The sequence below is a fragment of the Kineococcus sp. AC630 genome (assembly GCF_979255925.1).
In genome coordinates, this window is record NZ_CEEDMJ010000012.1 from 113,863 (window position 1) to 171,533 (window position 57,671).

A 57,671-nucleotide genomic window follows, 5' to 3' on the forward strand; every position below is an offset into this window, starting at 1 on the left:
TCTGCTGACCCTCAAGGACGGCGGCAACGCCTTCTCCTCGATCGACGACATCGAGACGAAGAAGGTCGACGTCACCGCCGTCGACGCCTCGCAGACCGCCGGCGCGCTGCAGAGCGGTTCGGTCGCCGCCGCGATCGTCAACGTGAACTACGCGACGAGCGCCAAGCTGCCGGAGACCGACGTCATCGCCAAGGACGACCCGTCCGACCCCTCGGCCGCGCCCTACGTCAACATCTTCGCCGCGCGGGCGAAGGACAAGGACAACGAGACCTACCTGAAGCTCGCGGCCCTCTTCCAGGACCCCGCCGTGCAGACGGTGTTCGCCAAGGACTACCCGAACGCGGTCGTCTCCGACCGCAGCGCCGCGGACCTGCAGGCCGACCTCGCCACCGTCGAGGCCGACGCGAAGGCCGCGAAGGGCAAGTGAAGACCCTCGTCAGCCTGGAGAACGTCTCCAAGCGCTTCGACCGCCGCGACGGCACGTCCGTCGCGGCGGTCGACGACGTCAGCCTCGAGGTCCGCGAGGGTGAGGTGCTGGCCGTCATCGGGTACTCCGGGGCCGGCAAGTCGACCCTGGTCCGCCTCGTCAACGCCCTCGAGAAACCCTCCTCCGGCAGCGTCCGCGTCGCCGGTCAGGACCTCACGAAGCTGTCGGAGGGTGATCTCCGCCGGGCCCGTTCGGGCATCGGGATGATCTTCCAGCAGTTCAACCTGTTCCGGTCGCGGACGGTGGCGGGGAACGTCGCCTACCCGCTGACCGTCGCGGGCGTCGGGCGGGCGGAACGCGACGCGCGGACCGCGGAACTCCTCGACTTCGTCGGTCTGCTGGACCGGGCGCACACCTACCCGGAGCAGTTGTCCGGCGGGCAGAAGCAGCGCGTCGGCATCGCCCGGGCACTGGCCACGAACCCGCCGCTGCTGCTGGCCGACGAGGCCACCAGCGCCCTGGACCCCGAGACCACCACCGAGGTCCTGTCCCTGTTGCGGCGGGTGAACACCGAACTCGGCGTGACCATCGTCGTCATCACCCACGAGATGGACGCCGTGCGCCAGATCGCGGACCGGGTCGCGGTGATGGAGAACGGCCGCCTCGTCGAGGTGGGCGACGTCTACGACGTGTTCTCCACCCCGCAGACGCCTGCGGCGCAACGCTTCGTGCGCAGCGCGACGCACGACCGTCCCGCCCCGGACGCGCTCGAACGGCTCCGCACCCACCACCCGGGCCGCATCGTGAGCGTCCGCATCACCGACGAGATCGGGTTGCAGCAACGCATCGACGCGGCGTTCCGCGCGAGCGCGACGAGCGCGGAACTCGTCTACGGGGGCGTCTCGGAGATCCGCGAGCGCCGGCTGGGGTCGCTGACCTACGAACTCACCGGACCCGACGTCGACGCCGCCCTGCGCACGTTGCGCGAGGCCGGGATCCACGCGGAGGAGGAACGGTGAACGGCTGGTTCGACGGTTTCCTCGACAGTGCCGACGTGTTCCGGACGGCGATCGGTCAGACCCTGCTCATGGCGGGCATCTCGCTCGTCGTCTCGGGTGTCCTCGGTCTGCTGATGGGCATCGCCCTGTACGCGACCCGGCCCGGCAACGTCTTCGGCAACCGGTGGGTGTTCGGGAGCATCGGGTTCGTCGTGAACCTGGTGCGCCCCATCCCCTTCGTCATCTTCATCGCCGCGATCGGCCCGCTGCAGAAGGCCGTCGTGGGTTCCACGATCGGCACGAACGCGGTGACGTTCGGCGTCGCCCTCGCGGCGGCGTTCGCGGTCGCCCGCATCGTGGAGCAGAGCCTCGTCGGGGTCGACCCCGGGGTGGTGGAGGCGGCGCGTGCGTTCGGTGCGTCGCGGATGTCGATCCTGTTCAAGGTCGTCATCCCGGAGGGCCTCGGGCCGCTCGTCCTGGGGTACACGTTCATCTTCATCGGCATCGTCGACATGACGGCGCAGGCCGGGCTCATCGGCGGCGGTGGCCTCGGCGACTACGCCATCACCTACGGGCAGCACCGCTACGACTGGGGCGTCGTCTACGTCAGCGTCGCGACGATCATCGTCATCGTCCAGGTGGGTCAGCTCGTCGGGAACCGGATCGCCCGCGGCGTCATGCGCCGCTAGTCCCCGACTCCTCGGACCCCGGACCCCGGACCCCGGACCCCCGTCGTGATCACACGGCGGGGGTCCCCCCGTTCAGGGGCAGATGACGTCGTAGACGTCGGTGTGCATCTCGAACCGTTCGTAGCTCTGGTGGTCGGTGACCTCGCCGTCGGAGTTCAACCGGAACGTCCCGGACCCGGCGTCGATCTCGACGACCTTCCCGGTCGCGGTGACGACGTCCTGCCGCTCGACGTGGACCCCGCTGCGCAGCCCGGCGGCGAAGCCCAGGCGGGCGAGGGGACCGGTGGACTCGGAGACGACGACGTCGGCCAGTCCGTCGTGCGGGTCGGCGCCGGGGACGAGGGGGGCGCCGCCGCCGATGGTGCCGCCGATGCCGATGCCGACCATCAGGACGGGACGCTCCCCCGGCGACACGGTGGTGCCGTCGACGTCGACGCGCAGCCGGAACCCCTTGCCCGCGCTGACCCCGGCCCAGGCCGCACCGACCGGGTAGGCGCCGGCCCGGAGGAGGCGCTTGAGCCGCTGCGCCTTGGCCGTCGCCGACGCCCCGATGCCCGCGTGGACGGTGTTGACGGTGATCCGGTCGTGGGAGTCGACGAGGAGCTCCAGACCCTTGGGGCTCCCCTGGGCGACGACGCGGGCCGCGGCGACCGGGTCCAGCGGCAACCGCAGCGAGCGGGCCAGGTCGTTGCCGGTACCGAGCGGGACGATGCCCAGCGGCCCCACCGAGCGGGTCGCCCCCGCGTTCCAGAGCAGTTGCAGCGCAGCGTGCAGGGAACCGTCGCCGCCCAGGAGCACGACCCGGCGTCCACCCGCCCCGAGCAGGGCAGTGCGCAGGTCGTCCAGGGAGCCCGTGCGGCGGAGCTCCACGTCACCGTGGCGGCGCAGTTCCCGCACGACGGCGTCGACCGCGCCGGCCCGCGCCGATCCCGCCCCCGCGTTGACGACGGCCAGGTACTGGTTCCCACTCACGTCCGCACAACGCACCGGGACGCCGACTCGTGCCGGACGCTTCGGACCTCACAGCGGACGCCAGGTCCCGCCCGCCTCGAGCACCTCACCGACCCCGTCCCACCGGTAGACGGAGCGACCGCCGCTGACCACGTGCACGGCCCGCGACATCACGTCGAGCGGGTCTCCGGACCAGACGGCGACGTCGCCGTCGAGACCGGGGGCCAGCGACCCGACGCGGTCGTCGATCCCCAGGATCACGGCCGGGTTGAGGGTCAGGGCCCGCAGCGCCTCGTCGGGGTCGAGGCCCTCCTTGACGGCCAGGGTCGCGGAGAGGGCGAGGAACTGGATGGGGACGACGGGGTGGTCGGTGGTCAGCGCGATCCGCAGCCCCGCGCCGGCGAGGATCCCCGGGACGCTCAGCGAGCGGTGGCGCAGTTCGGGCTTCGAGCGCGAGGTGAGCAGCGGACCGACGACGGCCGGCAGCCCCTTCTCGACGAGCAGGTCGAGGACGCGGTGGCCTTCGGTGACGTGGTTCAGGACGAGCCGGTAGCCGAACTCCTCGGCGAGGCGGACCGCGGTCGCGATGTCGTCGGCGCGGTGGGCGTGCTGCTGCCAGACGAGTTCGCCGGCGAGGACCCGGGCGAGGACCTCGGCGTCGCGGTCCCGGTCGGTGGGCGGGTCGAGGGGTTCGCCCTTCTCGGCCGCACGCGCCCGCTGGGCGCTGAACCGTTGCGCCGCAGCGAAGGCGTCGCGCAGGGCGGCCGCGATCCCCATGCGGGTCGAGGGGCCTCCGGAGTTCTTCCGGGGGTTCTCGCCGAGCGCGCTCTTCACCCCGATCGGCGCGCGCAGCAGCATCTGCTCGACCGTGGCCCCCCAGGTCTTCAGGGCTCCGGTCTGCCCCCCGACCACGTTGGCGGAACCCGGCAGGACGGCCACGGTGGTGACCCCTGCGCTCAGGGCGTCGGCGAAACCCTGGTCACGGGGGTCGACCCCGTCCCAGGACCGCAGCCGGGCGCCTCGGGGTTCACCCTTCTCGTTGACGTCGGCCCCGTGCCAGCCCTCCCCCTCGGCGTGGACGCCGAGGTGGGTGTGCGGGTCGACGAAGCCGGGCAGGACGAACCGGCCGGTCGCGTCGAGCACGGGAACGTCCGCGGGGACGGGCACGTGGGCACCGACGGCGACGATCCGGCCGTCGCGGACGAGCACCGTGCCGGGTTCGCGCTCGCCGTGCCAGTCCGGGGTCAGCCGCAGCAGCGTCCCTCCCACGACGGCGACGTCTCGGGAGACCTGTTCACGGTGCGGTGCGGGCATCCGGCCACTCTCGCAGCCGTCAGGACGGGAGGGAACTCCTGGTCTCCGAGACGTCCACCGCGGCCGCCGGGGCGCCCTCACGGAGGCGGGCCTGGTGGGCGGTCATGAAGCGACGTTCCACGAGGCGGTGGAACCCGTAGCTGACGGCCAGGGCGAGCGGCAGGACGACCAGCAGCATCACGGCGAACCGGGTGCCCACCCCCCAGGGGCGGTCGAGGGTCAGCAGGTTCCCGAGGCCGAGCAGCGGACTGTGCAGGAGGTAGAGGCTGTAGGACCAGAACCCGATCCAGACCAGCGGACGCCACTGCAGGACGGCGTGCACGGGGGTCCGGGTCCCGGCCACGGACTGCTGCGCCAGGGCCAGCAGGACCAGGGCCACCGCCGCACCGACGACGACCTCGGTGAACCACAGGTCGCGCAGACCGTGACCGGGGACGAGCAGGAAGAGGACCGCGACCACGACGACCGCCGCCACCGCGAGCAGCCCTGCGCGGGGAAGCGCACGAGCCCGGGCGACGTGGCGGGCGGCGACGAGGCCGAAGGCGAAGTCCGCGACGAACCAGAAGTGCGCGCCGTCGAAGCGCGGGAACAGGACGTGGATCCCCCAGCCCGCCGCGACCGCCAGCAGGACCATCGCGACCGCCCCGAACCTGCGCCACACGGGCAGGAGCACGAGGGGCATCACCAGGTACAACTGCCACTCGGTCGCGACCGACCACATCGGGCCGTCGATCTGCCACTTCCAGTCGCCGCCGAGGTTGTGGAGCATGAGCAGGTGCGACACGACACCCGTCGCGGTCACGGGAACCTTGCTGTCCCAGGCGGTTCCGGAGACCTGGCGCAGTTGCGGGACGAGGGCGATGAGCAGCAGGAAGAACGCGAGGGCCGCGTAGTAGGGCGGCAGGATCCGCCGCGCGCGGCGCTTCAGGAACGTCGCCCACCCCCGGGTCAACGCGGGGCGGTCCGGGGCGAGCGGGAGTCCGAGGACGAAACCCGACAGGACGATGAACACGGTCACGGCGTACTGGCCGTAGCGCAGGGGCTCGAAGACCGCGGGCAACGCCTCGTGGGCCTGCGACGACCCGGTGAAGAGGTAGGTGTGGTGGACGGCGACGAACAGCGCTGCGAGGCCGCGCAACCCGTCGAGGAAGGCGAACTCCAGCCGGGGACGTCGGGACGGGACCTGCGCTTCGATCATGACGACCTTCCCTGATCGGGGTGTGGAGCGGGGCCGCGGGGCGTCAGGGTCGTGGTGCCGCACTGGGAACTCCGGGGGCAGAGCGCGACAGGTCGAGGGCGCGGGCGCTCGAGCGGACGTGGTGACGTCGGCGCGCCCGGACGACGGGCCGCTCGAGCAGGAACCAGCTGGCGGTCGCGACGCCGAGGCTCACCGCGGTGGCTCCTGCCGTCACGAGGAGCGTGGGGCGGTCCGCGAACACCGCCTCGGCCCAGACGACGATCGCGTAGTTCCAGAGGTAGACGGCGTAGGAGATCGTGCCGAGGCCGAGGAGCAGTCGTCCGGGGACACCGCGGACGGTGTCGACGCGGAGTGCCGCGAGGACGAGGACGACGGCCGCCACCGCGATGGCCGGGCCGCCGACGAGGTAGGTCAGGGGGTTCCCCTTGAGTTCGGGCCCGACGCAGAGCAGGGCGAGCACGACGACGGCGACCGCGAGCGCGGGGCGGCCTCCGAGCAGTGCGGTCAGCCGGTCCCGGCCGAGCGCGCGGGCGAGGCCGCCGATCGCGAGCGCGACGAACCAGGAGGTGGGCAGCGAGTAGGCGGCGACGGTGTCGTGACCGACGACGACGACGGTGAGCACCGCGGCGAGCCAGCACAGGAGGACCGCGATCCCCAGGGTGCGGCGGAGGTGACGACCCCGGGAGGCCAGCACGATCAGGAAGGGCCAGACCAGGTAGAACTGCTCCTCCACCGAGAGCGTCCAGAGGTGGGTGGAGGCACTGCCCACCCACACCCCCAGGGGGAGGTCCGCGACGTAGGTCAGGGCCACCGGGACCGCGTAGCGCCAGGTCGGTCCCTGGTCGAGCGGGTCCGCGAGGACGCCGACCAGCGCGAGCACCACCACGAAGGCGATGAGGGCGGGGTAGAGGCGGAACACGCGGTTGAGGTAGAAGCGGCGGAAGTCGACGCGCCCGGTGCGCTCCACCTCACCCAGCAGGATCCCGGAGATCAGCCAGCCGGAGAGGGCGAAGAAGATCGTCACGCCGACGATGCCGGCGCCGCCGAAGACGTCCGGAGCGGCGTGGCGGAGGACGACGAGGCCGATGGCCACACCCCGCAGCACCGTCAGTCCGTCGATGCGGGCCGGGTGGACGGTTGGGGAAGGCGGTCGGGCATCGCTCAAGGGTCGACCTCCGGCGGTGGTGGCCACGCACCGGCGCACGACGGGGGTTCCCGCGGCGTGTCCGGACGGATCGTGGCGGAGAAGGGCGTGGGCGTCCGCGTCCGCCTCGGGACGCGCAGGGGCATCCTTCTAGGATTCACTCTGCGCAGTCAAGCGTCACCCCACGTTGCCGTCAGTGGGAGCACTGCGGGCAGCCCGGCGCGGTGACGCCAGGGCCGACGCCGCCACCCCGGCCGCGCCCCGCAGCACGTCCATCCAGGCCAGCCCCGACGGTCCCGCCGGGCGCGCGTCGAACTACCGATCTCCTGGGGAGCCGCCGAACGCCACCCCGCGGATCACGGGCTGGAGATCCCGTGCGTGGACCCGCGCAGGACGCGGTCGACCACCGCGGACAGTTCCGGAACGTCCACGACGAGGTCGGCGTCGACGTCCGGGAAGCGCAACGGCCACGGCAGGCGAGGTTCGGTGCCGACCACCATGTGGTGGCCCACCTCCGCTGCCGCAGCGAGTTTGACGAACGTCGGGTAGAGGAGGCCGCGCGGGGTCAACTCCACGACCGTCGCCCCGGGACGGCAGAACACCAGGTTCGTCAGCCCGGCGCCGTGGACGCCGACCACGAGGTCCGCCCCGGAGAACAGCGACGCCTCCTTGGCCACGGTCATCCCCCCCGGGTCGACGACCTCGAAGCCCCGACGGGTGAGCGCGTCCACGACCTCGGGGGCGTTGAGCAGGACCCGGCGGCGTTCTCCCTCCCGTTGGAGCAGGAGCCGCCGGCCGCCGGCGCCGGGGGGGACGTGGGCGACGGCGGCACGGACCTGCTCGACCGTCGAGGGCGGGACCCACCGGTTGCGACCGGGCACGCTCGCCACGAGGAGTCGCTCGACGTCGAAGACCTCCCCGCGGGTCTCGACGCCCAGCCGGCGTTCCTCCGGGATGCCGAGGAGGTCGAGCCACTGCCTGATGTACCCCGGAGCGCCGCTGGGGATCAACCACCGGTCGGCCTCCTCCCCCCGCTCGGCGAGGAGGTCGAGGATGCGCACGATCCGTGGGACGACCTGCACCGTCCAGTGGTAGTAGTTCGGCAACCACGGCTGCAGCAGGGAGACGGTGGTTCCCGACAGCCGAACGGCACGGTCCTGGCGCCACCGGGGCATCAGGGAGCGAGCGGGAAAACCGTCCTCCTGCCAGATGCCCTCGACCAGGCGACCCTGGTGGAAGACCCAACCCTCACGTCCCTGGAGAGTTGCCTGGGGCAATTCCAGCGTGAACTGTTCGGGGACCGACGACACGTCGCGCTGGCGGAGGGCGGACCGGTCCTGGGGGTCCAGGTGGCCCGGCACCGACAACCTCACGTCACGGGAGGTTTCCGTGACGCGGTAGCGGGCTCCGAACGTCGTCAGGGCGGAGGCCTGGACGGTCCGGACGCCCACCCCGCGGACCTCCCGCGCGAACTGCTCCACGGTCCAGAGGCGGTACCTCGCAGCGCTCGCCGCGAGGTACCTCCGGCCGATGTGTTCACCCACCGAGGAAGGTTGACACCTCAACCGCCGTTTGACCAGCGGATCGGGAAAAGGCCCCGGATCAGCAGGCGGGGGCGACCTTGATCAGGTTGCCGGTGTCGACCCACCGGTCCTGCGTGAACGTCACGCCCGGGACCGCGATGGCCGCACCGTAGCGGTTGCCGTGCCCGTAGGCGTTGCCCTGGAACACCACGTTCGTGACGTTGGCCGAGCAGGACACGTTGACCGAGTAGGAACCACCGTTGAAGAAGTTGCCTTCGAAGAGGGCGTTCTCGAGACGGTGCAGCCCCGTCTCGGTGCCGAGCTGGACCGCGGAGTTCAGGAAGTCGTCCGAGCCGGCCTGACGCGGGTCGAGGGTGTTGTGCCTCACCACGATGCCGGAACCCGAGGTCGACTGCATGGCGTCGGTGTGGACGCCGTCGTGGCGCACGAGGCCGTGGACGTAGCTGTCGCTGATCGACACGTCGTCCCCGAGGCGCGGACCGTCCTGGGTGCCGCGGATCTCGACCCGGCGCAGGGTGTACCCGCCCCAGCCGATCGCGACCTGCGCGCTGCCGTCGGAGACGATCTCGGAGTCCTCCATGACGAACCCGGGGGCGTCGGTGAGGCTGACGGCGCGCAGCGTCTCGTCGGTGCAGGTGATGCGGGAGTTCCGGACGGTGACGTCGGGGACGTGGACGGAGAGGCACCCCTGGACGTCGAGACCGTCGAGCACCGCGCCCGGGGTCCACACGTCGAGCGCGGTGGAGGGGGTCAGCGTGATCCAGGCCGGCACCCCGGTGGTGGCCGCCGTCGGGAAACCCACGGGAATGGTGTTCGTGACGATCGGGACGGCCCGCAGGTACTTGGTGACCGACTGCACCATGTACTTGCCGCTGTACAGCTTCGCGACGACCTTGACCGAACCGTAGAGACCCGTGAGGTCGACCTCGCCCTCACCGGTGTAGTAGTTCCCGGCGAGCGCGACGCCGCCGATCGAACCGTCCTGGACGACGTCGTTGACGTAGTAGGTCCCGCGGTCGAACTTCACGCCGGTCAGCGTCGAGATGTCGACGGTGGTGGCGGGGACGTTCGCACTGTTGACCGAGGTTCCCTCGTAGGTCATGTAGGGGTTCACGACGGCCTGCGCGGGGACGGCGGCGGAAACCCCGCCGGCCACGACAGCGGCCGCGGCGACGACGCCGGCGAGGACGCGGGCGAAACGGCTGGACGTGCGGGTGGTGGTGCGGTGGTGCGGAGTTGCGAGGGCGCGTGGGGGGGTCACGGGAGCCTCCAGGTATCGAGAACGGGTGTGTCCTCAATGCTTCGGCGGTCCCCGGTGTCAACTGGGTCGTCCACTCCGGTGCGGCGATCGGGTGAACGGCGGTGACACTACTCTCCGTGGTCAGTTCGGGGTCGTCGGAGCCCCTGCCCGGCGCCGCAGGGTGACCGCGTCGTACAACTCGCGCCCGGAAACTCCGTGGCGACCGGCAGTGACCTTCACGGCGTCCTTCATCCGGTACCCGGACCGCACGAGTTCGGACACCTCCTCCACCAGTTCCCCCACCTCGGGGACCCGTTGCGGGCCGGTGGAACCCGCGACGACCAGGCACACCTCGCCGCGGACCTCGCCCTGGGCCCAGACCGCCAGTTCGGCCAGCGTCCCGCGCACGACCTCCTCGTAGGTCTTGGTCAGTTCCCGGCACACCGCGGCCGGCCGGTCCGCCCCGAACGCCTCGGCCATCGCGGCGAGCGTGGCCCCGGTGCGGTGCGGGGACTCGAAGAAGAGCAGGGTCCGCGGGTCCTGGGCGAGGTCGGCGAAGACCCGGGCCCGCTCCCCCGGCTTGCGCGGGGCGAAGCCCTCGAAGGCGAACCGGTCGCTGGGCAGACCCGACACCGCGAGGGCCGTCAGCACCGCCGACGGTCCCGGGACGACCGTCACCGGGAGTCCCGCGTCCACGCACCCGCGCACCAGCCGGTAGCCCGGGTCGGACACCGAGGGCATGCCGGCGTCGGTCACCAGCGCGACGACCGAGCCCTGGCGCACGGCGTCGACGAGCTCCGGGGTCCGCTCGGTCTCGTTGTGCTCGTGGTAGCTCAGGATGCGACCGCGCGGGGTGATCTCCAGCGCCCCGGCCAGGCGGTGCAGCCGGCGGGTGTCCTCCGCGGCGATCACGTCGGCGGTCTCCAGCAGGTCGACCAGCCGCCGGGTCGCGTCCCCGGCGTTGCCGATCGGGGTCCCCGCGAGCACCAGTCGTCCCGTACCGCTGTCCCCGCTCACCGCGCCATCGTGCCGTACCCGCGGGGGCGATCCTGCGTGCCTACGATGGATCGATGATCGCGAAGCAGCAGGCAGGTCCCGCGTGAGCGCGGTGGACACCGTCGCCACGCCCCGCGCACCGGGTCCGGGCGATGCCCGCGAACGGCTGCTGGGAACCTCCTCGGAGATCACCGGGGAGTCCTGGCGTCGGGCCTGGCTGCCGCTGCTGCTGGTCACCGCGATCGGCGGCTTCCTCCGCTTCTTCCAGCTCGGCCGCCCCCACCAGCTCGTCTTCGACGAGACGTACTACGTGAAGCAGGCGTACTCGCTGCTGCTGCACGGGGTGGAGCTGCGCAACGACTCGAGCATCGCGAAGCCGGACGAGCTCTTCACCCACGGGGCCCCGAACGTCTTCGGCACCGAGGGTGACTTCGTCGTCCACCCGCCGGTCGGGAAGTGGATGATCGCGTTCGGGGAGTGGCTGTTCGGCATCGACTCCTCCTTCGGCTGGCGCTTCTCCGCGGCGCTCATCGGGACGCTGTCGATCCTGCTGATCGGCCGGATCGCGCGGCGCATGTTCCGCTCCACGCTGCTCGGGGTCACGGCCTCCGTCCTGCTGGCCGTGGACGGTGAGCACTTCGTCGAGAGCCGCACCAGCCTCCTCGACGTCTTCCTCATGTGGTGGGTGCTCGTCGCCTTCGCCCTGCTGCTGATCGACCGGGACCACGCGCGCGAGCGCCTCGCCCGGGCCGTCGTCGTGCACGGGGTGGACGGGCTCGGCCCGCGGATCGGCTTCCGCGGCTGGCGGCTGGCCGCCGGGGTGAGCCTGGGACTCTCCTGCGGGGTGAAGTGGTCGGGCGTCTACGTGCTCGCGGTCTTCGGGGTCATGACCGTCTTCTGGGACGCCGGGGCCCGGCGGGCCGTGGGGGTGCGGCCCTGGTTGCCCGCCGCGCTCTGGCGGGACGGGATCGGCGCGTTCGTGCTGATGGTCCCGATCGCGGTCGCCACCTACCTGGCCTCGTGGGTGGGCTGGTTCCGCAGCGACGCCGGCTGGGACCGGCAGTGGGGCGAGGTGCACCCCTCCCGGGGGGCCGGCGGGATCGTCCCGGACGCCCTGCGGAGCCTGTGGCACTACCACCAGCAGGCCTACGCCTTCCACGTCGGTCTGGACTCCCCCCACCCCTACTCCGCCAACCCGTGGTCGTGGCTCGTGCAGGGACGTCCGACGTCCTTCTTCTACGAGGCCAAGACGTCGGGCGTGGAGGGCTGCTCGGTCGACAACTGCTCGAAGGCCATCACCTCGCTGGGCAACCCCGTGATCTGGTGGGCCGGGCTCCTCGCGCTGCTCGTCCTCCTCTTCTGCTGGTTCTTCCGCCGCGACTGGCGGGCGGGGGCGATCCTCGCGGGGTACGCCGGCGCCTACCTGCCGTGGTTCCAGTACCAGCACCGGACGATCTTCACCTTCTACGCCGTCGTCTTCGTCCCGTTCGTGGTGCTGGCGGTGGTCCACGTGCTGGGCCTGGTCCTCGGCCCCGACCCCAGCACCGCCGTGCTGCGCCGGGGCGTCGCCGTCGAGGCGGCGTTGTGGCGGCGGCGCGGGGGCGCTGCGGTGGCGGGTGCGGTCGTGGTGCTCGCCGTCGCCTGCTTCGCCTTCTTCTGGCCGGTCTACACGGCCCAGGTCATCCCCTACGAGTCCTGGAGCCGGCGGATGTGGCTGCCGAGCTGGATCTGACCGGCCGCTTCGTCAAAGGGTTGCGGCAGGGCACCTGACCTGCACTTCTCGAGGATTCGATCACGATCGGGCAACGACGATCAGCTCTTCGAGTGCGCGCGGTACGGCGGAAGTGTGACGATCGCCTCCTAGCGGTCACGCTCAGCACTCGCTAGGGTGCGGTTCGTCACAGGTTCGCCCGTCCGGGCGACCGCGATCCCGAGGACGCCCATGACTGCACTTCTCGTAGCCAATGACGGCGGACACCTGGCTCAGCTCAAGTCGCTCGCCAAGCGGCTGCCCATCGCTGACGCCTTCCGCTGGGTCACGGTCCCCACCCCGCAGTCCCTGTCCCTCCTGGAGGGCGAGGACGTGCTGTGGGTGAAACCCGGGCCGACCCGCGACCTGCGGGCCGCGCTGCACAACGCGGTCCTCGCCTCGTCGCTGTTCCGCCGCGGACGCATCTCGGCCGTCGTCAGCACCGGCTCCAGCCTCGCCGTCTCCGTCCTGCCGCAGGCCCGCCTGCACGGGACGAAGACGTACTACATCGAGAGCGCGACCCGCACCCACGGACCGAGCCTCAGCGGCCGGCTCCTGGCCAGGATCCCCGGCGTCGAGCTCTACACGCAGAACGCCTCCTGGGCCTCCAAGAAGTGGAAGTACGCCGGCTCGGTCTTCGACGGCTGGGAGCCGGAGCAGCTGCCGGAACGCCGCAAGGTGTCCAAGGTCGTGGTCTCCCTCGGGACCTCCCGGACCTACGGCTTCCGCCGTCTCGTCGAGAGCATCGCCCCCCTCCTGCAGGACCTGGGGGCCGAGGTCCTCTGGCAGACCGGGACCACCGACACCACCGGCCTGCCGGTGCTCGACCCCCGTCCCGCGGTTCCCGCCCAGGAACTGTCCGCGGCGATGCGCGAAGCCGACCTGGTCATCGCCCACGCCGGGACGGGTGTCGCCCTGGAGGCTCTCGGGGCCGGCAAGCTCCCGGTCCTCATCCCCCGGCGGGCCGAGTTCTCCGAACACGTCGACGACCACCAGGAACAGATCGCCGACATGCTCAAGCACCGCGGCCTCGCCGTCGTGCGCGAGGCCGACGCGGTCACCCCGGAGGACCTGGTCCTGGCCGCCAGCAGTGTCGTGAACCTCCGTGAGGACGCCCGGCCGCTGGTGCTCTGAGTTCCACCGTGACGTCCGCGTCACCCGGGAACCGACCCGGAGGTCGATGACCCGCGGGGGGAACCGACCTCCGGGTCTCACCTCACCTCGCGGTGGAGACCTTCTCGAGCAGCGGGGCCCACCAGGCCTCGTGGTCGCGGTACCACTGGACCGTCTCGGCCAGACCCTCGTCGAAGGAGTGCTGAGGGGTGTAGCCGAGTTCGGCCGAGATCTTCGAGATGTCGACCGAGTAGCGGCGGTCGTGGCCCTTGCGGTCCTCGACCTCGCGGACGCGTTCCCAGCCGGCCCCGAACGCTTCGAGGATCCGTTCGGTGAGTTCGCGGTTGGTGAGTTCCGTCCCACCGCCGATGTTGTAGACCTCCCCGGGACGACCGCCGTCGACGACGAGCTGGATCCCGCGGCAGTGGTCGTCGACGTGCAACCAGTCGCGGACGTTGAGGCCGTCGCCGTACAGCGGAACCGTCCCGCCGCGCATCAGGTTCGTGATGAACAACGGCATGACCTTCTCGGGGAACTGGTACGGGCCGTAGTTGTTCGAGCAACGGGTGATGCAGGCCGGCAACCCGTGCGTGCGGTGGAACGACCGCACCAGCAGGTCGCTGGAGGCCTTCGAGGCCGAGTAGGGGCTGTTCGGTTCCAGCGGGTGGTCCTCGGGCCAGGAACCCTCGGGGATCGTGCCGTAGACCTCGTCGGTGGAGACGTGCACGAACTTGTCGACGTCGTGACGCACCGCGGCGTCCAGCAGGACCTGGGTCCCCACGACGTTCGTGTGGACGAAACCCGCTGCGCCGTCGATGGATCGGTCAACGTGGCTCTCGGCGGCGAAGTGCACGACGACGTCCGCGCGAGCCATCAGCGCGTCGACCGCGGCCGCGTCGGTGATGTCGGCCTCGACCAGTTCCAACCGGGGGTCACCGGCCACCGGGTCCAGGTTGCGCGGGTTGCCGGCGTAGGTGAGTTTGTCCAGGACGACGAGCGAGTCGATCCCCGTGGCCCCGTGCACCCCCGTCAGGGCGGACCGCACGTAGTGGCTGCCGATGAAACCTGCACCGCCGGTGACCAGAAGTCTCATGGACCGACATACTACGGTGTCATGCGCGGAATAATCCTCGCCGGTGGATCCGGCACGCGACTGCACCCCATCACCCGGGGGGTCAGCAAGCAGCTCGTCCCGGTCTACGACAAACCGATGATCTACTACCCGCTCTCGACGTTGATGCTGGCCGGTGTGCAGGACGTCCTGGTCATCACCACCCCGCACGACGCCGACGGGTTCCGGCGGTTGCTGGGCGACGGTTCGCAGTTCGGCGTGAACCTCCAGTACGCCGTCCAGCCCTCTCCCGACGGTCTCGCCCAGGCGTTCGTCATCGGGGACGAGTTCGTGGGTTCCGACACCGTCGGCCTGGTCCTGGGGGACAACATCTTCTACGGCCCCGGCCTGGGCAACCAGCTCGGCCGCTTCGACGGCCTCACGGGCGGCGCGATCTTCGCGTACTGGGTCGGCGACCCCACCGCCTACGGCGTCGTGGAGTTCGACGACGCCGGGCAGGCGCTGTCGCTGGAGGAGAAGCCCACCGCCCCCAGGAGCAACTTCGCCGTCCCCGGGCTCTACTTCTACGACTCCGACGTCGTCGAGATCGCCAAGGCCCTGCAACCGTCCCCGCGCGGGGAACTCGAGATCACCGACGTGAACCGGACCTACCTCGAACGCGGTCAGCTCCAGGTCGAGGTGCTGCCGCGCGGGACGGCCTGGCTGGACACCGGGACGTTCGACCAGATGCTGGCCGCCGGGAACTACGTCAGCACGCTGGAGGCCCGTCAGGGGCTCAAGATCGGCTGCCCCGAGGAGGTCGCCTGGCGCCACGGCTGGCTGGACGACGCCGAGCTCGAGGAACGCGCCCGCCCGATGGTCAAGAGCGGGTACGGCAGCTACCTGCTGGAACTGCTGGCCCGCGGCCGGCACGCCTGAGTCAGTGCCCGGTGCGGCGCCGCCGGGCGAGGTCGGTGAGCGCCCGGGTGGCGGCGTGGAAACCGCACATGCCGTGGACCCCGCCGCCGGGCGGGGTCGCGGAGGAGCACAGGTAGACCCCCTCCAGCGGGGTCGAGTACGGGTCCAGACCGAGGACCGGCCGGAAGACCTGCTGACGCAGGGTCAGCGCACCGCCCCCGACGTCGCCCCCGACCAGGTTGGCGTTCTGCTCCTCCAACGCCGCCGGCGTCGTCTCGACCCGGGCGAGGACCCGGTCGCGGAACCCCGGCGCGAAGCGCTCGAACTGGCGGTCGATCCGTTCCCCCGTGCCGCGGTCGGTCGACCCCTGCGGCGTGTGCCCGTAGGCCCACACCACGTGCTGCCCGGACGGTGCCCGGCCGGGATCGGCGACGTCCTGCTGGGCGACGAGCACGAAGGGCCGGTCCGGGTGGCGCCCGCGGGCGACGTCGTCCTCGGCCGCCGCGACCTGCGCCGCGCTCCCGCCGAGGTGCACCGTGACGGCCCCGGCGAGCCGCGGATCGCGCCACGGGACGGGCCCGTCGAGCAGGTAGTCGACCTTGTGCGCGCCCGCGCCGTAGGTCCAGCGCCGCATCTGCGCCGCGTAGCGGGGCGGCAACGCGGTGCCGGCGATGCGCAACAGCTGGCGCGGGGTCAGGTCGAGCAGCGTCACGTCCGCGGCCCCGGCGACCTCCAGGTCCCCCAGGGTCCGCACGGGGTGGTTCAGCAGGACGGTGCCCCCGTGCTCGGCGAGCTCGGCCGCGAGCGCGGTCGCGATGGCCTGGGCGCCCCCCTGGGGCACCGGCCACCCGGTGGCGTGGGCTGCGGCCCCGAAGAGCATCCCGAACGCCGCCGTGAGCGGACGGCTCTGCGGCTGCAGGGCGTGCGCGGCCATCCCGGCGAACAGGGCCCGGGCCCGGTCCTCGCGGAAGAGCGTGCGGTTCACCAGGTTCGCCGGCCAGACCGACTTCACCCCGAACCCGCCGAGCACGAGCGGGTCGGCCGGCACCCGCAGCAACGGACCCATGACCTGGGGGACGAGGGACTCCCAGTGCTTCACGGGCCCGGCGAAGAGCGCCTTCCAGGCGGCGCCGTCCCGGCCGAGTTCCCGCGCCGTCGCGTCGAGGTCGCCCTCGAGCAGCCCGGCGGGGCCGTCGTCGAGGGGGTGGCCGAGGGGGTAGCGGCCGTGCAGCCACCGCAGCCCGTGCCGCTCCAGCGGCAGGCTCTGGAAGAACGGGCTCGCCACGCCGAAGGGGTGCACGGCGGACCCGAGGTCGCTGACGACCCCCGGGCCGAGGAGTTCCGCGCTGCGGACCCCACCACCGATGCTGTCGGCGGCCTCGAGGACGGTGACCTCCAGCCCGGCGCGGGCCAGCAGCACGGCCGCGGACAACCCGTTGGGTCCCGCCCCGACGACGGTCGCGCGTCCGATCACGGTCTGACTCCGGCGGATTCGTCCACGACGCTCACCGTACGGCCACCGCGGAGGCGACCGAGCAGGTCCCTGGCCACGTGCACCAGGTACCAGAGCGCGAGCGCCGCGCCCACGACGACGACGACCTGGTTGAGCCGCGGGACCGCCCACGCCTCCGGGCGCAGCACCGCGCCGACCCCCAGCGCCAGGGCGAGCACCCCTGCCGCGACGGGGGTGAGCCGGGCGGATCCGGGGCGGGCCGCCAGGCGCTGCGCCGCAGTGGCCCGGGGGACCTCCCACCGCAGCAGCGGCGACCGGGCCCAGAGCACGAACGCGGCGTAGGTGACGACGTTGCCGGAGAACCCGATGTTCATCATCAGCAGCACGCCGAGGTGGAAGAGCGAGGCGATCGCGATCCCGACCCGCCAGCAGCGCCAGTTCAGGACGGTGAGCACGAGCAGGCCCTCGAGCAGCACGGTGGCGACGTCGACGGATTCCCAGAAGACCCCGTCGTGCAGACCGATGAAGTGCCCGGCGAACAGGTCCGTCCGGTCGTTGACGTAGTACTGGGTGAACATGACCCCCTGCACCGCATGGGTTCGCGGGTCCAGCCAGCCGCTGAGCACCTTCGGGACGGCGGCCGTCAGGAACCCCAGGCCGACGAGCAGGGCGAGCAGGCGCAGCGGCCACTGCGGGGTCTCGGCGGCCGGAGCGCCCGCTCCCCGCCGCAGGGCGTCGACCGACACCGCGTCGCCCCAGCGCGCGAACGCGAGCAGCACCGGGACGATGACGAGGAAGATGGTGTGGTCGATCTTGCCCAGGCTGTAGACGGTCCCGTACCCGCCCACCAGGGCGAGGGCCAGCACGATCGAGGCGGTGCGGGTGAACAACCCCACCAGCAGGAACCCCGCGCAGGTCCCGACCAGGAGTTCCAGGCCCAGCAGCACACCGTCCGGGGGGACGCGGTGCAGCAACGCGAACGGTCCGGCCGGGCCGTTGACGAAGGAGTCGGGGAACTGGGAGACCCAGCGGAAGCTCGGGGGGGACAGCAGGATCAGCAGCGCGAAGACGATGCGGTAGATCCCCAGGTCGCGCGGGGTGGCGTCACCGCGGGAGACCCACCGGTCGAAGACCTCAGCGCCGCGGGACACGCCGCGGGACACGCTGCTCACCGGGTCCCCCCGAGGTCGACGTGCACGTGGCGGCCGTCGGAGAGGACGCGGCGGGAGCCGTCGGTGACGGAGTAACCGACCTGCTGCCACTGGACGTCGAAACCCGTGACCGGACCGCCGGGGTCGTCGGCGAAGCGTTCCTGCAACCACGCGACCGTCCGGGGGTCGTCGGCGGTGGCCTGGTCGCGGAAACCCCGGCTGAAGACGTACCGCGGCAGGATCCCGGTGGGCGGCAACGCATCGGCCATGGACATCGCCCGGGTGCGTCCGTCGGCGTAGTCGAGCGTGACCACCGCGTCGGTGGTCGTCGCCTCGCCCCCCGTCAGGGGGACACCCCCGAACGAGGGCTGGTAGAGACCGGGGTAGGGCTCCCCCACGACCTCCCGGACCACCACCTGGACCGGGAGCGCGCACAGGGCGAGCACGAAGACGGTACGGACCGCGCGACGCCGGGTGGGCGACGCGGAGGGCGAGTTCGTCACGCGCCGACCATAGGACGCGACTGTGCGTCACGACCCGCTTTTCGGGAAGAAGTTCTAGAGAACTTCCCCGTCGGCCAGGACGGTCGCAGCGGCGACGTCCCAGCGCTCGCGCCAGTCCCCGATCGGCTCGACCCCCACCCCGGGCAGGTTCGCGGTGGACAGGACCGAGAACGACGGGCGGGGGGCGGGACGCACGAACTCCGCGCTCGTGGTGGGTTTCAGCTCCACGGCGTCGAGGCCGGCGGAGGCCAGCACCGCCCCGGCGAAGTCGAACCACGAACACCGACCCGCGGCCACCGCGTGGTAGGTCCCCGCCGGGGCCTGCGCCGCCACGAGCCGCAGCAGCAGCTGCGCCACGTCCCGGGTCCAGGTCGGCTGCCCGACCTGGTCGTCGACCACCGACAGCGCCCCGCGGGCCCGCCCGACGGTGACCATGGTCTTGGGGAAGCACCCTCCGTGCTCGCCGTAGAGCCAGGCCGTCCGCACGACCAGGGCGTCGGCCCCGCTGGCCCGCACCGCCCACTCCCCCGCGGCCTTGGTGCGTCCGTAGGCTCCCCGCGGGGCCGGCAGCGCGTCGGGAGCGTAGGGCTCGTCGGCCTCGCCGTCGAAGACGTAGTCGGTGGAGACGTGCAGGAACCGGGCACCGGCGTCCCGTGCGGCCAGGGCCAGGTTCCGGGCTCCGACCGCGTTCACCGCGAACGCGGCACCCTCCTCGGACTCGGCCGCGTCGACGGCCGTGTGCGCGGTGCAGTTCACCAGGACGTCGACAGCCCCCACGGCCCCGACGACCCGACGGCAGGCCTCGACGTCGGTCACGTCGACCTCGGCCCGGGTGAGTCCGACGACCTCGTGCCCCGCCGCGCGCAGCACCTCCACGACGTCGGTGCCGAGCATCCCGCCCGCTCCCGCCACGATCCAGCGCACGCGGTCCCCCGTATCTGAGTTCGGAACTCCCGGCCTCGCGGGCGTTCTCGGGCGACACCCTACGGTGACCGTGATGTCACGCACAGCCCTCCGCCTGCTCCGGACGAGCGGATAGGGTCCGCCACGTGCAGACACGCGAACTGAGCATCCCCGGCGCCTGGGAGATCACCCCCCGCCAGTTCGGCGACGACCGCGGAACGTTCATGGAGTGGTTCAAGGAACCCGCCTTCACCGCCGCGCTCGGCCACGGCCTGAACCTCGCCCAGGCGAACTGCTCCGTCTCGGCGGCCGGGGTCCTGCGCGGTGTGCACTACGCCGATGTCCCTCCGGGACAGGCGAAGTACGTGTTCTGCGCGGCCGGCGCGGTCCTCGACGTGATCGTCGACCTGCGGGTCGGATCACCGACGTTCGGGCGGTGGGACTCCGTCCTGCTCGACGACGTGGACCGCCGCGCGGTCTACCTCTCCGAGGGGCTCGGGCACGCGTTCCTCTCCCTCGCGGACGGCTCGACGGTCGTCTACCTGTGCTCGGAGGGCTACGCCCCCGACCGCGAGCACGGCATCCACCCGCTGGACCCGGACCTCGCCATCGCGTGGCCGACCGAAGGCCGCGACGGCCGTCCGCTGGAGCTGACGCTGTCCGGCAAGGACGAGCAGGCCCCCTCGCTGGCGCAGGCGCTGGCCGAGGGCGCCCTGCCCCGGGCCGACGTCGTCGCCGACCACGTCGCCGGACTGCGCGGCGAGGCGGTGGCCCGGTGACCGCCGAGCACCACGCGCAGCAGCCGCTGCGGGGGCTGCGGCTGGCCGTCCTCTTCCCCGGTGACGCCACCGACCCGACCGTGCGCTCGGGCACGCCCTACGGCGTGCTGCAGGGCCTGCGCGGCTGGGGGGTCGACGTCGTGCCCGTCGACGTCCGGCCCGGGGCGAAGGTCGAACGCTACGCGGCGGCCGCGCTGGCCCCGCTGCACCGCGGCGGCGGCGCCGGACGCCCGGCGCGCGAACGGTTCCAGCGCGGCTACAGCGCCGCCCTCGTCGGGGCGCACCTGGCCGCCGGGCGCACGGTCACCGGTCAGCGACGCCTCGACCGGCTCGAGGGCCTGCACGGCGTCGTCCAGCTCGGCGGCGGGTACGAGGTCCGGACGGCGCTGCCCCGGGTCGTCTACGACGACATGACCGTCGCGCAGGCGCTGCGCTACCCCTACGTCAACTGGGAGACGATGCGCCGCCGCGACGTCGACTCCCGCCTGGCGCTGCAGACCCGCGTCTACCGCTCCGCGACGACGTGCTGCATGACCAGCAGCTGGGCCGCGGACTCCGCCGAGCAGGACTACGGCGTCCCCGCCGAGCACGTCCGCGTCGTCGGGGCGGGGACCCACGAACAGCCCCGGACGCCGGCGCGCGAGCAGACGCCCCCGCGCTACCTCTTCGTCGGGCTGGACTTCACCCGCAAGAACGGACCGCGAGTGCTCGAGGCGTTCGCGCGGGTCCGGGCGGTGCACCCCGACGCGACCCTCGACGTCGTCGGCGGGCACCCGCCGATCTCGGCCCCCGGGGTGCGCACGCACGGGAGGATCCCGCGCCGGGAACCCGCCGGGCGGGCCCGCCTGCAGCAGTTGTTCGACGACGCCACCTGCTTCGTGATGCCGTCGCTGTACGAACCCGCAGGGGTCGTGTTCACCGAGGCCGCCGCCGCCGGACTGCCCAGCATCGGCGGTTCCAACGGGGGTTCCGCGGACTTCATCGGCGACGGTGGGGTCGTCGTGGAACCCACCGACACCGACGCCGTCCACGCGGCCATGCTGCGCTTCGCCGACCCCGTGGTGGCGGCCGGGACGGGCGCCCGGGCCGCGGCCCGCTCGCCGCTGTTCACGTGGTCGGCGCTGGCCGCCCGGTTGGTGCGCGGTCTGGAACTCGGCGGCCCGTTCGCCGCCGACGTGACCGACCTGCCCGACTTCCTGCCCCGTCACCCGCGGGCCGGCCACCCGGCCTGACCCGCGGGTCACGACGACGGGTCAGCGCGCGGTCTCCGCCACGATCTCCCGCAGCTGCGCCGCCCGGTCGTCCCAGGTGTTCGCCGCGGCGTAGGTCCGGCGTTCCGCGCGCGTCCGGGCGGGTTCCGCGAGCGCGGCCTCGACGAGCTTCGGCAGGTCGCGCGAGGGCAGCGAGAAGTGCACCAGCCCCTCCGGGAACTCCCCCAGCGCCGGGCAGCCCGTCGCCGCGATGGGGGTCCCGGCGCGCAGGTAGTCCCAGATCTTCAGCGGCGACGCGTACTGCTGCCACGGGTCGTCGACGTAGGGGACGGTGCTGCAGTCCAGCGCCTCGACCCAGGCGGGAACCTCCGTGTTCGGCACCGGCGGGAGCAGGTGGACGTTCGGGCGCCGCAGCAGGGCGTCGAGCTCCGCGCGGTCGATCCGTTGGCTGACCGGGCCGATGAGCAGGACGGAACCCCCGGGGTTCCGGTCGGCGACCTCGGCCAGCGCGGTGTGGTCCCAGCGTGAGTCGACCCGGCCGACGGCCCCGATCAGCGGCCGCGGGAAACGTTCCAGGGGTTCGGGAACCGACTGCGCCGCAGTCGATCCGAAACGTCCCGCGAGGGACCCGTGGCGCAGCAGGCGGGCCGTGACCCCCTCCTCGGCCAGTCGGGCGACCAGCCGCGTCGAGATCGCGCAGACCACGTCGGCGATCTCCCAGGTGCGTCGCTGGCGTTCGCGGATCACCTGCGCCGACAACCCCGTGAGGTGCGCACCGGCCTCCAGCCAGTCCTTGACGATGGCGACCTTCACCGCGCCGCGCGGGATCCAGGTGCTGTCGTCGAAGGCCGCCGCGGTCACCACGACGCCGACGTCGAGCCCGGCCGCCTTCACCGCACGCGCCACCTGCGCGCGTCGCCACGGCGCCGAGGCGCGGCGGACCAGGGCGTTCTCCTTCTTCGGCAGCGACGAGGTGCGCACGACCGTGACCTCACCCTCGGTCCGCGTCGGACGGGCCAGGAGTTCCACGACGCCGCGCACGGCCCGCACCCCGCGCCGGCGCCTCAGCACCGTCAGGACGCTGAACGCCGGGTCGACGAAGAGGACGCGGCCGTCGCGGCTCAACGCCTCGGCGAGGTAGTGCTCGGTGAGCCACGTCTCGTCCCAGGGACTGCTGCCGTAGAACACCACGTCCTGACCGCTCACCGGCCCACCTCCTGGGAGTTCACGACGGGTTCGGGGAGCTCGACGCTGCGCGGTCCCGACCGGGGGCGCAGACCGGTCGCGAGGTTCACCCCGACGAACAGGACACGCGCGGTGGAGTACGCCGCGACGTAGCGGAGCGTCGCGGCCGGGGTCGGGCGGAACTCCTTCGCCGCGGCCGGACGGGCCAGGCCCACCGCCCCGAGCCGGACGTGGGCCGCGGCGACACCGAGGAAGTGGCGACGGCCGCGGGAACGGGAGACGTCGACGTCGCGACGGCCCCGGGCCACCCGCAACGTCTTGCCGCACATCTCCTTCCACGTCGCGCGGGCCGGGTGGTCGACGACCGCGTCGTCGGCGTAGACCTGCTTCCCACCGCTGTGCGCGACCCGCTGGCCCCACTCCGCGTCACCGCGGGAGGCGAGGCGGGCGTCGAAACCCCCGACCTCGTCGAGGGTCGTGCGCCAGGTGAGGACGTTGGCGGTGACGGCGAAGTGCTGCTTGGCCAGGTAGTCGCGCTGCGGGAACGCGTGCGCCGCCTCGTAGACCTCCCAGGCCGTCACCGGGCGCCCCTCCCGGAACACCAGGTCGACGCGGCCGCCGACCATCGCGACGTCGGGCTGCGAACGCAGCGCGGCCACCCCTCGGGTGATCCAGTCCGGGTGCGGCCGGCAGTCGGCGTCGGTGAAGGCCACGACCTCCCCGCGGACGTGGGGCAGGGCGGCGTTGCGGGCGCGGTAGGAACCCGGAACCGGTTCGTGCAGCAACCGGACCCGGGGGTCGGGCGGCAACGCGGCGGCGACGTCCTCGGTGGAGGCGTTGTCGACGACGAGGACCTCGATCAGGTCGCCCGGGTAGTCCTGCGCGAGGAGGGCCTGCACGCAGGTGCGCAGGAGGGCGGTGCCGTCGTGCACGGGCACGACGACGGAGACCCTCGGGAGGCCCCCGGGGAGACGGCCGGGTTCGGAAGGGTCACGGGTCGTCTGATCGGGCGGGGTCACGGCGCGAGGATGCTACGCCAGGTCATCTGAGCGCAACGAAGCGTGTGCAACCATGCGGCGACGAGCGAGAGGAGCGACGACCCCGTGAACAGCTCGAACCCCAGGTCCACGAACATCCGGTCCGTGGACGTCATCGTCCCCACCAAGGACGATCCCCGGTTGATCGACTGCGTCCGCGCCGTCCTCGCGCAGGACCACCCGGCCGACGCCCTGCACGTGATCGTCGCCGACAACGGTTCCGCCCACCCGCAGCGCCAGGTCGCCGACCTCGACCCCCGGGTGGAGTTCCTCGTCGAGACCCGCCCCGGCTCCTACGCCGCGCGCAACGCGGCGCTCGCGGTGGCGAAGGGCGACGTGCTCGCCTTCACCGACTCCGACACCCTGCCCGACCCGGGGTGGATCTCGGGTGCGCTGCGGGCGATCGAGGCCGGCGCGAAGGTCGTCGCCGGCCGTGTCCGCGTCTACGCCCGCGACGACACCCGCCCGCACCCCGTCGAGGCCTTCGAGGTCGTCAACGCCTTCCGCCAGGACCGCACCGTCCCGCGGGGTTTCGCCGTCACCGCGAACATCGTCGTCCCGCGCGAGGTCCTCGACGTCGTCGGCCCGTTCAACGCCGACCTCCCCTCCGGCGGGGACGCCGAGTGGTGCGGCCGGGCCGTGGCCGCGGGTTTCCCCCTCACCTACGTCGACGACGCCGTCGTCGCCCACCCCGCGCGGGAGTCCTACGCCGAGGCGTGGAAGAAGCTGTGCCGGGTCCAGCACGGTCGGCAGTTGCGCGTCCGCGCGGGCGAGAACCCGCCGGGTGAGTTGTCGCTCAAGGCCTTCGCCCCCCCGATGGGGTCGGTCCTGCGGGCGCTCCGGGCCCGGGAGCTGTCGGGGCCCCGCAGTCGCGCGGCCTACGTCGTCGGGGCGTTCTACATGCGCTACGGACGGGCCGCGGCGGCGGTGAAGTACCGCTGAGCACCGCACCACGGGTGGACGCGGTGAGCATCGCCCGCGAGCGCCGTTCCCGTCGGCGCCGGCTCGGGTCGTTGCCGACGCTGGTGGTCGAGGCGCTGCGGTTGTGCTGGAGCGCCCGCCGCCGCGACCTGGTCCTGATCTTCGGCGTGCAGCTGCTGGGGTCGGCCCTGGTCGCGGTGCAGGTGCTGGTGGGGCGCGAGGCCCTGACCCGCGTCCTGGGCGGTGGGGGCGGCGCGGCGAACGTCGCGGCGAGCGGCGCGACGAGCGGCGCTGAAGGCGATCTGCTGCGGGCCGCCGCGGGCCCGCTGGTGACGCTGGCCGGGGTGAGCCTGCTCGCCGGGCTGGCGGGGGCGGTGCGCGGGCAGCGGATGCGGCTGCTCTCGGAGGCCGTGCAGCGCGCGGTCTGGGACCGGGTGCTGAACACCACGACCCGGGTGGGTCTCGACCGCTTCGACGACCCCGCGTTCTACGACCGGCTGCAACGGGTGACGACGAACGCCGTGTCGCGTCCGGTCGGTGTCGCGCAGGGCCTCGTGGGGATCCTCGGTGGTCTCGTGGGGTCGGTCGGGCTGGTGATCGCACTCTGGACGATCCAGCCCGTGCTGCTGCCGGTCCTGGTCCTCGCGGGGGTCCCGCTGCTCCTGCTCACCCGTCGCGGGGGACGCCTCGAGTTCGACTTCGCCGTCGGGCAGGCGACCGCCTACCGGGTCCGGACCTACGTGCGCTCCGCGCTGACGGGTCGCCGCGAGGCCAAGGAGGTGCGGGCCTACGACCTGGCCGGTGACCTCCGGGAGCGCTACGACGACCTGCTCGACCGCTACCAGCAGGACCTCACGGCCCACGTCGGGCGGCGGATGCGGTTGACGCTGCTCGCCCAGGTGCTCACCGCGGCGAGCGTCGTCGCGACGGTGGCGATCCTGCTGTGGCTGGTGGACTCGGGGCGGATGACGCTGGCCGACGCGGGGGCGGCCGGTGCGGCGGCCCCGTTGCTGGCGTCGCGGTTGCAGACGCTGGCGAGCGGCGTGGGGAACGTGCTGGAGTCGGGGTTGTTCCTGGACGACCTGCACGGGTTCCTGGAGCTGGGCGCCGAGGCCGCCCGCCCTCCGGGACCGGCGGCCGGTGCCTTCGAGGAACTGCGGGTCGACGACGTCGTGTTCGGCTACCCGCAGGGTGGCGGGCCGGCGCTGCAGGGGGTCTCGCTGTCGGTCCGGCGCGGTGAGGTCGTCGCCCTGGTGGGGGAGAACGGGTCGGGGAAGACGACGCTCTCGAAGCTGATCGCCGGGTTGCTGCGACCGGACTCCGGTGCGGTGCGCTGGAACGGCGAGGACGTCGCGGATCTGGACGAGACCTCGGTGCGCGACCAGATCGCGGTGGTGTTCCAGGACTTCGTGCAGTGGCAGTTCAGCGGGCAGGAGAACATCGCCGTGGGCCGGACCGGTCGCGGCGACGAGGCCTCCGCGGTGCCGGCGGCCGCCCGCCAGGCCGGTGCCGACGACCTGCTGCGGCGGCTGCCGGCGGGCTACGCGACGCCGCTGAGCGCGGAACTGCCCGGCGGGGTCGACCTCTCGCTCGGGCAGTGGCAGCGGGTGGCGCTGGCCCGGGCGTTCTACCGCGGGGCGGACCTGGTGATCCTCGACGAACCCACCGCCGCCCTCGACGCCCGCGCCGAGGCGGAACTCTTCGCCGGGATCCGCGAGCTGATGGCGGGGCGGACGGTCGTCCTCGTCTCGCACCGGTTCTCCAGCGTGCGCGAGGCCGACCGGATCGTGGTGCTGCGCGAGGGACGTGTCGACGACACCGGGACCCACGACGAGCTGCTGGCCCGGGGCGGGCTGTACGCGGAGCTGTACACGTTGCAGGCGCAGGCGTACCAGACGGAGGGTCTGCCCCCGGGGAGTGCGGGGCGTCACGCAGCGCAGTGAGGATCGCGCTGCCAGAGAGTCGTCCTGCACTTACTCTGTGCTCGTGAATGAACGGGGTCAGTCACTGGTCGCGGTCCGGGCGGACGAGCTGGCGTGGAACGAGGTCGACGACCAGATCGTCGTCCTCGACACCGCCACCTCCACCTACCACGCGGTGTCCGGAGCCGGGGTCACGCTGTGGCCGCTCCTGGTCGAGGGCACCACGCGGGCGGACCTGCTGGTCCGCCTGACCGACACCTTCGACGTCCCCGCCGACCGCGCCGAGGCCGACCTCGAGGCCTTCCTGGACTCCTGCGCCCCGCTGCTGCGGACGACCTGACGTGCACCCCACCCGTCGCGCGCTGCGTCGTACCGGGCGCCGGGTCGGCCGGCGACTGCGGCTGGCCAGCGGGGGTGGGCTGAGCGCGGCGTGGTGGGCCGACCGTTCGCTGCGCGAGGTGCGCAGGGTGCTGCCCGAGGACGGGTTGCGGACCCGGGTCGTCCCCCCGGAGGACCTGCCTCCCCGGGCCCTGGCCGCCGTCGAGGCCGTGCTGAGCCGGCGCGGGGCGACGTGCCTGCAGCGCTGTCTCGTCGTGCAGGCCTGGTTGACGGCCCACGGTGAGCACCACGAGATCGTCGTCGCCGCCTCGGTGGCGGACGGCTTCGCGGCGCACGCCTGGCTGGACGGGCACGACGAGGACGAGAGCGCGACCTACCGGGAACTGACGAGGGTCCCGGCCCTGCGGTGAGCTCCACCCCCGCCGAGGACCCCCTGCTGCGGTTGACCCCGCTGGAGAGCAGCTGGGGCATGCCCCTCGGGCCCCAGCCCGGGGTCGAGCCCCTGCCCCTGCTCCCCCGGACGACGTCGCAGGGTCCCTCGCCGCTGCGCACCGCGGTGGAGGCCGTCGTGCTGCCCGCCCTGCGGCGCAGCCCCTGCGTGGTCAGCTTCTCCGGCGGGCGCGACTCCTCCACCGTGCTCGCGGTGGCGACCTCGGTCGCCCGAAGGGAGGGGCTGCCCGACCCGGTCCCCTACTCCCACCGCTTCCCGGCCGTCGCGGACTCCCACGAGGACGACTGGCAGGAACTCGTCGTGCGCCACCTCGGTCTGGAGGAGTGGCAGCGCCCGACCTGGACCGACGAGCTCGACGTCCTGGGCCCGCACGCGCGCACCGTCCTGCGGCGCGACGGGGTGCTGTCCCCCTTCAACGGTCACCTGCACGAACCGGTCTTCGCCGCGGCCCGCGGCGGGTCGGTGCTCACCGGGATCGGCGGCGACGAGCTCTTCTCGCCGGTCTCGCGCTACCCCGTCGTGCGGGTCGCGGCCCGTCGTGCGCCGCTGCGGTGGCGCTCGCTGCCGAACCTCGCCTTCTCGGCCGCGGCCCCGAGGTCGTGGCGGGCCCGGCGCGGTGGCCGCCACCTCGACCTCGACTACGACTGGCTGCGCCCGGACACCGCGCGGGAACTGCGGCGGGCCAACGCCCTCGACGCCGCGGCGCAGCCGCTGCGCTGGGACGTCGCCGCCGCGACGTGGACGTGGCCCGGACGGGTCCTGCAACTCCCCCGCCGGGCCAAGCGGCGGATGGCGCAGGCCCACGACGTCGTCGTCGAGCACCCCTTCGCCGCGGCTCCCGTGCTGGCCGCGTCCGCGGCGACCTGGGGCTGGTCCGGCCCCCGCGGTCGCAGCGGGGAACTGCTCGCGCACTTCGGCGACCTGCTGCCGCGGGAACTCCTCACCCGCGAGACGAAGGCCGGGTTCAACGGGGCGTTCTGGGCCGGGCCGGCGGCCGAGTTCGCCCGGGGCTGGACCGGGGGCGGGGTCGACGCCGACCTCGTCGACCCGCAGGCGCTGCACGCGCAGTGGAGCTCACCGGCCCCGGACCTGCACACCCTCACCCTGCTGCAGCAGGCGTGGCTCGCCGCGCACCCCACCGGCTGAGTTCACGACCGAGGGTCTGCGCCGCCCGGTCGACCTCGGCGAAGCGCTGCGGACGCTGGAACCGCACCGTCGGCAGCGCCAGCAGCCGCAGCATCCCGCGCTGGTCGGCGGGCGGGAGCTTCAGCGCCAGACCCTCCAGCAGGACCGGCCACCGCTGGTCGAGGGGGACCTCGGTGACGGCGAGGTGGTCGCCCCAGGCCAGGTGGACGAGGCCCGCCAGCTCCAGGTCGTGGTCGAGGCGGTCGTCCCGGCCGCTGCCGGGCAGTTCCACCCGCCAGCGCTGGCGACGGCCCACGACGCCGATGTCCTCGCCGACCCCGTAGTGCTCGGCGGTGGGACGGCGCAGGTCGATGCAGCGCGGCCCGGGCAGTACCCGGGCGCCGTCGAGGACCAGGACGTCGTCGGTCACCAGCGGGTAGCCCGCACCCACCAGGGAGTACATCGCGGTGCTCTTGCCGGCTCCGCGTTCCCCCAGCACCGCCCAGACCCGTCCGTCGACGACGACCGCACCGGCGTGCAGGGCGATCCGGCCCGCCCAGTGGGCGACGGTGACGGCGGTGGAGGCCAGGTGGGGGTGCACGACCTCGAGGTCGGTGGGCAGGGTGCTCGCCCGGAACGTCGTCGTCGCGGACGCGCGGTCGATCTCGACGTCACCGCCGTCCATCCCCAGCACGGCCCGATGGGAGTCCACCGCGGTCTCCACGGGGGTCCGCCCCTCGACCCGGGTGCGCTCGATGCGCCAGAGGGTCTCGTCGCCACGGGCGGGGTGCAGCAGGTGCGCGGCCCCGCGCAGGTCGGGCAGGGCGAGTCCGTAGGCGACGGGCACCCCGGAGGTGGTGGTCATGGGAGAAGACAAGCAGCCCGTTCTCCCACGTGCCGCACCACCCGGGAAAGTCCCTACTCTCCGTTGAGATGATCTTGACGAAGAGTGCCCAAGGAGGACCCAGGTGCAGTAACGTTCGATCGACCGAGTGTCACGTTTCGGTCGCACCGCCATCGAGTACCGCTGGACCGCGACGCCTCAGGAGGGCAACCATGGCCGAGCACTACACCGCTCCGCGCCTCACGACGCTGGGGTCGCTCGCCGAGCTGACCCTGCAGAACAAGAAGTTCGGCACGCGCAGCGACGGTGACTTCCTCTGTGCGGACGACGGCAGCACCACCGCGCTCTACACCGTCTCCTGACGCCCACCCCTGAGGAGGACCCCGTGACCCAGCCCTACCAGGCCCCCGCCCTGACCACCCTCGGCTCGCTCGCCGACCTGACGCTCTCGGGCAAGCAGTTCGGGCAGAAGAGCGACGGCGACTTCCTCGCCGGCAAGCCCCTCTACTCCGTCTCCTCCTGCGACTGCCCGACCACGTCCTGAGCACCGACGCTCCGCGCAGCACCCGAGGTCCCCACCGCGTCCGCGCGGCGGGGACCTTCGTGCGTGACCGCCTGCGCGCCATCGCCGCCGATCCGTCCGGGGTCGAGACCGAGGTGCTCGCCGAGGTGGTGCACCGCCACCGGGTCGGGCCCTCCCTCGACCACCTGCTCAAGCACGCCGACGACGCCGCCGCCGTCGCGCACCTGCGCGCCGCGACCCGGCCGAGCGTGTTCGCCCAGGCCGGACGCCAGCTCCCGGTCCAGCTCGACCTGAAGCTCGTCGCCGAGGCCCTCACCGGCTTCCCCTGGGCCGTGCTCAAGGGCCCCGCGGTCGCGGCGACCGTCCACGCCGGCGCACCGCGGGAGTTCCACGACCTCGACGTCCTCGTCTCCCCCGCCGCCTTCGGCGACGCCCTGCGCGCGCTGGAGTCGATCGGCGCTCGCGCGATGGACCCCGACTGGGCCGGCATCCGCGCCGCCCGGGCCGGTGAGATCGCCGTCGCCCTGCCGCACGGCACCTTCCTCGACCTGCACTGGCACCTGGTGAACCGCCCCTCCCGTCGCCGGCGCTTCGCCGTCGACGTCGACGCGATGCTCGAGCGCACCCGCGAGGTCACCCTGCTCGGCACCCGGGCCCCCGTGCTCGACGCGACGGACCAGCTGCACCACCTCGCGCTGCACGCCTGCCTGTCCGGGGCGTGGCGGCTGCTGTGGTCCTACGACCTGCGCCTCGCGAGCTCCGGGGCCGACTGGGAACGACTCCGCGAGACCACCGCAGCGGCGGGTACCGGGCTCGCGGTCGCCCTCGCGCTGGCGAGAGCGCGGCAGCTGCTGGACGCGCCCGTCCCCCGACGGACGTTGCGCGCCCTCTCGGGGTCCTCGCCGTGGCTCGCGCTCGGCGCGGCGACGACGACGGTGCGCCCCCCGCACGTGGTCGGCGACGCGGCGCGCAACGGGGCGGTCCTCTACCAGAGCACAGCGGGGACAGGCCGGACCAGCGCGACCGTCCTGGTCTCGGAGGCTCGGCGGCGCCTCGCGCGATCGTCCGCTCCCCGCCCCGCCGTTCCGGCGGGACCGGCAGCGCTGAGCGACGTGGTCGACGCGGAACGCGAGGGCTACCTCCTCGATGTGGTGAACGACACCACTCGTTGAGGTCTTGCGGCAACGCACGGTAAGTTCCGTCGCGCCACACGCTGATGTCTGGTGGTCCGGCAACCGCAGGACCGAACCCGACTCGGCAGGAGGAGACCACGACGTGAGGAAGACGCGTCCGCACACGTTCCGGAGGCTCACCCGGTGAGCGCCACCCCGTCGCTGCGCACCAAGGCCGCCCACGGCGTTCTCTGGTCGGCGATCCAGATCTGGACGGTACGGGCCACCACGGCCGGGGCCTTCATCGTCATCGGCCGGCAGCTGCAGCCGGCGGAGTTCGGTCTCGTGGCGCTGGCGATGTCCGTGATCGGCGTCCTGACCCTGCTCAGCGACTCCGGCCTCGCCACGTTCATCGTCCGGCAGAAGGACCTGGACGAACGCACGCGGAGCACCGCCTTCTGGACGAGCATGGGCATCGCCGTCGTGCTCGCCGCCCTCCTGGCCCTGCTGGCGACCCCCGTGTCGGCGCTCTTCGGCACACCCGCCCTCGCGCCCGTGCTCAGGGTCCTGTCCCTGGGCGTCGTGCTGACCGGGTTGAACAGCGTGCCGACCGCGTTGCTCCGCCGCGAGATGCGGTTCAAGTCCCTCGCAGTGCGCGGAACGATCGCCACCGTGAGCGGGTCCGTCGTCGCGATCGTCCTCGCCCTGCTGGGCGCGGGCGTCTGGGCCCTCGTCGCGCAGTCCCTGCTGCGTGGTCTCATCAGCGTCGTCATCATCTGGACCTCGGCCCACTGGTTCCCGAAGCAGCTGCCCCACCCCGCGACGTCGCGCGCGATGCTCTCGTTCGGGACGAAGCTGCTGAGCATCGACCTGTTGATCCAGGCCCGCGACCGTGGTGAGGAGTTCGTCCTCGCGGGCATCTCCGGCGCCACGACGCTGGGCTACTGGTCGGTGGCGACGCGCCTGATGCGCATCATCCAGGAGACCGGTTCCTCGGTGATCAGCTCGGTCACGACGCCGACCTTCGCGAAGCTGCAGGACGACCGCCCGCGGCTCTACCGCGCGTACGAGACGAGCATGACGGCGGCGGGGATGGTCATGTTCCCCGCGATGCTGTTCCTGACCGTCACCAGCACCGAGCTCATCCCCTTCCTCCTCGGGAAGCAGTGGGCCACGACGGCGACGGTCGCGCAGATCACGACGTTGACCGCCGTCCTCGGGGTGTTCAGCTACTTCGACCGTCAGGTCGTCGTGGCGATCAACCGGCTCCGTCCCGAGATCGTCCTGGTCGCCGTCATCGTCGCGACCCACCTCGGGCTCACCGCCCTGACCGCCTCGCACGGCCTCGTCGCGGTCGCACTGGCCCTCTTCGCCCGAACCGCCGTGTTCCTGCCGATCCGTCAGATTGTGCTGCACCGCGTCGCCGGGGTCCCCTACCGCTGCCTGGTCCAGCCGATGCGTGTCCTGCTCGCCGCCCTGATCATGGCCGGGGTCGTGATGCTGGAGCTGCAGTTCACCGGCGGGCTGCCGACGTGGGCCAGCCTGCTCGTCGCGGCGGTGACGGCCGGCGTCGTCTACGTGGCGGCGCTGCTGCTGGTCGCCCGCCCGGTCGTGCGCGAGTTCGGCGGCGACCTGCGCCGCCTCCGTGGCGGCGGGCGCAAGAACGCCGCGTCCCCGCCCGAACCCGGCACCGTCGCCAACCCCGCGGGCGACGCCCCGGACGGCGAGACGCTGGAGACCAGCCTCGAGGAGAACTCCCCCGCCGGTGTCGCGGACGTTCGTGACGGGAAGCAGGTGTCGCGTGGCTGATCCCGTGGTGAACCCGGTGGTGAGCGTGGTCGTGCCCTGCCTGAACGTCGTCGACGTCGTCGACGCGCAGTTGAAGGCGCTGGCCCAGCAGGACCTCGGGGCGCCCTTCGAGGTCCTCCTCGCCGACAACGGCAGCAGCGACGGTCTGCGGGAGCGCGTCCCGGACTGGGCCCGGACCTTCGGGCTGGACCTGCACTGGGTGGACGCCTCTGCCGTCCGCGGGGTGTCCGCGGCCCGCAACGCCGGCCTGCGGGCCGCCCGCGCCGACCTCGTCGCCGTGTGCGACGCCGACGACGAAGTGGTCCCCGGGTGGTTGCGGGCCCTGGTCACGGCCGCCGCCGACGCGGCGGTGGTGGGCGGGGTGAACGAGACCACGCAGGTCAACGACGCGATCCGCACGACCTGGCGACCCGGTCCACCGGCGGGACGGCTCCCGACGAAGCTGGACTTCCTGCCCTACGCCGTCGGCTGCAACCTCGCCGTCCACCGCGACGCGGCCCTCGCCGTCGGCGGCTGGGACGAGACGTACGTGGCCGGCGGTGACGACGTCGACTTCAGCTGGCGGTTGCAGCTCGCGGGGCACGAGCTCGCGCTCGCCCCCGAGGCGGTCGTGCACTACCGCTACCGCACGGATCTGCGGGGCACCGCGCGTCAGTTCCGGCACTACGCACGCAGCGAAGCCCGACTGCTGCGTGACTTCCGCGAGCAGGGAGCCCGACCCAGCCGCCCCTCCCGCTCGGCGCGCGAGGCGAAGTGGCTGGTGCGCCACGCCCACCACCTCGCCCGCGACGAGGCTCAGCGCGGCCGGTGGATCTGCCGCGCCGCGACGCTGCTGGGACGTCTCGAAGGGGCCCGGACCTACCGCTGCTGGGTCGGCTGAGGCGTTGCGAGCGAGGCCAGGGCGGCCTCGACCCCGTCCCAGTCGGCGGCGAAGGCGCTGGTGGGGTCCTGAGCGGTCCAGGTGTCGTAGAGGGCCTGGATCTTCCCGAACTTGTCGTTGACGACGACGTGCGGGATCTGCAGGAGGGTGCAGAGCACGTGACCGTGCAGCCGGTCGGTGACGACCTGCTCCCCGCGCGAGAGCAGCGCGACCGCCCGGTCGAGGTTGGCCTGCGCGAGGCCGTGCAGCACGCGGCGGTTGACGGTGGCGAGGGCGCTCGAGGCGGTGCGCCGCTGCTGGGCGTTGACCCGCTTGCCGAGCCGGAGCATCAGGGCCGACCGACTCGTCGCGGGGGCCTGCAACCAGTCGAAGGTCTCGCCCGCCACGGTGTCGAGGGAGGCTTCCTTGTCGGTGCGCGCCTGCACCACCCGCGGCACGACGGCCGCGCGCCGCGGCAACGGTCCCAGCGCGAAGGCGAGGTCGGGGACGAGGTGCACGGGACAGTCGAAGTCGCGCACGGCGATCTCGTGGCTGCGCCGGTCGCGGACCAGCAGGGTGAAGGCACCGTGCTCGCCGACGGCGCGGCGCAGTTCCTCGCGGTGGGCCTCGTCCACGTACTCGATCGACTGCGGCAGCTGGACGAGGTCGCGGCCCCTGGTCTGCTCCAGGACACGGATCCGCAGCTTGTGGTGGGTCGGGTAGAGCCCGCCGAAGTTGCCCCCCGCCTGGATCACCATGAGGGAACCGGGGTCCACCAGGTGCGGTCGGAAGGAGACCCGGTCCAGGACGCGCACGACCGGCCGCTGCAGGTGCGCCGCGGCGGCCTCGAGACCGAGGTGCAACGCGGCGTCCCCGCAGTTGAAGTGCATGGGGTAGTCCAACGCCGTCCAGCGCGGCGCGTCGGGCAGCACCTCGCGCAGGGTGGAGAGCAACTGCTCCCGCAGGCCGTTGACGTGGGTGGCCGCGTCGGCGGTCATCGCGTTCCTCCGGAGAACTGGTCGGTGGTCTGCTCGGCCCGGTGGCGCAGCCGTTCGTAGAACTCCACGTGCGCCGCCGCGACGGCCGGCCACTCGTGGGCGGAGAGGTCCGGCGCCCCCGCACGAGGCAGCCGCCGCAGGGCGTCCTCGAGCACGGCCGTGGTCAGCTCGCCGTCGAAGGTCGTCAGCCACCCCGGTCCCACCTGCTCGGCGAGCTCGGTGAAGACGGGCGTGCGGGGGGCGAGGACGGGACGGCCGGCGCTGAGGCAGAGCAGCACGGACCCGGAGTTGAACACGGCCCGGAAGGGCAGCACGGCGAGGTCGCAGGCGGCGAGGACGGCGTCGACCCGCTCCTGCGGCAACCGCTCGAGCAGCAACGTGATCCGCGGGTCGAGCGCGGCGACCGCTTCCAGCCGGGACCGCAGCGCCGCGTCGTCGCACCCCCCGCCGACGACGAGGCGCAGGTCCTCGTCCGTGCTCGCGGTGACGGCGTCGACGAGGTCCTCGACCCCCTTGTAGGGCTTGATGCGACCGACGAGTCCGAGGACCCTGGCGTCCTGCGGCAGCCCCAGCCCGGAGCGGGCCGCCGAGCGGTCCGGGCGTCCGATGACGCCGGCGTAGGTCCCGTGCGCCACGACGGCCCGGGGTTTGCCGCGCAGCGCCGGGAACGCGGCCTCGGTGGGCTCGATCCCGCTGCGCGACAGCGAGATCCACCCGTCGACGAGTCGGGGGAAGACCTGCCACAGGAGGCGCTGCAGAGCCGGCCGCCGACCGTCGTGGGCCCGCAGGTTGTGGACCGTCCAGACGACCGGGACGCCTTGGCGGCGGGCGCTCACCAGGGCCGCGAAGAGGTTCTTGAGCCGCCGCAGCGTCCACTGCAGCTTCGCCGCGTTCAAGGGCATCTCGGGCCAGTGCACGTGCACGACGGAGGTGTCGTCGAACTCCCGGGTGCCCAGTTCCACCACCTCGACACCTTCGGAGCGCAACCCGGCGACGAGCATCGACAGGTAGGGGTTCACCATGTCGCGGTCGGGGGCGGGGTGGAGGTGGACCAGCAGCCGTGGCGTCACGGAGTTCCCTTCCCGGCCCGGGACGCGAGCACCCCGAGGACGACCATGAACACCAGCGTGGGCTGCTGGAACGACGTGAGGTCGCTGGTCAGCGAGCCCATGAGCACCACCGCGAGGACGGCGAGCAGCGCACGGTTCAGGCTGCGGTGCGCGGGGTCGGGGCCGATGAGGCTGCGGTCCCAGGCGACGCCCGCGGCCAGCAGGAACAGCGCGGCGAACACGAGGGTCCCGACCGCACCCCCGCCGATGATCGTGTTCAGCCAGGTGTTGTCCAGGTAGTTCCCGCCGGTGTCCGGGCGGTAGACGCCCATCCCCAGGCCGAGCGCCGGGTTCGCGCGGAACAACTGCTCGACCACGACGTAGTCGTCGAGGCGACCCGTGACGGAGTTGTCCTCCTGAGCGGTCGTGAAGATCTCCACCAGCGACTGCACGAGGGCCGGCGCGAGCACGAAGAAACCGACCACGGCGGCGGCCCCGACCAGCGCGGCGACGAACTTCTGGACCGCGGGCCAGATCGAGACCGCGACGACGAGGGCGATGACGACCCCGAGGACGGCGGTGCGCGAGACAGCCAGCGGCACCCCGACGACGAGCAGGACCGAGGCCAACGCGGACCAGCCGCGGGCGGTGCGGGTCACGGCGTAGCGGGCGTAGTGCAGGGCCAGCGGCAGGGCCGCGGTGGTGGCCAGCGAGAACTCGATGGGGTGCTCGCTGGTCCCCCGGGCCCGGGTGAAGTCCAGTCGGCTCAGTTCCCGCAGGGTCGCGGTGTTCTCGACGAGTCCGCTCATCCGCGCGATCGAGGCCCAGCTGGGGATGAGCCCGGCCATCCCGGCGAGCGCGACGAGGACGGAGAACGTGGCCCCGACGACGATCCAGCCGAGGATGCGGTCGACGTCGGCGCGGTCGCGCACGAGCATCCAGACGTAGAGCGCGACCCCGGCGGCCCCGAGCACCGCGATGAGCGAACGCAGCGCACCGGCGGACTGCCCCGCGTCCAGCGGGTGCATCACGGCGACGCCGTAGCTCCACGTCGCCGCGCCGAGGTAGAGCGCGATCGCGCCCCCGACCACGGACCAGCGCGGGACGTCGGTGTCGCTGCGGCGGCGGGAAGCGGCCACGAAGGTCAGGACGGCGAGCCCGAGGCAGACCAGCGAGAAGATGCGCGCCGGGCTGCCGTTGGAGCGCAACGGACCGGGGACCACGAAGTTGCCCGGGACGAGGAACGCGAAGGCGATGACGGCGACCGGCAGCCACGACACGCGCACCGGCCGGGGCCGGTGGGGGACGTGCCGCGTGGGGTCTGCGACGGTGCGGGCGACCGAGCGCCCGATCGTGGCCAGGCTCACGCGGGGATCAGGGACGGGGGCCGGCGGAGCTCGCGCGTTCGCGCGACTCACGGCTGGACCCGTTCGACTCGCGCACGTCGATGCGCGGTTCCGCGCCGGTGCTCCCGACCGCCGCGGGGTCCTCCGTGCTCAGCGGTGCGCCGTCGACGACCGCGGTCCCGGGGGTGGAGCTGCGCCCCGCCGCGCGGTCACGGCGGCGACGGATCGCCCCGACGATCCCGGAGAGGATCAGGTCGACCAGCACGATGGCGACGATCCCGGCGACGAGGCCGCCCAGGCCGACGGCGCCGACGGCGCGGGCCCGGTCGGGGTAGCTCTCGACCGGCCCGTTGACCGGGGTGGACTGGATGACGATGAAGAGCGCGTTGTCCGGCGCCTGGACGGCGTGCTGGACGTCGAGCAGGTTCTGCGCCGCGGCGCCGAGGGCCGCCTGCAGGACCGCTCCGCCCTGGTCGGGGGTCGCGGTGACGGCGGTGACGGTGAAGAAGGTCTTGCTGCCCGAGGTGCTCGAGGCCTCCGCGGCGCTGAACTGAGCGTCGGGGAAGGGAGCCATGAAGCCGGCCTGCAGGGAGTCGGTGTTCAGCGACGTCGAGATGGTCTGGGCCAGCGTCGTGGCGCCACCGGAGAGCGAGAACGGGTTGCTGGGGCCGGGCTGCGTCCCCTGCGGGAGCTCCGGCTTCGGCGTGGAGAGTGCGACGCTCGGCGTCACCAGGAACGTCGTGGACGTCTGGTACTCCGGCTCGGCCTGGTTCCAGGCGCCACGGGCGAAGTACACGACGACCGCAAGCACCACGATGGTCAGGTACCAGCGGTGCAGCAGCACCCTGGACAGCGATCCGATGGTCACAGGCGGTCTCCTCGGCCTCTCGAGCACACAGTTCCGGTCGGAGGGCCGTTCGGCCGGGAAGAGCGCGTCGTTCCGCCGAACGGCATCTCTGCTGGACGACGCAGAGCATTGCACAATCACCTGTCCGTAGCGAACATCCCCAGTGACTGGGCCGATCGGGCGTCCTCGGCGCCGTGGTTTGATGACGAGGTCCGCGCTCGAGAGGTGACCGTGCTCCCGCTCCCCCCGTCCCGTCCCCTGCGACTCCTCGGACCGGTGCTGGCCACGCTGGCCCTGGCCCTGACCGCCTGCTCCGGCGGCGCCTCCACGGACCGGTCCTCGACCTCGGAGGACCGCAACGCCGCCCAGCGCGAGCGCCTCACCCAGCAGGCCCGTGGGCTCGGCATCCCCGACGGCTACCCCGGGCCGCAGAACACCGGTGTCCCGCTGGGTACGGCGCTCACGGACTCGGGACCGGTCACGGCGGACCGGGACGGGCAGGTCGTGGAGAACCTGAACATCACCGGCTGCCTCTCCATCAAGGCCAGCAACGTGGTGGTGCGCAACGTGAAGCTGACGTGCGGGGGCAAGCAGCGCGCGATCGTCATCGAGGGGTCGCGCAAGGGGATCGTGATCGAGGACTCCGAGATCGACGGCGCCGGCACGACGGAGGTCGCGATCGGCTGGGGCGGCTACACGCTGCGCCGGGTGAACGTCCACGACGTCCAGGACGGCCCCCGGCTCGGTGGCGGCGTCACGATCGAGGACAGCTGGATCCACGACATGGTCCGCAAGGACGACTTCCACAGCGACGCCCTGCAGGCCAACGGCGGCACCGGGATCGTCGTCCGGCACAACACGTTGATGCCGACCGAGACCTCGACCGGCGACGTGCTGAACTCGGCGATCCAGCTGGGGGCGGAGGCGGACAGCGGCACGCTCTCCGACATCACGATCGAGGACAACTACCTCGACGGCGGCAACTACACGATCAACGTCCGCAGCGACGCCGGGATCTCGGGGATCGTGCTGCGCGACAACGTCTTCGGCACCTCGGCCCGGTACGGGCCGCTCATCGCCCCCGAGGAGAAGGTCGACGTCGACGACTCCAACAACCTCCGCGGGACCACGACGAAGATCAAGGAAGTCCAGCCCTGATTTCACCCGTTCGTCGTAGCCAGGCGACCCTGAGTGGCCTGACTGCTACGGTGCGCGCGTGAGCGATCGGGTGGGTTCCGCCGGCAGCGTCGTCATCCCGGCGCACGACGAGTCCGCGGTCATCGACCGCTGCCTGCAGCGCCTCGACCTCGCCCGCGGCGACCTCGAGGTGGTCGTCGTCGCCAACGCCTGCACGGACGACACCGCCGAACGCGCCCGCGCCCACGGTGTGACCGTCGTCGAGACCGACGTGCCCGGCAAGGCCAACGCCCTCGACCTCGGGGACGCGGCGGCCACGACCTTCCCCCGCGCCTACCTCGACGCCGACATCACCCTCGACGCCGACGACCTGCGCCGCGTGCTCGACGTGGTCCGCGACGGTCCGGCCCTGGCGGCCGCCCCGCGCCTGCACGTCGACGTCGCCCACTCCTCCCCGGTGGTGCGCGCGTACTACAAGGTGTGGACCGCGCTCCCCTACGTCACCGACGACCTCATCGGCTCCGGGGTCTACGTGCTGTCCGCGGCGGGACGCGCGCGCTTCGGCCGCTTCCCGGCCGCGACGGGCGACGACACCTTCGTGCGGTCCCTCTTCGCCCCCGGCGAGCGGGTCGGGGTCGCGGGGACGCGGTTCACCGTCCACCCGCCGCGCACGCTCGAGGCCCTGTTGGCGATCAAGACCCGGGCCCGCTTCAGCGTCGCCGAGCACGCCCAGACCTCCTCGAGCGGGTCGCAGGCCGCCCCGGCCTCGGCCGGTCGGCGCCTGCTCACCGCGCCCGCGGTGTGGCCGGCGGTCCCGGTCTACGCGGCGGTGGGACTGCTGACCCGGCTCCGCGCCCGCCGGCGGCTCGCCGCCGGTACGGACGTCGCCTGGGACCGCGACACGACCTCACGCCCCACGCCCACCGCCTGACCTGGAGGCCCCTCGTGCCCACCCCACCCGGACGCTCCCTCAACAAGCTGCGCTGGCTGCGCCAGGGCCTCGTGGGGACGAAGCGCTTCGTCTTCAACCGCGTGTGGGGCATGGACATCCACCCCACGGCCACGTTCAGCCTCTCGGCGAAGTTCGACAAGACCTTCCCCCGGGGCATCCACGTCGGGGAGCGCAGCTACGTGGCCCTCGAGGCCATCGTCCTGGCCCACGACATGACCCGGGCGAAGAAGACGCACACCCGGATCGGGCGGAACTGCTTCGTCGGGGCCGGCGCGATCGTGCTGCCGGGGGTCACGATCGGCGACGGGTCGATCGTCGCGGCCGGTGCCGTGGTGACCAAGGACGTGCCACCGGGCTCGATCGTGGCGGGGTCCCCGGCGAAGGTGATCCGCAGCGACATCACCGTCGGTCCGTACGGACGGCTCCAGAAGGAGCAACCCGCACCGGCTTCGTGAGCGGTGGGTGACGCCTGCGCCCGGCTGGACGCAACGGCTCACGGAGGGTGATGCGAACCGGCCTTCGGCGACCCGTTCGCGTCACCCGCTGAGGGGATGGCGGTGAGGTGCCCCGCGACCCGATGCCTTGGAGGACGACAACGTTCTCGAGACATCACCCCAGCGGAGGCACCCCGTGTTCACCACCCGACGTACCTGGCGTTGCGCCCTGGCCGTGCTCGGCACCGCCGCGGTCATCGCCTCGACCCCGGCGCCGGCCCTGGCGGCGAGCTCCTCGCCGTGGATCGCCTACAACGGCACCTCCGTGAACAACGCCCGCGTCCCCGCGAGCACGATCGACATGACCACCCGCTCCCCCAAGGCCTTCGACACCGTGACCTACGTGGTCTCCGGCAAGGTCGTCAGCGCCACCGCGAAGGCCGCGCAGCTGGCCGACGGCGACTGGGCCGCCACCACCTCCGTCGACCTGTCCGGTTTCGCCGGCCGGATCAGCCTCACCGCGAAGATGGTGAGCGGGAAGAACAGCAGCAGCGTCGCGAAGTCGCTCCGCGTGGTCGACCCCTCCACCAACCTCGGTTCCGGCAGCGGTGCGACCGTCGACCGCCCGACCCGCACCGCCCGCGCCCAGTTCGGCGACGGCCGTCCCAACGCCTTCACCACCGGCCTGCGCGGCGGCGCTCCCGTCCGCAGCCAGACCGGCGACCTGACCATCACGGCCGACGGCACCGTCGTGGACGGCGTCCTGATCAACGGCTGCCTCGTCGTGAAGGCCAGCAACGTCACCATCCGCAACAGCAAGGTCGTCTGCAACCGCAAGGGCCGCCAGCTGGCGATCAACGTCGCCGACGGCGCGAAGAACCTCGTCATCGAGGACTCCGAGATCGACGCGACCGGCACCGACGTCGGCATCGGCTGGGGCAACTACACCCTGCGCCGGGTGAACCTCCACGGCTCGGCCGACGGCGCCCGCTGGGGCACCAACGTCACGATCGAGGACTCCTGGATCCACGACATGTCCCGCGAGGACAGCCTGCACTCCGACGCGATGCAGACCACCTCGGGCGCCAACGTCGTGATCCGCCACAACACCCTGGACCCGTCCAACAACGGCGACCCGCTGAACTCCGCCATCATGATCGGCACCGAGACGGGCCAGCAGTCGCTCAAGAACGTCCTCATCGAGAAGAACTTCCTCGGCGGCGGTTCCTACACCGTCAACATCCGCAGCGACGCGAACATCTCGGGTCTCGTCGTCAAGGGCAACACCTTCGACGACAACAGCCGCTACGGCGCGATCGTCGCGCCCACGGGCAAGGACATCGTCTTCGCGGGCAACGTCCTGGGCTGGACCGGCGCGGCGGTCACGATCGACCCCCGCTGACCCCACCCGGCGGGGTCAGTAGGCCCCGCGCCCGCCGAACACGGCCTTCGCCGTCTTGGCGAGGATCATCAGGTCGAAGGCCGGCGACCAGTTCTCGACGTACTGCAGGTCGAGGCGGGTCGATTCGTCGAGGTCGAGGTCGGAACGCCCCGAGACCTGCCACAGACCGGTCAGGCCGGGCTTCACCAGCAGCCGACGCCGCAGGTCGTCGCCGTACTCGGCGACCTCGGCGGGCAGCGGGGGCCGCGGCCCGACCAACGACATGCTCCCGCCGAGGACGTTGAACAGCTGGGGCAGCTCGTCGACGGAGTACCGGCGCAGGAACGCCCCGACGCGGGTGACGCGCGGGTCGCGGCGCATCTTGAAGAGCAGCCCGTTGCCCTCGGACTCCGTACGCAGGTCGATCAGGAGCTTCTCCGCGTCGGTGACCATCGAGCGGAACTTGACCATGGAAAACTCGCGGCCGTCGCGGCCGACGCGGGTCTGGCGGAAGAACACCGGTCCGGGCGAGTCGAACTTGATCAGCGCGGCCAGCACGAGGAACAGCGGCGTCAGGACGAACAGCCCGGCCGCGGCGCTGCCGCGGTCCAGGACGGTCTTGCCGAGGTGACGGATCCCCCGCAGCTCCGGGCGGTCGACGTGCAGCAGTGGGAGCCCGGAGACGGGGCGGATGACGACCCGCGGCCCCACGACGTCGGTCAGCGCCGGCGCGACGACGAGGTCGGCCCGGGTGTCCTCGAGCTCCCACCCGAGGCGGCGCAGCACCGGGCCGTCGAGCTCGGGGCAGGTGAGGGTGGCGACGACGTCGGCGTCCATGGCCCGGGTCACGGGGGCGATGTCGTCGAGCGAGCCGAGCACGGGGACGCCGAGGTCCTGCAGTTCCGGTGACGTCACCCCGTCCGGGGTGCACGCGGCGTCGACGCGCAGACCGTGGTCGGTCTGACGACGGACCTGGCGGACGAGGGCGGCGACGGCGGCCGGGTGACCGGCGACGAGCGTCGACTGCATGCACTCTCCCGCCGCGCGCCGCACGTGCAGGAAGTGGCGGACGCCGAGGCGGGCGAGGACGGTGAGGAGGCCGGCGCTGGGCAGGGCCACGACGACGAACCCGCGGGCGACGTCCAGGTCGAAGGCCCAGGACGCCGTCCCGACGAGGGCGACGACAGTCGTCCCCGCCAGCAGGACCCGCTGGAACTCCTCCGACCCGACCGCGAGGAAGCGCGGCTCGTAGGCGCGGAAGAAGAGCATGGCCAGGATCCAGACGGGTGGGAGCAACGCCATGGTCCAGGCGACGGACATCCCGCTGGCGGTCCCGACGTGCAGGTCGACGTCACCGAAGCGGACGGCCCAGCCGAGCAGGGCACCGAGGGCGGCCGCGAGGAGGTCGGTGACGACGATCGTGCGGACGTACTCGCGCTGCCAGACGGGACGACGTCCGTCCCGGGGGCGCGCGGGAAGAGATCGGCGCCGGGAGCGCGGCAGGAACGGTTGGCTGACGTCGCCGGACCTGCTCTTCGCGTCAGCTTCGATGAGCCGACGCCGCTGCGTCGGCAGGAGCCGCACTTCCTCAGTCGCCATGACCTCCCCCGTCGTGAGTCCGCTCAGGAACCCCACGACGGTGTGGGACGCCAGTCACCCGGACGGACGCTCCGAACGGCGGAACACCACTACGGACGGATGAGCTGACACCACCCATGGTAGCCGGGAGTCACCCGTTCGCCGCAAGCCCCTCACAGCGGGTACACGTCCGGGCCGGAGGCTCCGCGACCACCCCGGAACGACGAAGGCCCCCACCGGAACCCGGTGGGGGCCTTCGTACCGAAGGGTGGAGCTGAGGGGATTCGAACCCCTGACCCCCTCGTTGCGAACGAGGTGCGCTACCAGCTGCGCCACAGCCCCTTGCCGTTCCCTCGTCGCACCCGGAGCTCCGGACGACGCGGCAACGGAGAAGAGGTTACCAGTCCCGCACCCCGCCTCGGACCACGGGGAGCTACTGGTTGACGACTCTCGCGTGGTCGCGGAGGTCGATGACGCGGGTGGCCAGCTCGTCCTCCCACTCCTCCGTCGTGACGGCGACCGCGGGCAGCGGCGGGGCGACGAAGGGGGCCTTGTCCTTGAGCAGGTACGTCGGCAGCGGCACGGGCACGGGCTGCCAGCTGCGGTCGCCGGCGAGGGGGGACGGCTTCTGCTCCCGCTGCACGGGGACGGTCGGTGCGCTCGGACGCAGGACGGGCAGCACCTGCGTGACCTGCGTGACCTCGGTGACGCGCGAGGGCGCGGCCACGGGGCGGGCCGACCTGGCCGCACCGTGGCGGGACAACGCGGCGACGACCAGCAGAAGGCCGAGCGTCGGGAGGGCACCGGAGTACCAGGGCGCCAGGCCGACGAGCACGGTCAGCCAGCCGAGGACGGTGAGACCGACGACGGTGCCGAGCAGTCGACGGCGGCGGGTGACCACGGCGGAGACCGTGCGCGACGACGGGGCCGACGGAGCGGCACGGACGAGCGAGGGAGCGGGGCTCGACACCGACACCGATGCCGACGGCACCGCGGGGAGGGCCGGGCTCCCGGTCCCCCCGAGGACGGGACGGCTGGAGGCGCCGAGGGCGGCGGCGTTCACCGCGGCGGCCGCGAGGGCCTGGCCCACCGGCGCGGAGTTCCTGCGCACGACGACCCGCATCGCCTGCGAGTCGCGGTCGGCCTGTCTCGCCGACGCGACCCGTCGGTGCTTCCTGATCGCACCGGGGACGAGGTAGGCAGCCCACAGGACGATGATGACGAGGAAGATGAGACTGCTGGCGGGCACGAAACGCAACGCTAGGGCTCACGGCCGGGAAGATCGTGCACGTCCGGGCGTGTCGCGCGGTGGAGTTGCGGCGGAGGTGCGCTGCACCGTCCCACGGCCTCACGCACGGTCCCGCGCACGGCTCAGTGGCGGGCCCCGCGCGAGGACCGGTAGCGGTTCAGCAGACCCTCCGGCACCTCCTCCGCCGTCATCGCGAACGTCCGGTGGTCGCGCCAGGAACCGTCGATGTGCAGGAACGCCTTGCGCAGTCCCTCGTCGCGCATCCCGAGCTTCTCCGCCACCCGCAGCGACGCAGCGTTCTCGGGCCGGATGTTCACCTCGATCCGGTGCAGCCGAAGGGCTCTGAAGCAGTGGTCCCCGACCAGGGCGAGGGCGATCGGGATGGTTCCGCGCCCCGCGACGCGCTGGTCGATCCAGTACCCGACGTGCGCGGAACGCAGCGACCCCCAGGTGATCCCGGAGACGGTGATCTGACCGACGAGGTTCCCGTCGAGTTCCACGACGAAGGGCAGCATCCGTCCGGCGCGGGCCTCGCGGGAGAAACCCCGGACCATCTGCGGGAACGTCGGCGCCGGCCCGCTGCCCTCGGGGCTCGTGGCCTCCCAGGGCCGCAACCAGGAGGCGTTCGCGGCGCGGACCCGGCGCCACGTCGAGGCGTCACCACGGCGCAACGGCCGCAGGCGGACGGCCCCCTCGCGCAGTTCGACGGGCCAGGTCGGGGTCACCGGGGTCCGCCGGGAGGGGTGTGGTCCCCACCGTGCAGCTGGTCGACGGCGTGGACGAGGAAACCCTGCAGCACCGCGACACCGTCCTTGCAGCCGCCGGGCGAGCCCGGCAGGTTCACCACGAACGTCCGGCCGGCGACGCCCGCGATCCCCCGCGACAGCACCGAGGTCGCGATCCCGTGGGCCACCCCGTAGGCCCGGATCGCCTCCGGCACACCGGGAACCTCGTAGTCCAGGACACGTCGCGTCCGTTCGGGCGTGAGGTCGAGCGGGCTCAGCCCCGTCCCGCCGTTGGTGACGACGACGTCGTACCCGGCGGCCACCGCGTCCCGCAGCGCCTCCTCGACGGGGTCGCCGTCGGGGACGACGAGCGGCCCGTCGACGAGGAACCCGCTCTCCCGCAACCCTTCGACGACGATCGGGCCGGACCGGTCGGAGTAGACCCCGGCCGAGGCGCGGTTGGAGACGGTGACGACGAGTGCCCTGGCCTCAGTCATCGACGCTCCAGTCCCCCGACCGTCCACCGCTCTTGGCGGTGACCCGGACGCCGTCGAGGACGGTCCGCCGGTCGACGGCCTTGACCATGTCCACGAACGTCAGCCCCGCGACGACGACGCAGGTCAGCGCTTCCATCTCGATCCCCGTCCGGTCCGCGGTGCGCACGACGGCGGTGATCCGCACCCCGTCCGACCGGGGGGTGATGTCGACCTCGACCGCGTGCACGGCAACAGGATGCGCCAACGGGATGAGTTCGGGGGTGCGTTTGGCCGCCTGGAGTCCCGCGATCCGGGCGACGGCCAGGGCGTCGCCCTTGGGCAGACCGCCTTCGGCGATGAGGTCGAGCACGGCCTGCGAGCAGCGGACGAACCCTTCGGCGCGGGCCTCGCGGGCCGTGACGGGTTTGGCGGAGACGTCGACCATGCGCGCGTGCCCCGCGTCGTCGAGGTGGGTGAGACGGTCCATCAGGCCATCCTTCCCGGCGCCTCGGGCGCTCCGGGCAACGGCCCGAGGAGGACGCACTCGACCTCGTCACCGACCTCGACGACGGAGGTGCCGACCGGGACGACCACGAGGCACGTCGCACGGGCCAGCCCGGTCACCAGGTGCGAACCGTGACCGGAGACGGGCTCGACCACGAAGCGCCCCTCGGCGTCGCGGGTCCAGGCCGCGCGCACGTACTGCTCCTTGCCCGGGGGCGAGGTCCAGCGCGCCCCGGCCACGGCCCGCACGTGGGGCCGTTCGTGGTCGGGCCCCTCGGCTCCCAGCATGCGCCGCAACGCAGGACGGACGAACACCTCGAAGGAGACGAAGGAGCTGACCGGGTTGCCGGGCAGGGTGAAGACGGGGACGGCGTGCTCGCCGAGCGTCCCGCAGCCCTGCGGCATCCCGGGCTGCATGCCGACCCGGTCGAAGCGGACGGAGTGCTCCCCGGGGCCGGAGAGCACCTCCTTCACGGTGTCGTAGGCGCCTTCGCTGACCCCGCCGGAGGTGACGATCACGTCGGCGCGCACGAGCTGGTCGTCGAGGACGGAGGCCAGTTCGCGGGCGTCGTCGGAGACGACCCCGACCCGGAAGGCCAGCGCGCCCACCTCCTCGGCCGCCGCGGTCAGCAGGTAGCCGTTGGCGTCGTGCAACTGCCCACGGGCCAGCGCCGTACCGGGTTCCACGACCTCGGTCCCGGTCGAGACGACCACCACCCGCGGCCGCGGGCGCACGCGCACCCGGGCCCGCCCGAGCGCGGCGAGGACGCCGATGTGGCGGGGTTCCAGCCGCGTCCCGGCCTCCAGGACGAGCGTCCCGGCGACGACGTCCTCGCCGGCGCGACGGATGTGCTGGCCCATCACGGGCACCTGGCGGATCAGCACCTGGCTCACGCCGCGGTCGGTCCACTCCACCGGCACGATCGCCTCGGTGCCCGCGGGGACGGGCGCCCCGGTCATGATCCGGGCGGTCGTCCCGCTCGTCAGGCGCACGGCGTCGGCCCGGCCCGCCGCGATGTCGGAGACCACCGGAAGACCCACCGGGGTCTCCTCGGTCGCGCCCGCGACGTCGCGCAGGCGCACGGCGTAGCCGTCCATGCCGGAGTTGTCGAAGGCGGGCAGCGGCCGCGGGCTGACGACGTCCTCGGCCAGCACGCAGCCGAGGGCGTCGCGCAGCGCCAGGTCCAGCGGCGGCAGCGGCCGCACCAGGTCCAGGCACGCCGCCCGGTGCGCCGCGACGGTGGTCAGGGTCTCGACACTCACCGCGACAGGTTGTCACGCTCGGACGCCGAGGGCCTGCGGGCGTGCAGGCCCTCGGAGACGTCAGGCCTGGGTGCTGGCTCCCGCACCCGACGCGACGTACTCGCCGAGCCACTGGCGCAGGTCCGCCCCGATGTCCTTGCGCTCGCTCGCCAGCCGGACGACGGCCTTGATGTAGTCGAGCTTGTCGCCGGTGTCGTAGCGACGGCCGCGGAAGACGACCCCGTGCACGCCGTAGCCGGGCCCCTCGCCCTGGGCCAGGACCTGCAGGGCGTCGGTCAGCTGGATCTCGCCGCCCTTGCCGGGCGCGGTCTCGTGCAGGACGGCGAAGACGGCCGGGTCGAGCAGGTAGCGGCCGATGATGGCGAGGTCGCTGGGGGCCTCCTCCGTCTTCGGCTTCTCGACGAGCCCGGACACCTTCACGACGTCCTCGGTGTCGGTCGGTTCGGCGACCGCGCAGCCGTAGAGGTGGATCTGGTCGTGGGGCACCTCCATGAAGGCGACGACACTGCCGCCGCGCTCCTCACGGACCTTGATCATGAGGTCCAGCAACGGGTCCCGGGCGTCGACGATGTCGTCGCCCAGCAGGACCACGAACGGTTCGTCACCCACGTGCTGCTCGGCGACGAGCACGGCGTGTCCCAGGCCCTTCGGGTCGCCCTGGCGCACGTAGTGCACCTGAGCGAGGTCGGTGGACTCCTGGACCCGGGCCAGCTTGGCCTCGTCGCCCTTGGCCTGCAGACCCACCTCGAGCTCGACGTTGCGGTCGAAGTGGTCCTCCAGGGACCGCTTGTTGCGGCCCGTGATCATCAGCACGTCCGTGAGGCCCGCACGCACGGCCTCCTCGACGATGTACTGGATGGCCGGGGTGTCGACCACCGGCAGCATCTCCTTGGGCATCGCCTTGGTGGCCGGCAGGAAGCGCGTTCCCTGCCCGGCGGCGGGGATCACGGCCTTGCGAACCGTGCGGCCGGGACGCTCGTCGCGTTCAGTCATGGCCCGGAGGCTACCGCCCGTCCCGGGTCGTGCACTGCCCGCTGCGGTGCTGGGCCGTCGGGGGACGACGCGCGACGCATTCCCTTCTGGCCCGCGGCGAGGCAAACTCAGAGGGAGGACGCCCCGGCGAAACAATCGTCGCGTCGTCCGTGCGAACCAGGAGCCGCCGTGCCCACCACCCCCGACACCGGCCACGACCTCGTCGTCGACTCGTTGTCCGTCACCGTGGACGTCCTCGAGGTCGAGGCCTGCAAGCGCCGACTGCGCCAGGGGATCCGCTCCCGCCGGCGCGAACGGGACACCGACACCGCCCGGACCGTCGACACCGCGGTCGCCCGCGTCCTCGCCGGCTGTCCCCTGCTGGCCGGCGCCCGCCGCATCGCCTGCTACTCCTCGACGACCGGTGAACCCGGGACGAAGACCCTGCTCGCCGAGCTCCGGCGCCACGACGTGGAGGTCCTGCTGCCCGTCCTGCTGGAGGACGGCGACCTCGGCTGGGAACTGCGCGCGCCGCGTCGCGGAGCCCCCGGTCCGCTGGGTCCGCTGGGCCCGCACGCCGTCGCCTCCGTGGACCTCGTCGTCGTCCCGGCGCTCGCCGTCGACACCGCCGGCCGCCGGCTCGGGCAGGGCGGGGGCAGCTACGACCGGGCGCTGGCGCGGGTGCCCGCGCGGGTGCCGGTGCTGGCCGTCGTGCACGACGACGAACTGCTCGACGCCGCGGTCAGCCCGCTGCCCGTGCTCCCCCACGACCGGCTCGTCCAGGCCGTCGTCACCCCGTCCCGCTGGTTGTGGTTGGCGGCCTGAGACTCCCGGCCCCGGAGCGGTTCGTGGTTCACTGTGCGCGCGTCGACGGTGACCAGACCGATACGGAACGTCAAGAGGAGCGCCTGGCCATGAGTGTGGACGTGTCGATCCTGGTGATCACCTACAACGCCCCCGAGTGGATCGCCCAGTGCCTGGACTCCCTCACGGGCGAGTCCAGGCCGCGAGCCTCCTTCGAGGTCATCGCCTTCGACAACGCCTCGGGCGAGGAGACGAAGCAGCTGCTGCGCGAGCGCGCGGAGACCACCCCCGAGCTGCGCACGCACTTCTCCCCCGACAACCTCGGCTTCGCCGTGGGCGTGAACCGCGCCGCCGAGATGGCCACCGGCCGGACCGTGCTGCTGATGAACCCGGACGCGATGATCAAGCCGGGGGCCGTGGACGCCCTGCTCTCGTTCCTCGACGAGGACCCCACCCGCGGGATCGTCGGCGGCCGCGTCCTCTACCCCGACGGTTCCGTCTCGCTCACGAGCTGCTTCGCGCAACCCTCGCTCTGGAGCTGGTTCTGCTACGCCACCGGGCTCTCGACGGCGTTCAAGCGCAGCTCGCTCTTCGACCCCGAATCGATGGGCCGCTGGGACCGCGACAGCGTCCGCGACGTCGACATCATCAGCGGCGCCTTCCTCATGGCGACGACGGAGACCTGGCGCGCCCTGGGCGGTTTCGACGAGAAGTTCTTCATGTACGGCGAGGACGCCGACCTCAACCGGCGCGCGGCCGACGCCGGTTTCCACCCGGCCATCACCCCTGCGGCCGTCGTCGTGCACGCCGGCGGGAAGTCGTCCTCGACCAAGACCGCCAAGCAGCGACTCCTGCTGCGCGGCAAGGCCGAGTACGCGATCAAGCACTGGACGCCGGGGCGGGCCAGGGCCGGCGTCGGGCTGCTGACCGCGGGGGTCGCGCTGCGCTCCGTCGGCGAGGTCGTCCTGCGCCGTGGTGAGACCTGGCGGCCGCTGTGGAACGAACGTGCCGACTGGGGCAAGGGCTGGCCGACGCGGGTCGACCTGACCGGCGACCGGGAACCGAGCACCGCCAGCTGATCACCGCCGGCTGATCACCGCCCGGTGCCGCGACCGACGCGCTACGGTGCCGCATGACCCTGGATGAGTTCAGTCGCATCCTGCTGCTGTCCTCCGGGGTCCTCCTCCTCGCCGTACTCGCCGTCCGGCTCGCCGCCCGGACCGGGCTCCCCTCCCTCCTCCTCTACCTCGCCCTCGGGCTGGTGCTCGGCGAGGACGGGTTGGGGATCCCCTTCGCGGACGCGGAGATCGCCCAGGTCCTCGGCTACGGGGCCCTCGTCCTGATCCTGGCCGAAGGCGGACTGACGACGCGGTGGTCGACGATCCGCGGCGTCATCGCCCCCGCCGGGGTGCTGGCGACGGGAGGGACGCTCGTCTCGATCGGGGTCGTCGGCTGCGGGGCGCACCTGCTGCTGCACACGGCCTGGCCGGTGTCGTTCCTCATCGGCGCCGTCGTGTCCTCCACCGACGCGGCCGCGGTGTTCTCGGTGCTGCGCACGGTGCCGTTGCCGCGCAGGCTGTCCGGGTTGCTCGAGGCCGAGTCGGGACTCAACGACGCCCCCGTCGTCATCGCCGTGCTGGCCCTGACCGAGGTCGCGGGCGGGCACACCGAGCACGCCTGGTGGTTCTTCGCCAGCGAGGCGGTCCTCGAACTCGCCCTCGGCACCCTGCTCGGGGTCGGCATCGGGGCCGCGGGGGCGTTGTTGTTGCGGCGCACCGCGTTGCCGAGTTCCGGGTTGTACCCCGTCGCGGTCCTGGCCCTCACCGTCCTGGCCTTCGCGGTGGCCGACGTGCTGCACGCCTCGGGGTTCCTCGCCACCTACCTGTGCGGTCTGGTGCTGGGCAACGCGCGCCTCCCGCACCGGCACGCGACCCGGGGTTTCGCCGAGGCCTTCGGGTGGCTGGCCCAGATCGGGTTGTTCGTCATGCTCGGCCTGCTGGCCAGCCCCTCCCGGCTCCCGGGCGCTCTCGTCGACGCCCTGCTCGTCGGGCTCGTCCTGACGCTGTTCGCGCGCCCGCTGTCGGTCCTGGTCAGCCTCGTCGGGTTCCGGATGCCCCGGCCGGACCTGGTGTTCCTGTCCTGGGCGGGTCTGCGCGGGGCCGTCCCGGTCGTGCTGGCGACGGTGCCCGTGGTCGCCGGCATCCCCGGCTCCGAGCGGCTGTTCGACCTCGTGCTCGTCCTGGTGGTCGTCTTCACCCTGGTCCAGGCCCCGACGCTGGCTCCCCTGGCCCGGCGGCTCGGGCTGATCTCCGCCACCCCCACGCAGGACCTCGACGTCGAGGTGTCACCGCTGGGCACCCTGTCCGCGGACGTGGTGCAGGTCCGGGTCGGGCCGGCGTCGCGGCTGCACGGCGTGGAGGTGTTCGAGCTGCGGCTGCCGCGCGGGGCCAACGTCAGCCTGGTCGCGCGGGACGGCGCGACCTTCGTGCCCCAGCCGCGCACCGTCCTGCGTCGCGGTGACGACCTGCTGGTGGTCACCGCGACCGCCGAACGTTCCGCGGTGGAGGAACGGCTGCAGGCGATCAGCCGGTACGGGAAGCTCGCCGACTGGCACCACAGAGAGTGACCTCCCGACTACGGTGAGGCGATGCGCGCCCTCCGCAACGTCGCCCTCGGTGTGTGCACCACCCTCCTCGGGGCTCTGCTCACCACCGCGGCCGCCGCACCGGCGCTCGCGGACCCCCTCGACCCCGTCGAGGTCTCGGCGGAGCAACAGAGCATCGCCCCCGGGGTGAGCCTCGAACGCCGCACGACCCTCGACGCCACCGGCCCCGTCCGCAGCTCCCTGCTGCGCCTGAGCGCGGGCTCCACCACGACACCGCGGTTGCTCCAGCAGGACCTCTCCTCCCCCCGGACCCCCGCCGACCTCGCCACCGCCGCGGGCGCGGTCGCCGCCGTCAACGGCGACTTCTTCGACATCGACCGCACCGGCACGCCCGACGGACCCGTGGTCCTCGACGGCACCCCGCTCAAGGCCGACGCCCAGCCGCAGACCGCGGTCGCCGTCGACGCCGGCGCGAGCGGCTGGGTCGGCCGCCTCGGACAGGTCCTGCTCCAGGGAAGCGCGTCGCTCGGCGGCCGGAGCTTCCCGCTGGCCGCGCTCGGGACCCGCACCGTCCCGGCCGACTCCCTCGCCCTCTTCACCCCGGCCTGGGGCAGCGGTGACCGCGCCCTCACCGCGCCCACCGGGATCGAGCTGGAGGTCCGCTCGGGTCGGGTCAGCGCGGTCCGCCCCCCCGGCCCGACGCCCGTCCCGGGCGACGGGTTCGTCCTCGTCGCCACCGGCACGGTCGCCACCGCCCTGGCCGGGACCGCGCTCGGCACCCCCGCCACGACCGACCTGCAGGTCCGCGACGACGCGCTCACCCCCGGCTCCCGCGGGTTCGCCCTCGGCGCCCGCCTCGAACTCGTGCGCGACGGGGCGGTCGCGGCGATCGACACGACGGACCCGACCTGGGCGGCCCTGCGCGCCCGGACCGCGATCGGGTGGAGCGCGGGCGGGGACCTGCTGCTCCTGACCATCGACGGCGGCACCTCCCGCTCGCGCGGGGTGACCGCCGTCGAGACCGCGCAGCGGATGGTCCAGGCCGGCGCCCGCGGTGCCGTCATGCTCGACGGCGGCGGTTCCGCCCAGCTCGTCGCCCGCCGACCGGGCGAGGCGGGAGTCAGCGAGGTGGCCGTCCCCTCCGACGGCGCCGCGCGTCCCGTCGCGAACGCCATCGGTCTGGTCCCGGCCGCGGCGTCCCCCGTCGCGACGTCGGTCGTGCTGCGCGGCAACGGGTCCCCGACCCGCCTCTTCCCGGGCCTGACCGGTCTCGTGGCGGCGGTCCCGGTGAACTCCGCGGGCGCCCCCGTCCCCGGGACCCCGGTCGTGTCCAGCACGGACGGCGCGGTCGCCACGGTCGAGGGGTCCCGGGTCCGCGGCACCGCACCGGGCCTGTCCTCCCTGCACGCCTCCCTCGGCGGCGCGGTCGGGTCCCTCGACGTCGAGGTCCTGAACCCCCTGCGCCGGGTGGACCTCGAGACGCCGACGGTCCTCGACGGCCCCGGGACCGTCGCCGACGTGACCCTCGTGGGCCGCGACGCGGAAGGCCGCTCGGCACCGCTCAGCGCCACCGACGTCACCGTCGCCACCGACCCCGCCGCGCTGCGGGCCGACCCCCTCCCCGACGGTCGACTGCGGCTGACGGCCCTGGCCGCCGGCCCCACGAGCGTCGACCTGCGGCTGAGCGCCGCGGGGCTCACCTCGACCGCGACGGTCGGGGTCGGCACCCGTCCCGTCCTCCTGGACGCGCTCGACGACCCCGCGGGCTGGACGACGAACGCGACCCGGGCGACCGCCTCGCTCCGCCGGGTCGACGTCTCCGACCTCCCGGGCGTCGCGGCGGCGCTGCGCCTGGACTACGACTTCACCGGACAGCCGGCGGGCACGAGCACGGCGGCCCTGGTGGCGCGGACCCCGCTGCCGCTGCCGAGCGGCGGCCGCGAGGTCGTCCTGCAGGTCAGGGGGGACGGGCAGGGCGGCTGGCTGCGCGGGCAGCTCGTCGTCGACGGTGCGCTCCGCCCGGTCACCTTCGCCTCCCGCGTGGACTTCACCGGCTGGCGGACCGTGCGCGTCCCGGTCCCGGGAGCCCGCTCGGTCGCCCTGGAACGGATCTACCTCGCCCAGACCTCGGTGGCCGCGCGCCGGGCGGGATCGCTCGACGTCGCGGCCCTGCAGGCCACGGTGCCGCCGGCCGCCACCACCGGATCGGGCGCACCGGACCCGGCGCTCGGACCGCTGGCGGCCACGGGCCTCCGGACCGCCCGGGTCGCGGTGGTCTCGGGCACGTCGGTGAGCGCCGCCCGTCCCTCCTCCGCGGAGCACCTCGCGGGCGAACTCCGCCGTGTGGTCGCCGGCGGCGCGCAACGGATCCTGCTCGCCGGTGACGTCGTCGGCTCGGCGGCCGCCCCCGGGACGGCCCAGGACGTCGACCTCGTGCGGGCCGTGCTGGCTCGGAGCCTGCCGCCGACGGTGTCCTGGACCTGGATCGCCGGTGACGGTGAGGTCGGGACGCCGGCGGCGAGCGGGCTCTCCTCGACGGGACCACCCGCCACCGCCGTCGACGTGGCGGGGACGCGCTTCGTGAGCGTGGCCACGCGGGCGGGCACGATCCGCGGCGCTGACGCCCACGCCCTGACCCGGGTGCGCGACGACCTCGCGGCGGCGGGCGCGGCTTCGCGCAGCGTCGTGCTCGTGAGCGCCGGTCCCTTCACCGACCCCGACGAGTCGGTGCTGCTGGGGCGGTGGACGGAGGCGTTGCGAGCTCGCGGTGTGCGGGTCGCCGTCGTCGAGGGTGGCGCCCCCGCAGGGGTCCGGCGCGAGGAGGAGGTCCTGCGGGTGGGGACGGCGAACGCCGCGGTGCTCTCGGTCGCCGCGGACCGGGCCGGCCTCCCCGCGACGGCGCGGGCGGCGGCTCCGGGCACCGACGACGGCTGGTTGCGGCTCCAGCCGTCGGGTCCGCTGGTCGACCGGTACGAGCGGGACGTGCGCTGAGCTCCACGGGAGCCCCGCGCGCCGAGTACCATTGGCACTCGAACTCCCCGAGTGCCAGCCGGGGTCCAGGAGCTACGGAGACAGCGTGCCCACCTACGCCTACGCCTGCCAGTCGTGCGGACACTCCTTCGAGGTCCGCCAGTCCTTCAGCGACGACACCCTGACGGTCTGCCCCGAGTGCTCCGGTCAACTGCGGAAGCTGTTCAACAACGTCGGGATCGTGTTCAAGGGGTCCGGTTTCTACCGCAACGACTCCCGGAGCTCGTCCACGTCCTCGGAGAGCTCGTCCAGCAGCAGTACGCCCAAGGAGTCGACCGGCTCGAGCACGCCGTCGTCGAGCTCCACCAGCACGAGCTCCACCAGCGCCGGTACCGGCAGTTCCAGCACCAGCAGCTCGTCGGGCAGCTCTAGCAGCGGGTCGAGCTCCGCCGCCTGAGTCACCGCGGTCTCCACAGGCCCGCCGCAGCGGTCGTCGTCCACAGCCGACCGCCGGCGGGCCCTGTCGCGTCCGGGCGCGGACCTAGCGTCCGGCCATGCCCTCGACCACGTTCCGCCCGGCCGTCACCACGCCGGACCCGCCCGCCGAGCGCGACGAGGGGCCCCGCGCCCGCCGCCGTCGTCGCCTGACCCGGCGGTGGCTGGCCGCGGGTCTCGTCGCGGCGGCGGGCGGGATCGCCGTCACCACCCTCGCTCCTCCCGCCCCCACGACGGTCACCGCCCTCGTGGCCGCCCGGGACCTACCGGTGGGTGCGCTGCTCAGACCCTCCGACGTCCGCAGCGTGCAGCGACCGGCGGACACCCTGCCCGGCGGGCTCCTCACCCCGTCGGCAGCGACCGGGGCCGTGCTCGCGAGCGCCGTCCGCACCGGTGAGGTGCTCACCGACACCCGGACCGCGCAGGCCTCGCTGCTGGTCGCCCAGCCGGTCGGGACCCTGGCCGTGACCGTGGACGTCGGCGACCCGGCGCTGCTGGCCGGGTTGGGGCCCGGGGTGCACGTGGACGTCCTGGCCCGCACCGAGGACCCGGTCACGGGTGCGGCGACGGGGGCCGAGCGCATCGCGAGCGACGTGGTGGTGCTGCGGGTGCCGACCGCCTCGACGGGTGACGGGCTGCTGGGCGGGTCCTCGACGGGGACGCCGGGAACGGGGAGCAGCGTGCTGGTCGCGGTCGAGCCGGCGACGGCGACGCGGTTGACGGCGGCAGCGGGTCGGACGGTCGTCGCGGTGCGTGGCGCGTGAGGGCCCGCTCAGGACTCCAGGGCCAGCGGCGAGCGGGCGGTGACGACGGCGCCGGCGGGTTCGGGCACCCGGCGGCGCAGCATCCGGAGGACGTCGTCGGCCGACATGGGGTCGCCGACGTGCTCGCCCTGGGCGACGTGGCAGCCGAGGTCGGCGAGGACCTGCTGGGTAGGGGCGTCGGCGACGCCTTCGGCGACGACGCGCAGGCCGAGCTCACGGGCCATGAGGATCGTCGAGCGCACGATGACGCCGCGGGCGTGGTCGACGGTCATCCCGGTGACGAAGCTGCGGTCGATCTTCAGCTCGTCGACGTCGAGGTCGGTCAGGTAGGTGAGCGAGCACTGGCCGGTGCCGTAGTCGTCGACGGCGACACCGCAGCCCAGCGCTCGCAGGCGGCGCACCACGGCCCCGGCCCGTTCGGGGTCGGAGACGATCCCGGTCTCGGTGACCTCGAGGACGAGCGCGGAGGCGTCGACGCCGTGGCGGTGCAGCGCCCCCGCGACGAGGGCGAGGAGGTCGTGATCGGTGAGGAGCCGGGCGGAGAGGTTGACCGACACGGTCGGGCTGAACCCTGCGGCGCGCCAGCGCGCCACGTCGGCCAGCGCCTGGTCGAGGACGACGGCGGTCACGTCGGCGACGAGACCGGACTGCTCGGCGAGGGGGATGAACCGGTCGGGGGCGACGGCCCCGAGCTCGGGGTGCTGCCAGCGGACGAGGGCCTCGGCCCCGACGACGACCCCGGTGCGCGGGTCGATCTGCGGTTGGTAGCGGACGTAGAGCTCACCGCGGTCGACGGCGCGGCCGAGGTCCCCGAGGAGTCGCAGCCGCTCGATGCTGTTGACGTCGTGCCGGCCCGCGTAGGTGCGGTACCGGCCGCGGACCTCCTTGGCCTGGTAGAGCGCGACGTCGGCGCTCTTGAGCAGCGAAGGCGCGTTCGTCCCGTGCTCGGGGGCCAAGGCGACGCCGACGCTCGCGGGGAGCAGGACCTGCAGGTCGCCCACCCGCAGCGGCCGGGACATGTCCTCGACGACGGCCGCGGCGAGCACCTCGGCGTCGGCCGCGGCGACGACCAGCAGACCGAACTCGTCGCCACCGAGGCGGGCGACGACGGCATCGGAGGGGGCCAGGGTGACGAGGCGTTCCGCGACCTCGCGCAGCAGCGCGTCGCCGACGGGGTGGCCGAGGGTGTCGTTGACGTCCTTGAAGTGGTCGAGGTCGACGACGAGCAGGCCCGGGCCGCCGCGGGCGCCGGCTCCGACCCCACGCAACGCGCGGGCCGTGGAGGTGAGCAGGGCCTCGCGGTTGGGCAGGCCGGTGAGGTCGTCGACCACGGCGCGTCGTTCGTGGCGCCGGGCGAGCACCGCGCTGACGAGCAGGACGCCGAGGGGGACGCAGACGAGCAGCAGCAGCCAGGGCCCGCCCTCGGCGCTGACGGCGAGCACGGGAGCCGAGGCGATCACGGCCAGCGACAGCAGCGCGCCCGAGGCCGAGCCGGTGCGCAGCGGTCGGCGGGGAGGGCGGGTGAGGACCCGGCGGGCGAGCAGCCCGACGAGGCCCTGCGCGGCGAGTCCGGCGGCCCCGCCGGCGAGGACGGCAGGCCACTGCTCGGGCGATCGGAGCGTGGTCCCCGAGGCGGTGTCGACTCCCACCAGCCCGCCGATG

55 protein-coding genes, 1 tRNA gene and 1 pseudogene (2 of these 57 only partly in view) are annotated in these 57,671 nt (G+C 73.2%); 28 read left to right on the plus strand and 29 right to left on the minus strand.

The genetic code is table 11. From position 1 onward, the window contains the following. The 3 genes from AC0I8G_RS14300 to AC0I8G_RS14310 all read left to right on the plus strand — a co-directional run. On the plus strand, nt 1-427 hold the 3' portion of the coding sequence (locus AC0I8G_RS14300) for a MetQ/NlpA family ABC transporter substrate-binding protein (RefSeq protein ID WP_471730504.1). Its footprint begins 530 nt before the window's first position; the window shows 427 of its 957 coding nt (coding positions 531-957); its start codon lies beyond the left edge, outside the window; its stop codon occupies nt 425-427. Continuing rightward, a complete protein-coding gene (locus AC0I8G_RS14305) occupies nt 424-1,446 on the plus strand; it encodes a methionine ABC transporter ATP-binding protein (protein WP_471730505.1) in 1,023 nt (340 codons plus the stop codon). The genes AC0I8G_RS14300 and AC0I8G_RS14305 overlap by 4 nt, the downstream gene beginning before the upstream one ends. 68 nt (nt 1,447-1,514) lie before the next feature. Beyond that, the gene (locus AC0I8G_RS14310; RefSeq protein WP_471730562.1) at nt 1,515-2,114 is read left to right on the plus strand and encodes a methionine ABC transporter permease; all 600 of its coding nucleotides are present in this window, start codon (nt 1,515-1,517) and stop codon (nt 2,112-2,114) included. Nucleotides 2,115-2,186: 72 nt separating this feature from the next. Here AC0I8G_RS14310 and AC0I8G_RS14315 read toward each other — a convergent pair whose 3' ends face one another. From AC0I8G_RS14315 to rsmI, 7 genes are all read right to left on the minus strand, one after another. After that, entirely contained in the window at nt 2,187-3,086 is a 900-nt protein-coding gene (locus AC0I8G_RS14315; RefSeq protein ID WP_471730506.1) for a diacylglycerol/lipid kinase family protein, read from the minus strand. 48 nt (nt 3,087-3,134) lie between these two features. Further along, the gene (locus AC0I8G_RS14320; RefSeq protein WP_471730507.1) at nt 3,135-4,379 is read right to left on the minus strand and encodes an amidohydrolase; all 1,245 of its coding nucleotides are present in this window, start codon (nt 4,377-4,379) and stop codon (nt 3,135-3,137) included. A 19-nt stretch (nt 4,380-4,398) separates the two neighbouring features. Further along, nucleotides 4,399-5,577 (minus strand): acyltransferase family protein, encoded by a 1,179-nt coding sequence (locus AC0I8G_RS14325; protein ID WP_471730508.1) that lies wholly within the window; start codon nt 5,575-5,577, stop codon nt 4,399-4,401. A gap of 43 nt (nt 5,578-5,620) precedes the next feature. Further along, nucleotides 5,621-6,742 (minus strand): acyltransferase family protein, encoded by a 1,122-nt coding sequence (locus AC0I8G_RS14330; RefSeq protein WP_471730509.1) that lies wholly within the window; start codon nt 6,740-6,742, stop codon nt 5,621-5,623. 335 nt (nt 6,743-7,077) lie between these two features. Further along, entirely contained in the window at nt 7,078-8,265 is a 1,188-nt protein-coding gene (locus AC0I8G_RS14335) for a glycosyltransferase family 61 protein (protein WP_471730510.1), read from the minus strand. Nucleotides 8,266-8,323: 58 nt separating this feature from the next. Beyond that, nucleotides 8,324-9,526 carry a hypothetical protein gene (locus AC0I8G_RS14340; protein ID WP_471730511.1) on the minus strand — a complete coding sequence of 401 codons (1,203 nt, stop codon included), beginning with the start codon at nt 9,524-9,526 and terminating at the stop codon, nt 8,324-8,326. 120 nt (nt 9,527-9,646) lie between these two features. Further along, entirely contained in the window at nt 9,647-10,522 is an 876-nt protein-coding gene (gene rsmI, locus AC0I8G_RS14345) for a 16S rRNA (cytidine(1402)-2'-O)-methyltransferase (RefSeq protein ID WP_471730512.1), read from the minus strand. Between the two features lie 82 nt (nt 10,523-10,604). On the opposite strand from rsmI, the gene AC0I8G_RS14350 reads away from it, so the two are divergent. Together AC0I8G_RS14350 and AC0I8G_RS14355 are read left to right on the plus strand one after the other, a co-directional pair. Further along, the gene (locus AC0I8G_RS14350) at nt 10,605-12,233 is read left to right on the plus strand and encodes a dolichyl-phosphate-mannose--protein mannosyltransferase (protein ID WP_471730513.1); all 1,629 of its coding nucleotides are present in this window, start codon (nt 10,605-10,607) and stop codon (nt 12,231-12,233) included. A gap of 210 nt (nt 12,234-12,443) precedes the next feature. Continuing rightward, nucleotides 12,444-13,385, plus strand: a complete 942-nt coding sequence (locus AC0I8G_RS14355) for a glycosyltransferase (protein ID WP_380261342.1) — start codon at nt 12,444-12,446, stop codon at nt 13,383-13,385. Between the two features lie 82 nt (nt 13,386-13,467). Here AC0I8G_RS14355 and rfbB read toward each other — a convergent pair whose 3' ends face one another. After that, nucleotides 13,468-14,457: a dTDP-glucose 4,6-dehydratase gene (gene rfbB / locus AC0I8G_RS14360; RefSeq protein WP_471730514.1), complete on the minus strand. Its 990-nt coding sequence runs from the start codon at nt 14,455-14,457 to the stop codon at nt 13,468-13,470. A 21-nt stretch (nt 14,458-14,478) separates the two neighbouring features. On the opposite strand from rfbB, the gene rfbA reads away from it, so the two are divergent. Continuing rightward, nucleotides 14,479-15,354, plus strand: a complete 876-nt coding sequence (rfbA, locus tag AC0I8G_RS14365) for a glucose-1-phosphate thymidylyltransferase RfbA (protein ID WP_471730515.1) — start codon at nt 14,479-14,481, stop codon at nt 15,352-15,354. 1 nt (nt 15,355) lies between these two features. Here rfbA and AC0I8G_RS14370 read toward each other — a convergent pair whose 3' ends face one another. From AC0I8G_RS14370 to rfbD, 4 genes are read right to left on the minus strand one after another with little or no spacing between them, the layout of a single operon-like run. Next, nucleotides 15,356-16,807, minus strand: a complete 1,452-nt coding sequence (locus tag AC0I8G_RS14370; RefSeq protein WP_471730516.1) for a phytoene desaturase family protein — start codon at nt 16,805-16,807, stop codon at nt 15,356-15,358. Beyond that, nucleotides 16,804-17,958, minus strand: a complete 1,155-nt coding sequence (locus tag AC0I8G_RS14375) for an HTTM domain-containing protein (protein ID WP_471730517.1) — start codon at nt 17,956-17,958, stop codon at nt 16,804-16,806. The genes AC0I8G_RS14370 and AC0I8G_RS14375 overlap by 4 nt, the downstream gene beginning before the upstream one ends. Continuing rightward, complete coding sequence (locus AC0I8G_RS14380) at nt 17,955-18,440, minus strand: hypothetical protein (RefSeq protein ID WP_471730518.1); 486 nt, start codon at nt 18,438-18,440, stop codon at nt 17,955-17,957. Before AC0I8G_RS14380 ends, AC0I8G_RS14375 begins: the two co-directional genes overlap by 4 nt. Before the next feature lie 54 nt (nt 18,441-18,494). Further along, nucleotides 18,495-19,364: a dTDP-4-dehydrorhamnose reductase gene (gene rfbD, locus AC0I8G_RS14385; protein WP_380261329.1), complete on the minus strand. Its 870-nt coding sequence runs from the start codon at nt 19,362-19,364 to the stop codon at nt 18,495-18,497. A gap of 125 nt (nt 19,365-19,489) precedes the next feature. Between rfbD and AC0I8G_RS14390 the strand changes: the two genes are divergently transcribed. After that, complete coding sequence (locus AC0I8G_RS14390) at nt 19,490-20,122, plus strand: dTDP-4-dehydrorhamnose 3,5-epimerase family protein (protein WP_471730519.1); 633 nt, start codon at nt 19,490-19,492, stop codon at nt 20,120-20,122. Then, a complete protein-coding gene (locus tag AC0I8G_RS14395) occupies nt 20,119-21,354 on the plus strand; it encodes a glycosyltransferase family 4 protein (RefSeq protein ID WP_471730520.1) in 1,236 nt (411 codons plus the stop codon). Before AC0I8G_RS14390 ends, AC0I8G_RS14395 begins: the two co-directional genes overlap by 4 nt. Before the next feature lie 21 nt (nt 21,355-21,375). On the opposite strand, the gene AC0I8G_RS14400 is transcribed toward AC0I8G_RS14395, so the two are convergent. Beyond that, nucleotides 21,376-22,539: a glycosyltransferase gene (locus tag AC0I8G_RS14400; RefSeq protein WP_471730521.1), complete on the minus strand. Its 1,164-nt coding sequence runs from the start codon at nt 22,537-22,539 to the stop codon at nt 21,376-21,378. After that, entirely contained in the window at nt 22,536-23,537 is a 1,002-nt protein-coding gene (locus AC0I8G_RS14405) for a glycosyltransferase family 2 protein (protein WP_471730522.1), read from the minus strand. The genes AC0I8G_RS14400 and AC0I8G_RS14405 overlap by 4 nt, the downstream gene beginning before the upstream one ends. Before the next feature lie 123 nt (nt 23,538-23,660). Here AC0I8G_RS14405 and AC0I8G_RS14410 point away from each other — a divergent pair, with 123 nt between their 5' ends. The 5 genes from AC0I8G_RS14410 to AC0I8G_RS14430 are packed head-to-tail and all read left to right on the plus strand — an operon-like array spanning nt 23,661 to nt 28,334. Next, a complete protein-coding gene (locus AC0I8G_RS14410) occupies nt 23,661-24,497 on the plus strand; it encodes a glycosyltransferase family 2 protein (RefSeq protein WP_471730523.1) in 837 nt (278 codons plus the stop codon). 23 nt (nt 24,498-24,520) lie between these two features. Beyond that, nucleotides 24,521-26,419 (plus strand): ABC transporter ATP-binding protein, encoded by a 1,899-nt coding sequence (locus AC0I8G_RS14415; protein WP_471730524.1) that lies wholly within the window; start codon nt 24,521-24,523, stop codon nt 26,417-26,419. 43 nt (nt 26,420-26,462) lie between these two features. Next, on the plus strand, nt 26,463-26,738 hold the full coding sequence (locus AC0I8G_RS14420; RefSeq protein ID WP_471730525.1) for a PqqD family protein: 276 nt from the start codon (nt 26,463-26,465) through the stop codon (nt 26,736-26,738). Nucleotide 26,739: 1 nt separating this feature from the next. Continuing rightward, entirely contained in the window at nt 26,740-27,147 is a 408-nt protein-coding gene (locus AC0I8G_RS14425) for a hypothetical protein (RefSeq protein ID WP_471730526.1), read from the plus strand. After that, nucleotides 27,144-28,334 carry an asparagine synthase-related protein gene (locus tag AC0I8G_RS14430; RefSeq protein WP_471730527.1) on the plus strand — a complete coding sequence of 397 codons (1,191 nt, stop codon included), beginning with the start codon at nt 27,144-27,146 and terminating at the stop codon, nt 28,332-28,334. The genes AC0I8G_RS14425 and AC0I8G_RS14430 overlap by 4 nt, the downstream gene beginning before the upstream one ends. Here AC0I8G_RS14430 and AC0I8G_RS14435 read toward each other — a convergent pair. Then, a complete protein-coding gene (locus AC0I8G_RS14435; RefSeq protein ID WP_471730528.1) occupies nt 28,288-29,178 on the minus strand; it encodes a hypothetical protein in 891 nt (296 codons plus the stop codon). The two genes, AC0I8G_RS14430 and AC0I8G_RS14435, sit on opposite strands and share 47 nt — an antisense overlap. Nucleotides 29,179-29,369: 191 nt before the next feature. Between AC0I8G_RS14435 and AC0I8G_RS14440 the strand changes: the two genes are divergently transcribed. From AC0I8G_RS14440 to AC0I8G_RS14460, 5 genes are all read left to right on the plus strand, one after another. Then, a complete protein-coding gene (locus AC0I8G_RS14440) occupies nt 29,370-29,519 on the plus strand; it encodes a hypothetical protein (RefSeq protein ID WP_471730529.1) in 150 nt (49 codons plus the stop codon). Between the two features lie 23 nt (nt 29,520-29,542). After that, nucleotides 29,543-29,701 (plus strand): lasso RiPP family leader peptide-containing protein, encoded by a 159-nt coding sequence (locus AC0I8G_RS14445; RefSeq protein WP_471730530.1) that lies wholly within the window; start codon nt 29,543-29,545, stop codon nt 29,699-29,701. 59 nt (nt 29,702-29,760) lie between these two features. After that, nucleotides 29,761-30,852, plus strand: a complete 1,092-nt coding sequence (locus AC0I8G_RS14450) for a nucleotidyltransferase family protein (RefSeq protein WP_471730531.1) — start codon at nt 29,761-29,763, stop codon at nt 30,850-30,852. 144 nt (nt 30,853-30,996) lie between these two features. Next, entirely contained in the window at nt 30,997-32,601 is a 1,605-nt protein-coding gene (locus AC0I8G_RS14455; protein WP_471730532.1) for a lipopolysaccharide biosynthesis protein, read from the plus strand. After that, a complete protein-coding gene (locus AC0I8G_RS14460; protein WP_471730533.1) occupies nt 32,594-33,481 on the plus strand; it encodes a glycosyltransferase family 2 protein in 888 nt (295 codons plus the stop codon). Before AC0I8G_RS14455 ends, AC0I8G_RS14460 begins: the two co-directional genes overlap by 8 nt. Here the strand turns inward: AC0I8G_RS14460 and AC0I8G_RS14465 are convergent. From AC0I8G_RS14465 to AC0I8G_RS14480, 4 genes are read right to left on the minus strand one after another with little or no spacing between them, the layout of a single operon-like run. After that, nucleotides 33,460-34,458, minus strand: coding sequence for a polysaccharide pyruvyl transferase family protein (locus AC0I8G_RS14465; protein WP_471730534.1), 999 nt, complete (start codon nt 34,456-34,458; stop codon nt 33,460-33,462). The two genes, AC0I8G_RS14460 and AC0I8G_RS14465, sit on opposite strands and share 22 nt — an antisense overlap. Continuing rightward, nucleotides 34,455-35,528 (minus strand): glycosyltransferase family 4 protein, encoded by a 1,074-nt coding sequence (locus AC0I8G_RS14470; RefSeq protein ID WP_471730535.1) that lies wholly within the window; start codon nt 35,526-35,528, stop codon nt 34,455-34,457. Before AC0I8G_RS14470 ends, AC0I8G_RS14465 begins: the two co-directional genes overlap by 4 nt. Next, a complete protein-coding gene (locus AC0I8G_RS14475) occupies nt 35,525-36,874 on the minus strand; it encodes an O-antigen ligase family protein (protein ID WP_471730536.1) in 1,350 nt (449 codons plus the stop codon). Before AC0I8G_RS14475 ends, AC0I8G_RS14470 begins: the two co-directional genes overlap by 4 nt. A gap of 7 nt (nt 36,875-36,881) precedes the next feature. Next, nucleotides 36,882-37,721, minus strand: a complete 840-nt coding sequence (locus tag AC0I8G_RS14480; protein ID WP_471730537.1) for a hypothetical protein — start codon at nt 37,719-37,721, stop codon at nt 36,882-36,884. Between the two features lie 210 nt (nt 37,722-37,931). On the opposite strand from AC0I8G_RS14480, the gene AC0I8G_RS14485 reads away from it, so the two are divergent. The 4 genes from AC0I8G_RS14485 to AC0I8G_RS14500 all read left to right on the plus strand — a co-directional run bounded on the left by AC0I8G_RS14485 (nt 37,932) and on the right by AC0I8G_RS14500 (nt 41,625). Further along, nucleotides 37,932-38,858: a right-handed parallel beta-helix repeat-containing protein gene (locus tag AC0I8G_RS14485; RefSeq protein WP_471730538.1), complete on the plus strand. Its 927-nt coding sequence runs from the start codon at nt 37,932-37,934 to the stop codon at nt 38,856-38,858. Nucleotides 38,859-38,916: 58 nt separating this feature from the next. Then, entirely contained in the window at nt 38,917-39,768 is an 852-nt protein-coding gene (locus AC0I8G_RS14490; protein ID WP_471730539.1) for a glycosyltransferase, read from the plus strand. Nucleotides 39,769-39,782: 14 nt separating this feature from the next. Further along, on the plus strand, nt 39,783-40,244 hold the full coding sequence (locus AC0I8G_RS14495; protein WP_471730540.1) for an acyltransferase: 462 nt from the start codon (nt 39,783-39,785) through the stop codon (nt 40,242-40,244). A gap of 175 nt (nt 40,245-40,419) precedes the next feature. After that, nucleotides 40,420-41,625: a right-handed parallel beta-helix repeat-containing protein gene (locus tag AC0I8G_RS14500; RefSeq protein WP_471730541.1), complete on the plus strand. Its 1,206-nt coding sequence runs from the start codon at nt 40,420-40,422 to the stop codon at nt 41,623-41,625. Nucleotides 41,626-41,640: 15 nt separating this feature from the next. Here AC0I8G_RS14500 and AC0I8G_RS14505 read toward each other — a convergent pair whose 3' ends face one another. From AC0I8G_RS14505 to galU, 8 genes are all read right to left on the minus strand, one after another. Continuing rightward, on the minus strand, nt 41,641-43,203 hold the full coding sequence (locus AC0I8G_RS14505) for a sugar transferase (RefSeq protein WP_471730542.1): 1,563 nt from the start codon (nt 43,201-43,203) through the stop codon (nt 41,641-41,643). A 248-nt stretch (nt 43,204-43,451) separates the two neighbouring features. Next, nucleotides 43,452-43,524 (minus strand) — tRNA-Ala (locus AC0I8G_RS14510). Nucleotides 43,525-43,615: 91 nt separating this feature from the next. After that, a complete protein-coding gene (locus AC0I8G_RS14515; protein WP_471730543.1) occupies nt 43,616-44,431 on the minus strand; it encodes a hypothetical protein in 816 nt (271 codons plus the stop codon). 122 nt (nt 44,432-44,553) lie between these two features. Then, nucleotides 44,554-45,156, minus strand: a complete 603-nt coding sequence (locus AC0I8G_RS14520; protein ID WP_380157728.1) for a GNAT family N-acetyltransferase — start codon at nt 45,154-45,156, stop codon at nt 44,554-44,556. Beyond that, nucleotides 45,153-45,653, minus strand: a complete 501-nt coding sequence (locus AC0I8G_RS14525; RefSeq protein ID WP_471730544.1) for a MogA/MoaB family molybdenum cofactor biosynthesis protein — start codon at nt 45,651-45,653, stop codon at nt 45,153-45,155. Before AC0I8G_RS14525 ends, AC0I8G_RS14520 begins: the two co-directional genes overlap by 4 nt. Continuing rightward, on the minus strand, nt 45,646-46,119 hold the full coding sequence (gene moaC, locus AC0I8G_RS14530; protein WP_471730545.1) for a cyclic pyranopterin monophosphate synthase MoaC: 474 nt from the start codon (nt 46,117-46,119) through the stop codon (nt 45,646-45,648). Before moaC ends, AC0I8G_RS14525 begins: the two co-directional genes overlap by 8 nt. Further along, on the minus strand, nt 46,119-47,399 hold the full coding sequence (gene glp / locus AC0I8G_RS14535; RefSeq protein WP_471730546.1) for a molybdotransferase-like divisome protein Glp: 1,281 nt from the start codon (nt 47,397-47,399) through the stop codon (nt 46,119-46,121). The genes moaC and glp overlap by 1 nt, the downstream gene beginning before the upstream one ends. Nucleotides 47,400-47,459: 60 nt before the next feature. Beyond that, the gene (gene galU / locus AC0I8G_RS14540; RefSeq protein WP_471730547.1) at nt 47,460-48,392 is read right to left on the minus strand and encodes a UTP--glucose-1-phosphate uridylyltransferase GalU; all 933 of its coding nucleotides are present in this window, start codon (nt 48,390-48,392) and stop codon (nt 47,460-47,462) included. 168 nt (nt 48,393-48,560) lie between these two features. Here galU and AC0I8G_RS14545 point away from each other — a divergent pair, with 168 nt between their 5' ends. From AC0I8G_RS14545 to AC0I8G_RS14565, 5 genes and pseudogenes are all read left to right on the plus strand, one after another. After that, complete coding sequence (locus tag AC0I8G_RS14545; RefSeq protein WP_471730548.1) at nt 48,561-49,196, plus strand: 5-formyltetrahydrofolate cyclo-ligase; 636 nt, start codon at nt 48,561-48,563, stop codon at nt 49,194-49,196. 89 nt (nt 49,197-49,285) lie between these two features. Beyond that, nucleotides 49,286-50,254 carry a glycosyltransferase family 2 protein gene (locus AC0I8G_RS14550; protein ID WP_471730549.1) on the plus strand — a complete coding sequence of 323 codons (969 nt, stop codon included), beginning with the start codon at nt 49,286-49,288 and terminating at the stop codon, nt 50,252-50,254. 53 nt (nt 50,255-50,307) lie between these two features. Then, a complete protein-coding gene (locus AC0I8G_RS14555; protein ID WP_471730550.1) occupies nt 50,308-51,801 on the plus strand; it encodes a potassium/proton antiporter in 1,494 nt (497 codons plus the stop codon). A 21-nt stretch (nt 51,802-51,822) separates the two neighbouring features. Then, a complete protein-coding gene (locus AC0I8G_RS14560) occupies nt 51,823-54,771 on the plus strand; it encodes a phosphodiester glycosidase family protein (protein WP_471730551.1) in 2,949 nt (982 codons plus the stop codon). 85 nt (nt 54,772-54,856) lie between these two features. Beyond that, nucleotides 54,857-54,997: pseudogene (locus tag AC0I8G_RS14565) on the plus strand (FmdB family zinc ribbon protein); the annotation flags it as partial. Nucleotides 54,998-55,011: 14 nt separating this feature from the next. Here AC0I8G_RS14565 and AC0I8G_RS14570 read toward each other — a convergent pair. After that, complete coding sequence (locus AC0I8G_RS14570; RefSeq protein WP_471730563.1) at nt 55,012-55,212, minus strand: hypothetical protein; 201 nt, start codon at nt 55,210-55,212, stop codon at nt 55,012-55,014. A 92-nt stretch (nt 55,213-55,304) separates the two neighbouring features. On the opposite strand from AC0I8G_RS14570, the gene AC0I8G_RS14575 reads away from it, so the two are divergent. After that, on the plus strand, nt 55,305-56,009 hold the full coding sequence (locus AC0I8G_RS14575) for an SAF domain-containing protein (RefSeq protein WP_471730552.1): 705 nt from the start codon (nt 55,305-55,307) through the stop codon (nt 56,007-56,009). A gap of 8 nt (nt 56,010-56,017) precedes the next feature. On the opposite strand, the gene AC0I8G_RS14580 is transcribed toward AC0I8G_RS14575, so the two are convergent. After that, nucleotides 56,018-57,671: the 3' portion of a putative bifunctional diguanylate cyclase/phosphodiesterase gene (locus AC0I8G_RS14580; protein ID WP_471730553.1), read on the minus strand. The gene runs 434 nt beyond the window's last position; 1,654 of the gene's 2,088 nt are visible here — the last part of the coding sequence; its start codon lies off the right edge, out of view; its stop codon occupies nt 56,018-56,020.

Excerpts from the sequence above, each read along its gene's own strand:
- AC0I8G_RS14560 (WP_471730551.1), top strand. The coding sequence starts at position 51,823 with ATGCGCGCCCTCCGCAACGTCGCCCTCGGTGTGTGCACCACCCTCCTC.
- AC0I8G_RS14550 (WP_471730549.1), top strand. The coding sequence starts at position 49,286 with ATGAGTGTGGACGTGTCGATCCTGGTGATCACCTACAACGCCCCCGAG.
- moaC (WP_471730545.1), bottom strand. The coding sequence starts at position 46,119 with ATGGACCGTCTCACCCACCTCGACGACGCGGGGCACGCGCGCATGGTC.
- AC0I8G_RS14555 (WP_471730550.1), top strand. The coding sequence starts at position 50,308 with ATGACCCTGGATGAGTTCAGTCGCATCCTGCTGCTGTCCTCCGGGGTC.
- AC0I8G_RS14440 (WP_471730529.1), top strand. The coding sequence starts at position 29,370 with ATGGCCGAGCACTACACCGCTCCGCGCCTCACGACGCTGGGGTCGCTC.
- AC0I8G_RS14435 (WP_471730528.1), bottom strand. The coding sequence starts at position 29,178 with ATGACCACCACCTCCGGGGTGCCCGTCGCCTACGGACTCGCCCTGCCC.
- AC0I8G_RS14525 (WP_471730544.1), bottom strand. The coding sequence starts at position 45,653 with ATGACTGAGGCCAGGGCACTCGTCGTCACCGTCTCCAACCGCGCCTCG.
- AC0I8G_RS14320 (WP_471730507.1), bottom strand. The coding sequence starts at position 4,379 with ATGCCCGCACCGCACCGTGAACAGGTCTCCCGAGACGTCGCCGTCGTG.
- AC0I8G_RS14505 (WP_471730542.1), bottom strand. The coding sequence starts at position 43,203 with ATGGCGACTGAGGAAGTGCGGCTCCTGCCGACGCAGCGGCGTCGGCTC.
- galU (WP_471730547.1), bottom strand. The coding sequence starts at position 48,392 with ATGACTGAACGCGACGAGCGTCCCGGCCGCACGGTTCGCAAGGCCGTG.
- AC0I8G_RS14465 (WP_471730534.1), bottom strand. The coding sequence starts at position 34,458 with ATGACCGCCGACGCGGCCACCCACGTCAACGGCCTGCGGGAGCAGTTG.
- AC0I8G_RS14325 (WP_471730508.1), bottom strand. The coding sequence starts at position 5,577 with ATGATCGAAGCGCAGGTCCCGTCCCGACGTCCCCGGCTGGAGTTCGCC.
- AC0I8G_RS14355 (WP_380261342.1), top strand. The coding sequence starts at position 12,444 with ATGACTGCACTTCTCGTAGCCAATGACGGCGGACACCTGGCTCAGCTC.
- AC0I8G_RS14575 (WP_471730552.1), top strand. The coding sequence starts at position 55,305 with ATGCCCTCGACCACGTTCCGCCCGGCCGTCACCACGCCGGACCCGCCC.
- AC0I8G_RS14310 (WP_471730562.1), top strand. The coding sequence starts at position 1,515 with ATGGCGGGCATCTCGCTCGTCGTCTCGGGTGTCCTCGGTCTGCTGATG.
- rfbA (WP_471730515.1), top strand. The coding sequence starts at position 14,479 with ATGCGCGGAATAATCCTCGCCGGTGGATCCGGCACGCGACTGCACCCC.
- rfbB (WP_471730514.1), bottom strand. The coding sequence starts at position 14,457 with ATGAGACTTCTGGTCACCGGCGGTGCAGGTTTCATCGGCAGCCACTAC.